This is a genomic window from Paenibacillus sp. FSL K6-1330 (assembly GCF_037976825.1).
Classification (GTDB): domain Bacteria; phylum Bacillota; class Bacilli; order Paenibacillales; family Paenibacillaceae; genus Paenibacillus_AQ.
Genome location: NZ_CP150269.1, coordinates 85,001 through 140,000 on the forward strand (window position 1 = coordinate 85,001; position 55,000 = coordinate 140,000).

A 55,000-nucleotide genomic window follows, 5' to 3' on the forward strand; every position below is an offset into this window, starting at 1 on the left:
GCGGAAGGGTTCCACGCGTTCCCATACCGAACACGACCGTTAAGCCTTCCAGCGCCGATGGTACTTGGACCGAAGGGTCCCGGGAGAGTAGGACGTCGCCAAGCGAACAACCATAAAGACCGTTATCGATTACTCGATAACGGTCTTTTCCTATATTCAATAGCATGTATTTATGAAATCGAGACTATCTCGTACCAGGTTGGGTGATACTAAACGACAGCTATTCATTGGACCTCTAGGAAATGCCTTAAGGGATTGGCATATTGGCAGACGAGGCTTAAACGCGGGTGATTCTCCATTTAATAGAAGAAACCCGCCGTTTGTCCATTCCTAAGGGACAGGATAACGCGCTGGATGGATACTTGCGAACTTCGGGCAAAGGGCGAATTTCAATCCTTGACAGCCTATGGGCCCTTTGCTAAGATGGCAATAATATATTTCTGAAAATACTTGAAAATGCCGTCCGGTCCAGCTCTGACAGTAGTTGTAGTCCGCAGGAAGACGACAAAAAGGAGGAATAACCCAGGTGTGGGAAGATAAGTTTAGCAAGGAAGGCTTCACTTTTGACGATGTATTGTTGGTTCCTAGAAAATCCGAGGTACTTCCAAAAGAAGTGGATGTTAGCACCAAATTGAGCGAGCATGTGAAATTAAACATCCCGCTCATCAGTGCTGGGATGGACACCGTAACGGAAGCTCCTTTGGCAATTGCCATTGCTAGAGAAGGCGGAATCGGCATTATTCATAAAAATATGACCGTTGAGCAACAGGCAGAAGAGGTTGATCGGGTTAAACGTTCGGAAAGTGGTGTTATTACGAATCCTTTTTCCCTCCATGCTAATCATCTTGTATCCGATGCAGAGGAGCTCATGGGTAAGTTCCGGATTTCCGGTGTACCGATCGTAGATGAGAACAATAAGCTGATCGGGATTTTGACGAATCGTGATCTTCGTTTTGTTCATGACTACAATACGGTAATCAGTGAAGTGATGACCAGCGAGAATCTGGTGACAGCTCCGGTCGGAACGACTCTTCAAGATGCCGAAATGATCCTACAGAAGCATAAGATTGAGAAGCTGCCTTTGGTAGACGATGATAATGTTCTTAAAGGACTTATCACCATTAAAGACATTGAGAAGGCGATTCAGTTCCCTAGAGCAGCTAAGGACGCTCAGGGTCGCCTGCTTGTAGGTGCAGCGATCGGAATCTCCAAGGATACCTTCGAAAGAGCAGAGGCGCTTGTGAAAGCTGGCGTAGACGTCATTACCGTTGACTCCGCCCACGGTCATCACATCAATATCATTGACTCCGTTCGCAAACTGCGCGAAGTGTATCCGGATTTGACGATTATCGCTGGTAACGTGGCTACAGGCGAGGGCACAAGAGAGCTTATCGAAGCTGGTGCATCCGTCGTTAAAGTCGGAATTGGGCCTGGATCGATCTGTACGACCCGTGTCATTGCCGGGATTGGCGTACCGCAAATCACAGCAATTTATGACTGTGCAACGGTTGCTAAGGAGTATGGAGTGCCAATTATCGCAGATGGCGGTATCAAATACTCAGGCGAAATTACGAAGGCGATCGCAGCCGGTGCAAATGCCGTTATGCTGGGCAGCATGTTTGCCGGTACGGAGGAGAGCCCAGGCGAAGCTGAGATCTATCAAGGACGCCGTTTCAAGGCTTACCGCGGTATGGGTTCCCTTGCTGCCATGAAACAAGGCAGTAAAGATCGTTATTTCCAAGATGACGACAAGAAATTGGTTCCGGAAGGTATCGAGGGTCGTGTTGCTTACAAAGGGCCTTTGGCAGATACTATCCATCAGTTGATCGGTGGATTGCGCTCCGGGATGGGCTATTGTGGTACGGAAAACCTGGAGGAACTACGGACGGACACCCAGTTTATCCGTATCTCTGGCGCAGGACTTCGTGAGAGCCATCCGCATGATATCCAAATTACCAAAGAAGCACCTAACTATTCCTTGTAATTCACTCGAAAGAACAAGGATAAACAATATATGTCATTTATTTCCTGGACAGGCTGGATGAAATTCATCTAGCTTGTCTTTTTTTGATACCCCCCCTATGATAGAATAGAACAAGTTAATGACTTATTGAGAATTAGAGGGGAGTAGTTCCATTGATAGACATGTCTGTAAAGAAGAATAAGCGACAACGCATTCAAAGAACGTTGGCATCCTTGATGCTGTTTAATATACTTTGTTTCTCTGCTGCACCTGCGGTTTCACTCGCGGCACCTAATTTGCTGGCAACAGCGGATACAACGAACGCCACAGAGGACAAAGCAACAACCGAGAAGGCGACAACAAATAATGCGAAGCCGGATAAAGTGCCATCGATTGATCAGCTTGGACTGGATGTAAGCTCTGCCGTATTGATAGAGCCATCAACAGGACAAGTCCTACTATCCGTTAATGCTGATGAGGCATTACCACCGGCGAGCATGACGAAGATGATGACGGAGTACATTGTTGCAGAGAAAGTGAAGCAAGGCGAATTGGCTTGGGATGATGTGGTCACTGTAGGGGAGAATGCAGCCAAGACAGTAGGATCACGCATATTTTTGGCTGAAGGCGATCAACATACAGTGGAAGAACTCTACATAGCAATGGCTGTTGGTTCAGCGAATGATGCTACAGTAGCATTGGCGGAACGTGTGGCTGGTTCCGAAGCGGAGTTTGTTACCATGATGAACGATACGGCGAAGAAGATGGGACTGAAGACGGCTTTCTTCATTAATTCAACTGGCCTCAGCCGTGCTGATATGCCAGAGAAATATCGCCCTGCAGAAGATAAAGAAACGGTAATGTCGGCAATGGATACCGCTTTACTTGCTAAATATATTGTCGAGGATCACCCTGATTTTGCAAGATTCACAGCAATACAATCCCACAAATTCCGGGATCGAGATACGAATCCGATCATCAACTACAACTGGATGCTTGAAGCCAATAAAGATATTACCAACTTCAAGAAATATGCTTATGAAGGATTGGATGGTTTAAAAACAGGTCATACCAATGCGGCTAAGTATTGCTTCGCGGGTACCGCTGAGCGTGATGGCATGCGGCTGATTAGTGTGGTCATGGGTACGAAATCCGAAGGAGCCCGTTTTGTAGAGTCCAAAAAAGTCCTTGATTACGGCTTTGACAACTTCGAAGTGAAGGAAGCTCAAGCTGCCGGTGCAACCGTGCAAGGCTTTGAAAACGTCGAAGTGAAGAAGGGTAAAGGCAAGGAAGCTGCACTCGTAACCGATAAAGCAGTCACTTTTGTTGTACCCAAAGGCTCAACAGGCAAGAACATTACCTTTGAAGCCAAGCAGGACTCCTCCAGCTTGACAGCTCCTGTTGCTAAGGATACGAAGGTTGGTACGGTGACCTACACATATAAAATAGAAGGTATGAAGGACACCCAGACCGAAACGGTAAATCTAATCACTGCGGAGGAAGTTGAGAAGGCAGGCTGGTTCAGTTTGTTCCTGCGGGCGATTGGAGACTTTTTCGCTGATTTATTTGATTCCATCAAAAATCTTTTCTAACCACCGATAAATTCCGAGTAAATGGGTTGTGTATTTGATTTTGATGCGGTAAAATATCAAGTTAGATTCATTGCAAGCATGCACCTATACAGGTACAGACTAGGTCGCCAGGTAATGCTGTAATGGCGATGAGATACAACATATAATCGGGAGGCTAGGGGACATGGAAACAGGAACATCAACTGTAAAAAGAGGTATGGCGGAAATGCAAAAAGGCGGCGTCATTATGGACGTCATGAATGCGGAACAAGCGAAGATCGCTGAAGCTGCCGGTGCAACGGCAGTTATGGCGCTGGAGCGCGTTCCTTCCGATATTCGCGCTGCTGGGGGAGTAGCACGGATGGCTGACCCAACCATCGTTGAGGAAGTCATGAAAGTTGTATCCATTCCAGTTATGGCCAAAGCTCGTATCGGTCATTATGTCGAGGCGAAAGTGCTTGAATCTCTTGGCGTGGATTATCTCGACGAGAGTGAAGTGCTGACACCGGCGGATGAAGTGTTCCATATCGATAAATGGGATTTCACGGTACCGTTCGTATGCGGTGCGAAGGACCTCGGTGAAGCGCTTCGTCGTATTGGTGAAGGTGCATCCATGCTCCGTACGAAAGGCGAGCCGGGAACAGGTAATATCGTGGAAGCCGTTCGCCATATGCGCCTCATCAACAGTCAAATCCGTAAAGTTCGTAACATGTCGAAGGACGAGCTGTATGCGGAAGCGAAGAACCTCGGTGTTTCCTTTGACCTCCTGAAGGGCATTCATGAGACAGGCAAGCTGCCTGTCGTTAACTTTGCAGCTGGCGGCGTGGCAACACCTGCAGATGCCGCATTGATGATGCATTTAGGCGCTGACGGCGTCTTTGTTGGATCCGGTATTTTCAAATCGGACAGCCCTGAGAAGTTCGCTCGTGCGATTGTTGAAGCGACTACGCATTATGATGATTATAAATTGATTGCTGAAGTATCCAAGAACCTGGGTACTCCGATGAAAGGCATCGAGATATCCAAGCTTAGTCCAGCTGAGCGTATGCAGGATCGCGGCTGGTAAGAGAGAAGGGGTAACATGAAGGTCGGAGTACTGGCACTTCAGGGTGCCGTTGCAGAGCATATACGGAGCATTACGCTTGCTGGTGCCGAGGGGGTGCCGATTAAGAAGGTCGAGCAGCTAGACTGCATTGACGGCTTGATCATCCCTGGCGGCGAGAGCACCACCATCGGCAAGCTGATGCGCAAGTATGATTTTATGGATGCGATTCGTCAGTTCTCAGCCCAGGGTAAACCGATATTCGGAACATGCGCCGGACTGATCGTGCTGGCTGAGCGAATTCAAGGCGACGAAGAGGCTCATCTGAAGCTGATGGACATTACGGTGGCGCGGAATGCATTTGGACGTCAGCGTGAAAGCTTCGAGACCGATTTGCCTGTAAAAGGAATCGAGGAACCGGTACGGGCTGTCTTCATCCGTGCGCCGCTCATTCTAGAAGTGGGTGCGGGCGTTGAGGTCCTGTCCACTTATAAGGATGAGATCGTCACAGCCAGACAAGGACATCTGCTCGCAGCTTCCTATCATCCGGAGCTGACGGACGATTACCGACTTCATCAATATTTTGTGGAGATGGTTCGATCGCAGTCTACGGCACCACAGACGTAATAGTTACAGTAGAAGACATCTTGACTCTTTGGCAGTATGTGGGAGTCAAGTTGTCTTTTTCGCTGAAATACAATAAGATGTATCGTATGTAATAACGTACAATGCAGCCTTGTCCCAAGGCTTTTTATCAACATATAGGGCAGCTGCTTCGATATACTTGATGGATGTTTTACTTTAGGAGGGTTTCCCGTGTTAGACGTAAAAATATTGCGCAGCGAGTACAGTCGTGTAGAAGAAGCGCTGAAGAATCGAGGCAAATCGCTTGATCTGATTGCGGATTTTCCTAAGCTTGACGCCCGGCGCCGGGAATTGCTGCAGGAAAGCGAAAGTTTGAAGAATCGCCGCAACACCGTGTCGGCTGAAGTAGCTAAGCTGAAGAAGAATCGTGAGAATGCCGATGATCTGATTCTGGAAATGCGACAAGTGTCAGACCAGATTAAAGCGATGGATGAGGAAGTTCGTGAGCTGGAAGCCAGCATATCCGAGCTTACTTTGGCGATTCCGAATATCCCTCATGAGAGTGTGCCGGTTGGCGCTTCGGAGGAGGAGAACGTGGAAATCCGCCGCTGGTCGGAGCCAAAAGCTTTCGATTTCGAGCCTAAGGCACACTGGGAGCTTGCTCAGAATCTGAGTATTTTGGATTTTGAAGCAGGTGCGAAGGTAACGGGTTCACGATTTACGTTCTACAAAGGTTTGGGTGCTCGTCTTGAGCGGGCCTTGATCAGTTTTATGATGGATCTGCACAGCGACAAACACGGCTATGAGGAAATGCTGCCTCCATATATCGTCAACCGGGACAGCTTGTACGGAACAGGACAACTGCCTAAATTCGAAGAGGATTTATTCAAAATTAGCGATACCGACTACTATCTGATCCCAACTGCTGAGGTTCCTGTGACGAACTATCATCGCGAGGAAATCTTAAATAGTGAGGATCTGCCTAAATATTACGTAGCGTACAGCTCATGTTTCCGTTCGGAAGCCGGCGCGGCAGGGCGTGACACACGAGGGCTCATTCGTCAGCATCAGTTCAACAAGGTTGAGATGGTGAAGATTGTACACCCGGAAACATCTTTTGATGAGCTTGAGAAGATGACGGCGGATGCGGAGCGTGTGCTTCAGCTGCTGAATCTTCCTTATCGCGTAATGGCTCTCTGTACCGGGGATATGGGCTTTGGATCCATGAAGACATACGATCTGGAAGTTTGGCTTCCAGAGAGTGGCGTATACCGTGAAATCTCCTCATGTTCGAATATTGGGGACTTCCAGGCTCGCCGTGCCAACATTCGCTTCCGTCCGGAACCGAAGAGCAAGCCGGAATTTGTCCACACCTTAAATGGTTCCGGGCTTGCGGTAGGACGTACCGTCGCTGCGATTCTGGAGAATTATCAACAGGCCGATGGATCCGTAGTTATTCCCGAAGTACTTCGCCCGTACATGGGGAACGTTAGTATCATCGAACAGAAAAAATGAGTTGATAAAATAGTTTGTCTTGTGGTATAATGATTTTTGCACGTGATTCATTTTGCATGAATCATTACCACGTGGAGAGGTACCGAAGCGGTCATAACGGGGCGGTCTTGAAAACCGTTAGGGTGCAAGCCCACATGGGTTCGAATCCCATCCTCTCCGCCATACATAATCAAACGCAAGCCGTTTCCTTTAAGGAATCGGTTTTTTTTATTGTCTTTTTTACTAGAGGAAGGTATTGATTGTTCTGTTCTGCAGTAGGTTTCTGCTTTATGGAGGCTGCTGTATAAAACATCCCCTGTTATCGCAATTTATAGAGAAGGGGAGGTGTGAACATGAACTCAGAACTGAATGTAGATCAGTCGACGCTGGTCAATGCCTGGCAGGAAAGGCTGTCCACCATATTAAAGCCGGGAGATCGCGCAGAAGTGGCAGCAGACGAAGGGGATCCGAACGCCATCCGCATTCACATTGATGCAGCAGGTCGCCAGGATTATTCGTTTGATTTTCAATGCACGTATGTGGATTCGCGGGAAGTGAAGGTCGATCTGGTCGATGTAGAGCGTGAGGGTGCGACGACGGATGAGCGTAATGAGAATATTCAGGGCATGGTGGGCGACTATACGCGCCATATTCATGAGTGTGCCCAAACGCTGCAGCAAATCACGCATCACTAGTTCCATGAATGAGTGAGACAGTTTCCATACTGTCCTTCATGATGTGGACATCAAAGGTAGGATAGGCGTAGGACATCGTTGTGATCCATGAAATGGAGGGCTATCAGATGAGCAAACCAAAGGCGATTCCGGTACCGGAAGCACAGGAGCAGCCGAAGCAGCGCAAGGACCCTGACCGTGGGGGCCAGGAGCCGCTGTCAGGCTCGCACAGAGCGAAGATCCGTAAACAGGATGGACATTTTAATCCGGAGGGCTAGAAGCCTGTAGGAGCCAAATACGGAGAGGCTAGAAAGCAAGAATCGAGGGAACTTCCTGTATTTCGACAGGAAGTTCTTTTTTTCGATTTGAAACCTTTTGCGTCCAACTTCCGTATTAGTGTTCAAGTGTAATATTTTGGGGCCCCACCTTATTCGCATGTTAAGAAGTTTAAATTTAAGATGGATGGAAAAAGAAAGGAAATAAAATTTCAGTAAATATTCCAGAAAGTGTTTCTCATTTTGGTTAAATGGTTTATGATTAGAAGGTCTGTTATTTTTTTGACTGTTAGAGGGGAGAGAAATTTTAATGAACAAGAAGTTTGCAGCTATCATGCTGACACTGCTGCTCACAGTGACAGTTGTACTTTCCGGCTGCGCCAAAAAAGAAGAGCCTAAGGCAGCGATGACGAATGCTGCCACGAACGCGATGAAGATGACATCCTACGAAATGAAGAGTAAATTTGTCATTGAAGACCTTCAAGTTAACATACCTGCAGTTGAAGGCGATCCAAGCGTAACACAGGCGATGACGATGTTGAAGAATGCTGAGGTTACGCTGGACGGTATCTACCAAGCGGATCCAATGCAAACCGAGATGAACATGGGTATCAATCTGAAGGGTGACATGGCAATGTCCTTCAACATTGATATGGTGATGACGAAAGAGAAAATCTACGTTAAGATTCCAAGCATTCCAATGCTGCCATTCCCAGAGGACGTTGTTGGTAAGTTCCTCGTTATGGATATGAAAGAGCTTGCTGAGCAATCCGGTGAAACATTTAATCCGGAAAGCCTGGATACCGAGAAATCCCAAAAATTCGTAAACGAAATCCTTGAAGCTTTGCTGAGTGAATATGACCAAGCGAAATACTTCAAAGAGATCAATGTTAAAGATGCTGGCCTTCCAGAAGGCGTGGATGCCAAACAAGTGGTTCAATTCTTTGTAACCAATGATAACCTGAATGAAGCATTGGATATTATGGTAAACAAGGTTGCACCTAAGGTTGTTGACATTGCAGCTAAAGACGAGTACCGCGAAATGCTCGGTCTGACCCAAGAAGATATCGACTCTGCTAAAGCTGAAGTTTCCAACGTTAACCAAGACGAATTCAAAGCGGGCTTGGAAGAGATGCAGAAGTATCTGAAGATCAACACATTCAACATCAACACGGCTATCGATAAAAAGGATTTCCCTGCATATCAGGATATTGTGTTGAACGTTGATTTCAATGATCCAGAAACGAAAGAGAACGTGAAGTTGGCTGTGAAGGGTAGCACCCAATACAACAACATCAACGCTAAACAAGAGTTCAAAATCGGTATTCCAAAAGATGCTGATGTCATCACGATGGAGCAATTTGAGGAATCCATGAGCCAAATGGGCACTTATTAATATCATTCATCGTAGACAACAAAACCCGGCCATCATGGCCGGGTTTTTACGTTTCTATACATATTTATACATACAACTATACAAGGATTATATTTTCCCGCGCAAACGTCGGAAGAACTGAGTGAGTAGTGATGCGCATTCTTCCTGCAGCACGCCCTCAATCACGTTAGTACGGTGATTAAAACGCGGTTCTTGAAGCAAATTCATCAGTGTGCCGGCACAGCCGGCTTTGGGATCGCGAGTGCCATAGATCAGCTGTGGGACCCGCGATTGGACGATAGCACCCGCACACATGGGGCAGGGCTCCAGCGTCACGTACAATCGGCAGTCGAGCAGCCGCCATGCTCCAAGATGTTTGCTTGCCTCACGGATAGCCACCATCTCGGCATGGGCCGTCCCATCATAAGTCGTTTCACGCAAATTGTATCCACGGCCAATAACCTCATCACCCCGCACGATGACAGCGCCGATAGGAACTTCGCCGAGCTCTTCGGCTTTCCGTGCTTCCGCGATGGCTTCTTTCATCCAGCGTTCATGATTATCGTTATCCACAGCCAGTGGGTCTATTGAATTTGATATCAAACTAAAGTCTCCTTTCACAGCCCGTTAAAACCCTGTATTTATACCCAATGTTCAACGAACATTTATTCGTTTGTTAACATGTTGTGGACAGAATTGTGGACAACCGAGATGTTATGCACAAAGTTATGCACATTATCCACAGATAAGTTGTGTATTTGTGCGCAATCTGTGGATACGTTGTTTTTTACCGGGAATGGCCTCTTATATTGTAAGGATTCCCTATTTCAATAGCAATGCGATTGTGGAAAAAAAACCATATAGCCGTAAAGCTGCTTGTCTTTTCAAACGTTCGTGATCAAGGTATCATGAGGGTATTAGATTCGCAAGTCGTCTATGTGACAGCAGAAAGGTGAAGATGCCACTTGTCGATTAAGACGAAATTATCGATGATCATGTCCATATCGGTATTATTTATTCTTCTGCTCAACATTACGCTGAACTATTACACAACCCAGGAAAATTTGCAGCAGGATAGTGAAACCAAAATGGTGATGGCCGCTACTCAGATCGCCATCACGGTCCAGCAAACCGGCTTTAGTTCTGCATATGTGGATAATATATTCGGTGATATGCTGAAGGTAGCCGCGGTCAATGCGGCAAAAGCTTTGGATCCGGATATTAACAATATAACCAATCAGCAATTGGTGGAATTGAGTAAAGAGATCGGCGTCACCCACATATCACTATTGGTCCGGACGAATGATGATGTCGTTGTTGCCCGATCCTCCACTCCAGATGAAATCGGCCTTTCAACAAAGAACTGGGGGTACTGGCATACGGCTTTTCTGGAATTGTTCCAGTATGGTAAAGTCGTCTCCGTTACCGAGGGTCAGCGCGCCGATCATTTTTGGTCAGGACCGTTTGAGTTTTCCACATCCAATCCGGAATTCATTGATAAATGGGGATACTATTACGATAGCAAGCGCAATTATATTATTGATCCCTACATAAGGAATTCGAATATCAAGGACTTTGTGAAGATTACAAGTCCGGATACGGTTGTGAAGGAGACTTTGAAGTCGAATCCGCGAATATTAGAAGTAACAGGCATCAACCCTGAAACGTTTGGCAATGAATATATGAGAGAAGATGGAACGGATGATGTTCACCACAAGCTTCGCAATCGACCGATTACATTCGGCACCTACGACTATGGGAGCCTGGACCAAGATGCGGAAGCTGTGCAGAGGGCCGTTTCTACCGGCGATAATGTGGTGTTTGTCAGTACTATCAATAACAAGAAGGTGCTAAAAAGCTTCATCCCCATCGTAACCGAAAATAAACCGACCAGTGTCATCAGTGTCGTCATGGATTATGAAGCCATCTCCTCCGTGATGAGGGAGCAGATGATCAGTCTTGTGGCCATTTCATTGGTTTTATTGGAAATCGTGATATTCGGCAGTTATATTGTTGCAGGGTATTTTACCAAGCCGATTCAGGCCATCCTGGGGACGGTAAACGATGTGTCGGATGGTCACTTTGATCGAAGGTTGGAGGTAAGCAGCCGGGACGAGCTGGGGCAGCTTGCGGGTCGAATCAATGCGATGACACGTAATCTGGGCAACTATACGAGCCAGTTGAAGCAAATGGTCGATGAGAATCAGTCCGTTAAGGAATATCTGGAGTCGGTCATTAATCAGACAGCAGATGCCATTCATACAACCGATACCTATGAACGGGTTATTAGTGTGAATAAAGCGTTTGAGCAATTGTATGGTTGGAAAGCGCACGAAGTGGTTGGACGGAAGCCTGCACTTGTGCCTCCGGCCAAGGAGGAAGAAGAAAAGGAGCGCATCCGTCGCCTGCGAGCCGGGGAACGGCTTCCTCCGGTGGAGACGATCCGTCTTCACAAAGATGGAAGCACGATCGAGGTCAGTATTAGCACCTCGCTGGTGCATGATGAGAACGGTGAGGTCACCTCCATGATTAGCGTGTCTCGGGATGTGACGGAACGCAATCGGATCGAGGAGCTGCTGCGTCGTTCGGAGAAACTCAATACCGTTGGCCAGCTGGCTGCTGGCGTTGCTCATGAGATCCGGAATCCGCTTACGACCCTCCGTGGATTTCTGCAGCTCCAGCAGCAGACCCACAAGGTTAATCCGGACCATATTGATCTAATGCTGTCGGAGCTGGATCGAATTAACCTCATTGTCAGTGAATTTCTGATATTAGCGAAGCCGCAGGCGATTCATTTCCAAGAGAGGGATGTACGACTCATCATGGGAGATGTCATTTCATTCCTCGACAGCCAAGCTCATTTGTACGGCATCGAGTTCAAATTGAAATTTACTGATGAACTTACCAACGTACACTGTGAGGAGAATCAGCTCAAGCAGGTGTTTATCAATTTGCTCAAGAATGCGATTGAAGCGATGCCCGATGGCGGCAGTATCTGGATTGAGCTTTCAAGGCCGAAGGGCGAATGGGTACAAATCGATATTCGGGATGAAGGGCAGGGCATACCGGAAGATCTGATGCCGCATCTTGGCGAACCGTTTATTACGAATAAGGAGACGGGCACAGGGCTAGGATTGATGGTAAGCCAGCGTATTATTCAGGGTCACCGGGGTATGATGGAAATCGAGAGTGAAGTAGGTGTGGGCACGAAGGTGAGTATAGTTCTGCCTGTAGTCCAGCCGAATGCTATTGAGAATTAAGCAAGAAGTAGTTACAGATAAGGGGATGGCATCTTGAGAATTAATAAATTTATCAGTGAAACGGGATATTGTTCCCGTCGTGAAGCAGATAAGCTGGTGGAGAGCGGGAAGGTCACCATTAATGGCGTGGTTGCTGTCCTGGGAAGCCAGGCAGAGGAAGGCGACGATGTCCGGATCCAGGGAAAGCCGCTTCAGGATAAGAAAAAGCATGTATATATTGCTCTTAATAAGCCGGTCGGGATTACAAGCACCACCGAATCGCATATTAAGGGCAATATTGTAGACTTTGTAGGCCACAACGAGCGTATTTTTCCTATCGGACGATTGGATAAGGACTCTGAGGGACTGATTTTGCTGACGAATGATGGAGATATCGTTAATAAGATCCTTCGCTCTGAGGGGAAACATGAGAAAGAATACATTGTGACGGTGGATCGCCCGGTAACGGAATCCTTCCTTAGCGGGATGTCCAGCGGCGTAAAGATTTTGGGTGAGATAACGCTACCTTGTGAGGTCACTCGAATGTCCGAGCGCGTATTCCGAATCATTCTGACCGAAGGTAAAAATCGCCAAATCCGCAGAATGTGCAGCGCTTTTGGTTATGAGGTCCGAAAGCTGCAGCGAATCCGGATTATGAATATCCGTCTTGGCAGTCAACGCATCGGTTCATGGCGTGATCTTAGCGAGAAGGAGAAGGAAGAGCTTGGTCAGCTGCTGAACTACAGGCTCGAGTAGCTGGCTAAAATACTTCTATAATCTTAAACAAAAACAACCGATGGGATCTGTAAGACCAGATGCATCGGTTGTTTATTGTGTGTTATAGTCTGTAGGGACCCGTTCCCATTTGGGTTATTCATTCACGCTTGTAAAGGTGGCGCTATCCTGGTATTTACGTATAATGGATACCTCGACTCTGCGGTTCTTCGCTCGCCCAGCTGGGGTGTTGTTATCAGCAATCGGATGATATTCACCATAACCGATCGGCATGAACCGTTTAGGATCCAGCTCCGAGTTGGCAAGCAGAATCTTCATGAACTGCAAGGCTCGATCCGAGCTTAAATCCCAGTTTGACGGATAGCGGCTGTTAGAGATTGGCACATTATCCGTATGGCCGGATACAATGATTTCATAGTCCGGGAACTTGTGAAGCATTTGCGAGATGGCCTTGGCCAGTTTACGGGCTTCCGGCTTCACAACGGCTTCGCCGGAAGGGAATAAGGCGTTGTCCCGTATCGTAATGACAAGCTGGGAGTGGTTCAACTTGGTGCTGAGCTCCGAGGTTAAACCGTTATTTTTAATATAATTATCGAGCTGCTTCTTCAGCTTTTCCAGATCCTGTTGTTCCTGACGCATCAGCTCTGCACGCCGTTGGTCAGGTGTTGTTGCGGGAACGGAAGGAGATGTCGCTTTATGATCCTTAATATTGGGCGGATTATCGCTGGATTCCGTTTTGCTGTAATCCAGCACACCGGTTCCGCCGGTGAGAGCAACACTGAAGGCTTCGCTCATTTCTTGAAATTTGCGTGCATCCGTCGCACTCATGGCGTATAGCACCAGGAACAAGGCCAGAAGCAAGGTCAGTAGGTCTGCGTAAGGAAGAAGCCAGGATTCGTCGGCATGCTCCTCATGCGGCTCGTGTCTAGTCTTTTTGCTCACTAGCACCAGCCTCCCTCTCGCTGAGCTCAGCCCGTTCGGACGGTGTCAGGAACACGGAGAGCTTCTGATTGATTGCAATGGTGGATACACCGGACTGAATGGACAGCAGGCCTTCTACCATCATCAGGCGGATTTCAACCTCACGTTTGGATAGACGCTTGAGTTTATTCGCAATCGGGTGACAGAGGACATAACCGGTGAAAATACCGAGCAGGGTTGCAATAAACGCAGCCCCGATGGCATGGGCGAGTTCGCCCATATCTTCCATATGGGATAATGCAGCGATCAAACCGATAACGGCTCCAAGTACCCCGAGGGAAGGTGCATACATACCGGCTTGGGAGAAGATCAATGAGCCGGAACGATGGCGCTCTTCGGTGGCATTAATATCTTCCATTAATACATCACGTACGAATTCCTGATCGTTGCCATCGATGATCATGCGCATCCCGTTACGCAGGAAGGTGTCATCGATCTCATCGACTTTGGTTTCAAGAGCCAGCAGACCTTCACGGCGTGTGATCGAAGCCCATTCCATAAACAGCTTGATCATTTCCGTTTTGTCCATCAGATTCTGTTTCACAAAGGTCATCTTGACCAGCTTCGGAATCTTTTTCAGCTCGACTAGCGGAAACCCGATGAATAAAGTTGCTGCCGTACCGCCAAGAATGATTAGATAGGCTGCCGGATTATACAAAGCGAGAAGGGAGGCACCTTTCAGAACCATGCCCACCAGTACCGCGACGATACCGATTATTAAGCCTATAATTGTTGAAATTTCCATACCACACCTCATCCGTGAGAAATAAAATAACGAATCCATTCGTCAGAACGGTTCTCATGGAGAACCGGACCCCTTTTGTGGGGCGTTATCCTATTTATCGTCAGGTCGGGCTTTTTTTTTTAGTTGTAATTTCCGGTATAATGGAAGGAAGGGAAACGAAGCTAAGTACGGCAAGGAAAGGAGTGATGGAGATGGGCGTTAAACACGGAAGAGATTACGGCGAAATTCTGGCAGAACTGACCGAGGCGGTCGGACGAATTACCGACAGCTATGTCTTCTTTGAAATGGAAGCTGAGGATTGGGACAATCTGGGTGAAGCCGAGAGAAATGAGGTTCATGAAGCGCTGGCTGAGGATTTGTTCTATGCGCTAGGCACAGAGCCGGTGATTAATGTTGGCAGCGGCGTGGTCATGCATGATCAAACGAACCATCGAATACATATTTTGATTGGTGAAGAAGAGTTGGCCTTTGTGGCTCTTGTGTAATCACTCCAGTTATCAACAGATACAGGGCAGAATAGAATAGATGACAGAAAGACCATATTACGTGTAAGTCGGCTTTAAGATAGGTTTTTTTCGGGGAGGAAGATAAAAGATGCTTTATACGCAGCAAGAAGTAGAGGCTCATCTGGAAAAGCTTGAGGGTTGGGAATTTGAACAAGGGAGATGGATTGTACGGAAGTATACCTTCTCCTCCTTCATGAAGGGAATTGCTTTTGTTGATGAAGTGGCAGCTATTTCAGAAGCTTTCGGACATCACCCCTACATCACCATAGATTATAAAGTCGTTACACTTCGTCTCACCTCTTGGGACGACGGTGGCATTACGGCTGTGGATATTAAGGAAGCGCAGCAGTTTAACGAAGCCTATGAGAAGAGTCGTTCGAAGGATGGCAAGGCGGCACAATAGGAGGGGGACGGTTAGTCCCCTCAGAGGTCCCGAATATGTAAAAACACGCTTGCGCCGGGAAGAGCTCCAGGTGCAAGCGTGTTTTGCGTATAAGCTGATTTATTTTTTCTCAGCAAGGTATAGCGCGATGTTTGCGATTTCTTCGGGCTTAAGTTGATCTTTAAAGGAAGGCATTCCCTTACGACCTTTGGTTACAACGTTGAAGATTGCGTCCGCATCCATGTGTCCGCCTACTTGATTCAAAGCCGGCCCAGCGCCGCCTTGAAGTTGGTCGCCGTGACAGCTAATACAGCTTGCTTTCATTGTGGCTTCCGCTGCGGCAGCATCGAGAGTCACTTCCGGCATGGTCGGCTTCTCTTCCTGAGCCACCTGTTCCTTACCTGGGAGCGTAAACATCAGCGCGATAGCCAACGCACATGCGACGAAGAACAATCCGCTCATGATCCATTTTTGCATCGTCATATCGTCCCTTCTATGTATACTGCACTCTTGCACTTGTCTCCATTATAAACCAACATCCATAGACAGCATAGCCAGTTGTGACAAAAAAAGCAACTATCCGGCGCGGCTTCATAAAAAGTACACAAAATTGTGCTTTTTCATATAGACAAAGATTACTATTCCTCATTAGCCGGCGGCTCATACACCATACAGTGGAAAAGGGCATTTCCCGTTGGTGTAAGTCGCTCATACGTATCGGTGATATGAAAGCCTGCCTTTTGATACGTGCGGATCGCGCGCTCATTCCAGGTCAACACCTCAAGGTCGATTTCGTCGACAGGCCGCCTCCGCCTGGCTTCCCGAACAATCGCCTCCATAAACCGTTTACCCATTCCGCGCCCGCACCAATCAGGCCGCATGCCAAGTCCGATTCGTGTCACCTCGTGCATCGGAAACAGCTGGGCAAATCCCCACAGGGCCTCCCGTTCATCCAGAATCGAGATGTACTGCCTCTGGCGAATGTCGGGATCGCCAAACTCGACCTCAAGTCCTTTCATCTGCTCCCAGGGAAGAAAGCCATAGATATTATAGGGAGGAGGATAGGTCCAGGCGCATATTTCCTTTGCGTGCTCTTCACGCATGACTACGGTGTGAAATGAAATCGGTGTTGCATCCATTGGTGAAGTCCTCCTATCGTATATATGAATGATAACCCTTTTCCGAATATCCAAGTCGCATCAAAAAGCCCGTCAAAGAGAGGTAAGGGCTCCTTTAACGGGCAAGCAGTATGTATAGGGATGATTAGCCTCTAAAGCTTAGGATGATTCACCAGCCGACTCTTCATACGTATCATCGCTCATGATACGCTTTGCACCCACGTATCGCTGATCATAGTACTCCTCTGCAAGGCGGTTGATAACCACGCCGCGGTTGGTCGAGGCATGGGCAAATTTGTCATCGCCGACATAAATGCCGACGTGGGAGATGCCCTGGCCCGATGTGTTGAAGAACACCAAATCGCCAGCGCGCAGATCCTTACGGGACACGCTTGTCCCCATGTCGAATTGAGAGCCGGATTGATGCGGGAGCTTCAAACCGAGTTTGGCATATACATACATGGTGAAGCCGGAGCAGTCAAATCCGCTCGCGGTCGTACCGCCGTAGCTGTATCGTGTACCTAGCACCTTATCGATTTCCTGATCCAGCGCACTATCAGCAAACACGCTGCCAACGCCCAAAGTGAATAGCAGTGTGATACTAAGGGCTGCTGTTGATAATGTTTTCTTCAGCATGGAAAGCTCCTTTTCGCTGCCGCGAGGCATAGCAATCTATGTATTAAAGCACTTACATTAATGACAAAGTTGTTACTGCGTCCATTCTATCAGACAGTAAGCGGGATTGGCAATTATTTCTTGATGAATTTTGCTATTTTTCAATCGTATTAGCTGTCGAAGCGTCAGATAAAATCAATATTTTCCCAAAACGGTGTTTAATGAAGAGAGAGAAGGGTATATAAAGAATAAGAGGATATTGGGGATGGAATAACCAAACGAAGTCATTTCAATATCTTCATTCATTTTTTTTTGAAAAGTGGAAACTTTTTCGTTGTCTTAAACGTTATAAAGGTATACACACAATCAACAAAAGAAAAAAGCCGCTGGATGAGATCGGCACAATCTCATAAACCCAGGGCTTCTTATAAGAGTAAATCAATAAAGTTCCAACATTAATTGTAGTTCACAGCTACAGATTTGTACGTATTCTGACTCATAATTCTCTTAGCGCCTACATATCGGTTGGCGTAATAGCTCTGGCTTAGCGGACTGATCATGACACCACGCGAAGATGAGGAATGAGCAAATTTGCCGCTTCCAACATAAATACCCACATGAGAGATACCTCTACCGGATGTGTTGAAGAACACGAGATCGCCAGCTTTCAGGTTGCTCTTGGATACTGCCGTTCCTACTTTGTATTGAGCTGCAGACGTTCGCGGCAGGCTAAGGCCAAGCTTCTTGTAAACATAGCTGGTGAATCCGGAGCAGTCAAAACCATTCGTTGTGGTTCCACCCGTTTTATAAGAGACACCAATGGCTGGTTTGATTGCTGTATTTAATTTGGAATCGGCGAAAGCGCTTCCGGTCCCTAATGTGAGTGCGAGTGCGAGGCCGAGAGAAACAGCCGTTAACTTCTTTTTCAAAACAAAAAGCTCCTTCCATTGCCTGCGAGGTTAGCTTAAGGGTTCGGTTGAAAGGTCCCCTATGATCCCTCTCTTGCGAGATCAATTCACCCAAAACGGATCCCCCGCTTCCCATATCGTTATGGGAATTCGGCTCCTTAAAATGTTGATGAACCCATTCATTGACGTCTGACGTTCCAACATAGTTAACGAATTTACATCGTTCCAACAAAAAAGTTACAGTAAAGATGACAAAGTTGTTACTAACATATTCGTTATTTTAGCAGAGTATTAACAATTTGGCAAACGAGGAAAGATCATTTTTAAACAAAAAAACCTGTCCCCATCTTGGGGAAACAGGTTTTTTTGTAATTTGGCGCTCAGAAATTTGTAATATAGAGGATAAATGAATGCTTATTCTTTGTAAAATCAAGCTCGAGATAAAAACGTGTCACTTCGGATTACAGCTTATTCGCGAGCATGATTCACCATATCAGGGTAACGAATTGTAACGATTAAGAATGCTGTGAGGAGGAATCTCTCCACAAATGATATTGGGTGGAAATTACCCAAATTTGGAATAATCCATTCAGGAAATAAGAGGCCTGCTGAATAATTAAGCCGATCAACCCGGCCCAGAAGAGCGAAGCCGAGCTCAGGAGCAGCAGAATGATACAGGCTGATCCGCCGATGGTGATGGACAACAGCACTGCCGTGCCCAAGCGGCGGAAGAGTGCCAGAATAGAGCTGATCATACCGAACCCCCCAGTGCGCCCGAATTGCATATAGAGCAATAACAGGCGGATCAGATAGGCGTACAAGAACCACCCAGCTGCATAGGGCAGTGCATGAAGCAGCAGAACAGGCTCTTGAATCCCATTCAGCAGAATCGGAAGGATTTTGGGCAGAATCCAGTAACCGGGCGCAAAGGTGAGAATGAGCTCTATCAGATAGAATAGCGTTACGGGTTTCCACAGTTTCCGCATGCCAATGAAGAAGAATAAACCGCGCTCGCCCTTAGCTTCCTGGTGAAGGTTGTAGAAGATGCCGGCCCGAATGAGCGGGGTGAAGATTATCCTGATCAAGAGCAAACCGGCCAGAAGCCATGCGTAGGTGTGGACCGTGCTGCTCAGGGATAGGCTCATCTCGCCCTCGTAGAAGAATAAAAGACGGCTGAGCTCGTTAGGGGCAGAATCCGGATATCGCATAAGAAGGGGAACGACTGCCGATTTTACGAGTCGGTACAGGCAGTATCCCCACAGCAAACGGTATAAGAAGAGCAGAATCGAGACGTATAGCTGGTCTTTAACACTGATCCACCCTTGGCCTGCGTAACTTTTCATGTGCTCCCCCCTCACCATGACAGGCTGCCGAACAGCGTCTCCACAAGCTTGGTAATACTGAGATTCCAGCGTGTAACCACCTTCGGATCCATTCCTGCCTTCATATAGTTATTGATGTGTTTATTCTCTAGGACGATGGAATATTTCGGATCAACCATGGCCCAGGCGAGCGGAGTGCTGTACTCCAGGGTGTAAGTAACTTTTCGGTCCTTGCCGCTCCAGGTTCGCTCCACCGTTTTGCCGTCCTCAAAGGCGAACACGATTGGCACATCGGTTATATCCCCGTCCCTGCTCGTTATCTTGACCGTAGATTCATACCGAGGATGTTCCGCCGTGCCTTTATTTTTGGTTTTGATCACGTCGATGGCAACGTCCGCCATCTGGCTTCCATATACATATTGGTCAAAATACGGCTGCCAGGACGTTTTGCTTACTTGCTCTACAACTTTCTGGAAGTCGGACGTGGTCGGGTGCTTGAAGCGGTATTTCTGGGCGTACGTATGAAGAATCTTCTCCATCATCCGCGGACCGACCTGTCGTTCGATGCCTTGCAGCACCAGCTTGCCCCTCGTGTAAACATTCAGTGCGTAGTTTTCGTGCGAGCTGTATTTCCAGGATTCCATCTTCAGCGGTGCAGGGGAAGTGATGGATGCTCCCTGAGCCGCCGTATTGGAGGTAATCCCGTATTCTTTTTCCATCACTCGTTCTTCTGCATAGGTTGCGAAGGCTTCGTCCAGCCACGCTTCCTCAAATTCGTTACTTGCGATCATTCCGTAAAAATATTGATGGGCAATTTCATGAATGACGGTCCGCTCCAGCTCATATCCCGGCGAATCGTTTTTGGCCCCGAAGGCCGTGACCAGCGTCGGGTATTCCATGCCGCCTGCACCGTTGCCCGATTCTGGCGGAACGACGATGGACAACGTGGAATACGGATAGGTTCCGTACCATTTTCCAAACGAAGCGAGTGCCGACTTGGCAGCATCAAAGTAACGCTCCTTTAAGTCTTTATGGGCTGGATCGAGATACAGCTTGATGCGGACGCCCGGTACGCCTGGTGCGGAGAATGCTTCTTCTGCCGTGACAAAGTTCGGCGATGCCGACCAGGCAAAATCATGTACATCATCCGCATAGAACTGATAAATTTTTTCCCCGTTAATTTTTTGGGCAGGCTTGGTAGGGAATCCAGTCGCAGCAACAATGTAATTTTCGGGTACTCTGATGCGAACGCTATAAATGCCGAAGTTAGAATAGAATTCGGAGTTGCCATGGTATTGATGAAGATTCCAGCCTTCCTCTGTTCTTCCGCGAAGACCAGCCGGTTCATAGACCGAAATTTTAGGAAACCATTGCCCCGCCATAATAAAATTCTCGGTGGTACCCATGCGAGCAAATATTTTGGGGAGCTCGACCTCAAACTCCAAGTGAATGGTGACACTCTCGCCACTCTTGATGGGTTTAGGCAATCGGAGCTTGACAAGGCTGTGATCCTTGATGTTACCGTCGTCAGGTTGGACAAATTGAAGGCGATGGGTCAGGGCCAGACCTTCGGTTGTTTTCACGCTGGTAATCGTCATGGAGCCGAATCCGTCGTCTGGCATGGGATCGGAACGAAGCCGGCCACCCGATTCCTTCATAAAGGTCGTATCATTGGAAGCAAATGCATTGGGGTACAGATGAAAGTACAGCTCGTTTACGCTTTTTTTGCCTGGATGAGTCCAAGTGAGCGTCTGTTTGCCCTTAAGCTTGTTCTCCTCAGGCTCGTACCGAACATCCATATGATATTCCACTAGTCGGTCGCTTAAGGCCGGAGCGGGAATATTAGGCTGCACCTTAGGCGGTGAGAGAGGGGCCTTCTCCACAGCAGAGACGGAGGGCTTGCCCGCATTTGGGGCAAGAGCAGACGCTGAGGACCCTGGATTCAGAAATATCGGCATCGATCCTGCAAGCAAACCTATGGCAAGCAGGGATGATAGAAAGACTTTAGCACGTGGTGGGACCATATCGAACAACCTCCCGTTGACAAGCATCTAGTGCATGTATATGTTTGCTTTTGGGGGATTATTAGTTAAAATAAAATTATTGGGACAAAGGTTATCAATTTAGCAGCTGATACGTAAGAATCGGCTCTGATATAGGAGGTCGGCAGCAGTGGAGAATGAAGAGCAGAAGCAGGGTGCGAAGAAACCGATTGCTTTGAATATTATTAATAGTAAGAGTAAGCATAAAGGGTTTGGATCAGGCTCCATCGATCTGAACAGTCTGTCGCCTGTCATTATCGACAATGGCGAGGCCCGAGTTGATATTGGAGCCATGCATGCGAAGAGTAAGGTGGAGAAGGGTATCCGTTTCAGCATGAACCGGGATGAAGTGCCGAATGGACGCCAGGTATGGATCGTGTGGGTCGCTGTAGACCGTACCGCCGAAGGACAGCATTATGCAGGCATGACCGCCTGTGAAATGTGGATCGACCAGGAGGCCCGTCGTGGTTGGAAGATCCTCGCCGATCATGTGAATAAAATGGATGCGGCGATGAAGCGCAAGATCATTCTGGATGGCCTTGGCGACGTCGAGAAGAAAGCACTGCGTGAGCTGCTGATTTCACGTAACGAGGAATGGTGGAATGCAACACCAGAGGAATTCAAGGAAGCCCTTCGAACCGAGGCATGATACCATAAATAAAAGTGATTATTCTAGATGCTAAAGTGGAAAGACCGGTTGGATTCGTGAACGAATCCCGCCGGTCTTTTTGTCATTGCATATGGTTAGAATGGAAGGGTGTAGGTCCGTTTTTCTTTTTGACCGAGAAACGGATTATTGTATTGGAACGTCAGCTTGCCGCCGGCATATCCGATATACGTTAAACCGTCACCAATGAAGCCCACCTCGTTCGGCGGCATTTCCTCAATGACCTTGATGGTTTCCTCATCTAGAAGTTCAGGATAGATAAGCTTCGCTGTCTTGCCTGTCGGATGAACGATATATAGGGTCGCCTTCGTGTAGGGTCGGACGAGCAGGAAGTCCTGTTCGATCGCTTCTACGATAAAACTATCCTCTACTCCCGTGAGCGCGGCCAGGTCATAAGATTTGACCGTTTTGCCTGTCGGATGAACCAGCTCAAGCGTACTGCCGTTCATCATGGCAATATTGCCTTGGAAACTGAGTTGGTCTGGTTTGTAGTTTATTCCGGCAAAATTGGAATGATTGGTTTTGGATAGCTTCAGGATTTTGTTGTCCTGAATGAGCACCCGATATCTTCCCTCATGAATATGAGGTTCGCCGTAATAATTGGACAAGTCGACGACATAGGTATTGCTGTTGATACGATGTGCGCTTAAGCTGACTTGATCGATCTCCTCAACGGGGATCATGCCAACTTGGGCTGGCATGGATCCAACTTTACCCATGGACAGCATCCCATTCTCGCGATTTACCCAGAACAGCATATTGGCCTTGGAAGCATAGGCGTATTTTGACCAAGCATCAAAGGTCGTTCTAAGTCCGGATTTACTGTCATACTTCAGAGGAATACCGAAGGCTTTGGTAATCAGACTGGCTGGAACATAAGTCACGCCTTTCTTCACAACCGGAGCCGCTTCGAGCTTCAGAGCGGTCCCTTTGGCATTGACTGCGCGCGACTGTCCGATGGTAATGCGAACAGACTGTGTCGGGCTGTTAATGTACAGTTCGTTTTTTCCCGGGGTAATCAAATGTAGCTGCAACTGTTCGGAAACTTCCTTCAATGGAATGAATACAACGCCTTTATTCGTATAAGGTTTATGTTTCACATCCAGCGTGCTCCATGTTACCTTGCTCTGTGATGTGGAGGCTGCTGCCGCATGGGCAGGAATCGTTGTGAGCGATGAGGACGTAAGCAATAAAGACATGGCTATGGATGCGGTACCTGCTAATTTGATGATTTGCACGGATTTCATATCATTTCCTCCTTCTGGTTTTCACACTCCCGTCTATATAAACGGCTAAATAATGGAAAATGTTTCACCCCATCACAAAATCATGTAAAAAAGGATATACGCGATGGCGAAGGATTAGAGCTGGCGCGCCAAAGGGCGAACTAAAAAAAACGGAGCTGCCCTGAAGGGGCGAAGCTCCGGTGATATCAATATCCTGATTTCAGCTCCTGATCCTTGCCAAGCAGAATGGTGAGACCCAACAAGGTAACGATAATGGTTGCCCCCATGTCCGAAATGATGGCGATCCACAGGGTCAGCCATCCTGGGATCGTAAGCAGTAAAGCAATGGCCTTCAGCGACAAGGAGAGCCCGATATTCCACTTAATAATCTGATTGACCCGTCTTGCGGTTTGGATGGCCCCTGGCAGCTTGCCAAGGTGATCCTGCATTAATACGACGTCTGCCGTTTCGATGGCACTGTCAGTCCCTTTCCCCATCGCGATACCCAGATCGGCAGCGGCCAATGCAGGGGCATCGTTAATACCATCACCAACCATGCCGGTTTTTTTGCGGGAAGAGAGCTCCTTAATCTTGGCAACCTTCTGTTCCGGCAGGAGGCTTGCGAATACCCGAGATACACCGGATTGCTTCGCAATCGCCTGTGCGGACTGCTCGTGGTCGCCTGTCAGCATGACCGTATCCGTGATACCGGCCTCATGGAGCTTGCGGACAACGGCTTCGGTCTCCGGTCTGATCTCGTCGGCAAGGCCGAACTGACCTAATACGCGATCCTCGCTTACGGCGGCAACGATCGTATAGCCTTGGGCCTTCATACGCCGAATGTCTTCCTCTACGGCGCTGATATGATCTTGCGGGCCGTTCACATGCTTCAACACTTCCTCGCTTCCGACCCAGAACAGTTTCCCACCAATTTCAGCTCGAATGCCTTCACCTGGCAATACCGTTATCTGTTGAGGTTCATTAAACATGCACTGCGGATTCTTGATCTCCAGATGCTTCATGACGGCTTTAGCCAACGGATGAAGAGAAGATTGCTCAAGTGCGCCTACAACGGCATAAAATTTGGTTTCATCATATACCGTCTCCGCATACACGGCAGGCTCGCCTTTGGTCAAGGTTCCCGTCTTGTCAAAAGCGATGGCTTCCAGCCGGCCAAGCTGCTCCAGATGGACCCCGCCTTTGATCAGAATCCCGTTGCGTGCCGCGCGGGTCATCCCGCTGACCAGTGCAATCGGAGAAGAAAGCACGAGCGAGCAAGGGCACCCGACAATGAGGATGGACAGCCCCTGATAGATCCAGGTCATCCAGGGCTGATTCAGCAGCAGTGGAGGAATTAGCGTAACCGCCAGCGCGATGATCATAATCGCCGGAGTATAGTATTTAGCAAACTTATCGATGAAGAGCTCTGTCGGCGTCTTGCTGTCCTGTGCTTCCTGTACAAGATGCATGATCTTGGCCAGGGAGGAATCCTCATAGGCCTTCGATATGGCGATATAGAGAACGCCATCGGTACTTACACTGCCGCCAAATACAGCATCGCCCTCCCGTTTCGTAACAGGTACCGATTCCCCGGTAATGGCGGCTTCGTTCACCGCCCCGATTCCTTGGGTTATGGCCCCATCCGAAGGAATCTTCTCCCCGGGTCTTACCCGGACAACGTCTCCGGGAGAGAGACTCTCGATCGGTACGCGCTGGGTTTGACCATCTTTCCATAGATCGGCTTCTTTCGGTGCAGCAGCCAGCAGGGCTTCCATCGATTGTCGGGCCCGATTCATGCCGTAACCTTCCAGCAGCTCGTTAAGACCAAATAGAATGGCAACCAGCGTGGCTTCCCGCCATTCCCCGATGATGACGGCGCCCACGAGCGCAACGGTCATCAGAGTATCCATATTGAATTTGAAGCGGGTCAGATTGCGCAGTCCGCGCAAAAATGTCGTATATCCGCTCAAAATCATAGCCCCTGCATATAATGCGATCACAATCGGTTCAGGGACTTTTCCTTCTAATAGAAAGGTTAAGAGATAGAAAACAGCGGAGATCGACAGCAGCCATTTCATGTTCCCTTCGCCGCCATGACTGTGTTCATGAGCATGACCATGGCTATGTTCGTGATCATGACCTTGTGCCGATCCGTGAGAATGCGATGAATGGGCAGGCTGTGCTTCAGCGCCGGCGGCCGATAAGGCTGTCTGCGGAGCATGAACGATGCGCGCACCGTCACTTTTCAGAATGGTCTCTACCCGGCTTAGATTCACATGGGGAGAGAGGGTCAATTTCCCGCTGTTGTAACTAAGTCGGGCATTGTTTCCATGATCCAGCTTCTGGATCTCTTCCTGCATTTCGCGTGTACAGTTAGGGCATGAGAGGCCATGTACCCGGTATTCAATAAGTTCTCCGCTTGCCTCCGGAGATGATTTGGAACGTTGATGGTTGTCTGTGCTCATCTACATCTTCTCCTTCTGGTGCTCCAGCGTCATGTGAAGCAGTGTCCGGATATGGTCATCTTTGAGCGAATAGTATACATTCTTTCCGGCTTTCCGCGATTTGGCGATATCTTTGTTCTTCAGCGTACGCAGATGATGGGAGGCTGTTGCCGTTGAACTTCCGAGTACTTCGGCTACATCACAAACACATAGCTCGCCGCCACGGTCCAGCATATAGGCTACCTTGACCCGCGTCGGATCGGCCAAAGCCTTGAAGATTTCTGCCATGCCGATCATATCATCATCGGAGATCGTTTCTTTTAACAAAGCAACCCTTTCGGTTGAAGGACATTCCGTTTCACACAGCTCAAGGGAGACTTCTTCGTTCATCGTCCGGGCATTCATAGGAACAACCTCCTTGGATTAGGAGCAATAAGTGCTCTTTATTCTTTATATTCAAACGTTGATTTGATTGTTAGTCATAATATACCCGATTTACACACAATATTCAAACGGATATTTGATTGTTCACAAGCATTTCACAGTCCAAGAATGAATCGACAAGTCCTATAGTATTAACCAATACCAACGGTTAGGTGCAGCGTCGCTCCTCAGAAAATCCTTCCATTTCATATCACGCCAACTTATACTATTAGCAAAAAGATGTAAATTCGCATAAGAAGCATACCTGGGTCCAGGACACCTCATGCGCTGCATAACATCTTTGCACGGGCCAAACGTTTCAATTCGAATGTGTACATTATCTAATACCTATCCTTCGATTTGCGGATGTGTATAATAGGGGAGGCCAGAGTATGACTTGTCCAATATGTCGATATGAAACGGGAGATGGGAAGTATTGCAAGAAATGCGGGGCAAGGCTGATTATCGAGGATTCACCCGTATTTGCCGCCATGAAAGAGCAAGCAGCAACGTCGGAGGTCTATAGTGTGAATAGACGAAGTGCCAGCAGTAAAGGGGAGATACCTCATGCACGCCAGATCGAATCTGCTCTGCCGGTGTATACCCCGCCGGATATTCCGTTCCGAGCGGCAGGCCGGCAGCATGCCGAAGAAGAAGAGGAACCTAATCCTTATTGGACCAGCTTAAAATTGTACGGGCAGCTCTACGGGGATTATTTTCTGAAGGGACTCAGACATCCCTTTGGCGCAGCTGCCGGAACGGAGAGCGGTCAGTTCTTCAATGCGATCGTGTCCATGGTGCTCTATGTTGTTCTTTTTCCACTCGCGCTGTATGCAGCGCTTCATCATGAACTGCAAGGGCTGCCTGAGGGGGCATTTGCAGATCTTGTCCTAAAGCCTATCATTTGGACTGCGATTTTCTTATTCCTGTTGAACGCCTTTACCTTCGCTGCGGTCAAGCTGTCCTTCAACCCGACTGCTAAGCTAAAAGAAGTGATGGCAAGATTCGGGGCTTTGCTGCCCATATTCCTCGTATTGTATGTGGTTAGTTTTCTGTTCCTGTTCCTGAATGGTGATATATCCAAGGTTATCATCCTTCTCTCGTTCATCAGCACCGTGATGACCGTGCCGTTATTCGTCATGACCAGCTACAAGAGAAGAATGGTTGGCGGTGGCCTGGATCCGTTGTATGCGATCCTGCTGGTTTATGTTGCACTGATGCTCGTGATCGTGATTCTGGGTAGTTCCATGATCGAATATATAACCGTTTTATAATGAAGCCATCTACATAACCTATTGTGAAAAAGAGAAAAACAGCAGGTCCTCTTGCGGGGAAGTCCCGTAATAGGAGCTTGCTGTTTTTTTGATGTGACGGTTCGCGATCCGAGTTACTCAACCCACCATCGTTTGAAATCTTTCCACCAGGAACGTTCTTCCTGTTTCTCGGCCGCATCTGCAGGGTCCGCCTTCTTCGCAGGCTCTCCGTTTCCGTGTTCATCACAATATTCGGTAGGCTCCGTACCCTTAACGAAGACCTCCAGAATTTTGCCAGGACAGTCGGTGCCTGCGAGCTTCCCGGTCTTGGGATCCACATAAGCGCTGATGACTTCATCCGGGATCGGAAAAATCTTGGGCGGTACATTCTCCAGCGCTTTCTCCGTATACTGGGCGAAAATCGGCGCTGCCCGCCGCCCGTCGACTTTGCTGATTTCCCGCCCTTTATCATATCCAACCCAAACCGCCGTTGCCAGCTCCGGTGTATAGCCCACAAGCCAAGCGTCGGAGTCGGTGGTGCCCGTCTTCCCGGCAACCGGCCGTTTCATTAGGGTAGAGACGCGGTTGCCCGTGCCACCTGTCTCGAATACCCCCTCCATCATGCGAGTCATCACGTAAGCTGCAGCAGGTTCAACCACTTGTTCACCCGACTCTTCCGGCGCTGTATACAAGCTGCGGCCAGCGGCATCGGTGATGTTCAGTACGGCGACAGGTGATACCCGTTTGCCGTTGTTAGCCATAACAGCATAAGCGGAGGCCATCTCCAGCGGGCTGACGGGTGAGGTTCCCAGGGCCAGCGAGGGGACAGGCGCAAGCGGACTTGTGATGCCCATCTTTTTCGCCATGTCGGCTACTTTATCCGGGCCTATCTTCATAATGGTATTCACGGCATAAATATTATCCGAAGCGGCGATGGCTTCCCGCATGGGAATTTCCCCTAAATATTTATCGCCGAAGTTGCTGGGCTGATACGTTTTGCGGTTGTTATCGTAATGAAACAGAGTGGGCTGGCTGTTGAACACGCTGGTGCTCGTCATTTCCTTGGATGCAATGGCTGTTAAGTACATAATCGGCTTAAATGACGACCCGGGCTGCCTTGTTTTGGCCAACGCGTGGTTGTACTGATTCTCCCGGTAGTTCTTACCGCCAACCATGGCTTTGATGTGCCCGTTACGCGGGTCGACGGACACGAGCGCCGTTTCCAGCTCGCTCTTGTTGTCCATACCTTCGGATACAGCCTCTTCTGCTGCCTTTTGGGCCCGCGGGTCCAGGGTCGTATAGATGTTGAGGCCACCCTGTTCGAGCTGCTGATCCGTAATGTTCAGCTGTTTGGTGACGAGGCTCCGGACATAATCCCGGAAATAGGAGGCAATCACTTTATTCTCCTGACGGTCCTGAGGAAGCAGGGCGAGCTTGGCCGAGGCGGCTTTATCGGCCTCGGTCTCGGTAATGAACCCAGTCTCCGCCATGGCATTGAGGACAATCTGCTGTCTTTTGAGCGCGTTGTCCATATGATTGTAGGGCGAGTAATACGTCGGACCTTTTGGAATGCCAGCCAGCATCGCGCTTTCGGCCAAAGTCAGTTTTTTTGCCGGTTTGCCGAAGTAGAGCAGGGACGCCGATTCGATACCGTAAGCCCCGTGGCCGTAATAAATTTCGTTGAGGTACATTTCAAGTATTTGATCTTTCGTATATTTCATCTCAAGCTGGGCAGTGAATTTGGCCTCCTTGAGTTTGCGAGTCCATGTTTTTTCATGAGATAGGTATAAGTTTCGTGCAAGCTGCTGGGTTAATGTGCTGGCGCCCTGTTTGCGATCCATATGCTGCAGGTTGACCAATACGGCTCGGGCCATGCCCTTCATATCAAACCCTGGATGATCATAAAATTTCCGGTCCTCCACCGACAAGGTAGCCTGGATCAGATGAGGAGATATATCATTCAAACTCACTTGCTCGGATGTATGCCCCGTGGTCGAGAAAGTGGCGATTAAATCTCCTTGGCTGTCAAGCAGACGGGAGTAGCGGGATGTTTCCGCGACGGGCAGTGGCGTTATAAATAAATAGGCGAGCAGAATGCCGCCGGCGATGATCGAAATGCCAAGGAGTACGAACAGAAATGTAGCAAGCCGGACGAAACGACGTTTGCGCTTGGGTGATTTTTTTTGTCCCGGCATCAGTGGTTCTCCTTCCAGTCCTTTTTGTAGAGTCGAGGCTTTTGCGCTGCCAAAAATGGAGATATGCTCAAATTCCCCTTGGTTGCCTTCTTTTTCTATATAGTATGGGGCTGCTGAGGGCAGGATATTCATCGAAAGCGATGATGTTTCTGCTTCCATTCGTTTGTGCCGGAAGTTTTGGTTGCAATTTGGGCTTGATTTAATATAATCTAATTTGTTTGGTACAATAGGAAAAGTGTGAAACTGTAAGCTAAAGGCATCTGCCCCGAATAAAGTTTTGCGGCTTGGATCTGGACGGCTGAACATTATTCTAGCGGAAAGAAGGTAGTGACGACGATGGAATTATGGTACACAGAGAAGCAAACCCCGACTTTTGGCATCACGGCTAAAATCCGGGAGACTTTTGTACATGAGAAGACGGAGTTTCAACAACTGGACATGATCGATACTGAGGAATTCGGGCGTATGCTCGTTCTGGATGGTATGGTTATGACTACAATTAAGGATGAATTCGTCTATCATGAGATGGTCGCTCACCCCGCGCTGAACACGCATCCAAATCCGAAGAAGGTTCTTGTTGTCGGCGGAGGAGACGGTGGCGTCATTCGCGAAGTGATCAAGCATCCGGGCGTAGAGAAAGCAGTACTCGTTGAAATTGATGGAAAAGTTATTGAATATTCGAAGCAGTATTTGCCTGAGATCGCCGGCAAGCTGGATGATCCGAAGGTCGAAGTACTGGTTAACGATGGATATATGCACATCATAGAGAATAAGAACGAATACGACGTCATTATGGTAGACTCCACCGAGCCTGTGGGCCCGGCCGCTCCATTGTTTGAGCGCGGATTCTACCAAGGGATCTACGAAGCGCTGAAGGAAGACGGTATTTTCGTGGCGCAAACGGACAACCCGTGGTTTAAAGCGGACCTGATTCAGCAGGTCAACAAAGACGTGAAGGAAATCTTCCCGATCGTCCGAGTGTATGGAGCGAACATTCCAACCTACCCAAGCGGTCTGTGGACCTTCACCATGGGCAGCAAAACGTATGATCCGCTTGAAGTGGACGAGTCCACGATTGATGAGATGGATACGAAATACTATTCGCCTCGCCTGCACAAAGCCGCATTCGTGCTGCCTAAATTTGTTGAAGACCTGGTGAAATAAGGAGGAGCGATAAACTGATGAAACTGGATCAAGGTTACTCCGGCAACGTATTTATATTGAGTTCTGAGGATTATGAGGGGTCCAAAGCTGTCATTTACGGTATGCCGATGGATTTCACGGTTAGCTACCGTCCCGGCTCCCGTTTTGGCCCAGCTCGTATTCGCCAGGCTTCCGTAGGCTTGGAGGAGTACAGCCCGTACTTAGATAAAAGCATTGAAGACATGACGTATTTCGATGCAGGCGACCTTATGCTGCCTTTCGGCAATGCGGGCCGCAGCCTTGAAGTGATTGGCGATTATGTAGGCAAACTGCTGGATGACGGGAAATTCCCGATCGGACTTGGCGGCGAGCACCTCGTATCCTGGCCGATCATTCAGAAGGTGTATGAGAAGTATCCGGATCTTATTCTGATCCATATCGATGCCCATGCTGACCTGCGCGAGCATTATGAGGGAGAGCCGTTGTCCCACTCCACACCGGTCCGCAAGGCGGCGGGCATTATGGGCGGCAAGAATATTTATCAATTCGGTATCCGTTCCGGCTCCCGCGAGGAGTTCCAATATGGACGGGAGAACATTAATTTTTATCCGTTCGAAGTGGCGGCGCCTCTTAAAGAAGCCTTGCCTTCCATGGGCAACCGTCCGGTCTACGTGACTATCGACATCGATGTGCTTGATCCATCTGCCGCACCGGGCACCGGTACTGCAGAAGCAGGCGGCATCACATCGAAGGAGCTGCTGGAAGCCGTGCACCTCATTGCGGGCTCCGACGTGAACGTGGTCGGCTGCGATCTCGTGGAAGTGGCGCCGATCTATGATCCTTCGGAGCAGACCCAGATCGTAGCTGCGAAGTTGATTCGTGAGATGTTGTTGGGATTCGTTAAGTAGTCCACCCGCCCAAACCCTCCCTGCCAGGGAGGGCCCCAAGGGCGCTGCCCTCTGGACACCCGGAACTTCGGCGTACGGAGTTGGTACGAGGATCTGAGCGGGGCTGGTGCTTGTGCCCGGCCACCGCTCGGTCTCCCCTGGCGGGGACGTCCTCGTGGCCTCTATTGCGTCCATATTTCAGCCGAGGCTTCGCCCCTCGGCTGATGAAGAAAAAGCAAGCCTCCCCTACCTAAGCCTACGGCTATCGGGGTCGGCTTGCTTTTTCGCGTGGTTTCGGCCCTCTTGGCAGCTTCCCTGGCGGGTCGCTCGAGGGCCTGCATTGCGTGCATGAGCAGCCGAGGCTATTCGCTCCTCGGCTGATGAAGAAAAAGCAAGCCTCCCCTATCTAAGCCTACGGCTATCGGGGTCGGCTTGCTTTTTCGCGTGGGCCTGCACTGCGTGCATGCTCTGCCGAGGCATCGCCCCCCGGCTGAAGAAAAAGCAAGCCTTCCCTACCTAAGCCTATGGCTATCGGGGTCGGCTTGCTTTTTCAACTGAGCAATTGAGAAGAAATTATGGGTGGTCATATGTTATAAACTTAAGAAAGCTTGACCCGGATTTTGATGACGCCATAAGGAGGTTAACATCAATGGGGGATTCGTCCAGCAAGAAGAGAATTGACTCTGCCTCGAGAATGATTAAGGCATCGCCACAAACCATATATCAGGCATTTACTGACCCCAAGGCTTGGGTATCGTGGCTTCCCCCAGAGGGGATGTCAGGTCAGATCGACACCTTTGATGCCTGTGAAGGCGGGACTTATCGAATGGTACTCACCTATAATGGAACGGACCAAGTTAATCTCGGTAAATCATCGGAAGGTACGGATATCGTCCAAGGTAAATTCCTGGCGTTGGTGCCAAACAAGAAAATCGTGCAGTGTTTTGAATTCGAGTCGGAAGACCCCGCTTACGGGGGCCTGATGACCATGACATGGACGTTGACAGCACTTGCGGAAGGCACGGATGTGACGATTGTTTGCGAGGACGTTCCTGAGGGCATACGTCAGGAAGATCACGAAGAGGGCTTGAATTCTACGCTTGAGAATCTCGCGGTCTTTACTGAATGATAGCGGACAGGCTGCCGCGCCTCACAACGTCCCTTGGCAGTAAAAAAAGCAAGCAACCCTACGTAAGCCTAGCGGCTAATCGGGTTGCTTGCTTTCGTGTTATTTCAGGGTGATACCGAATGCGGAGCTTGGAGCACCGGCAAATACGACAGCTCCATTGGCTGGGAGCTTCACTTCATTACTGCCGCTGACGATGCTGTAGTTCACAACGGCACCTTTTTCGTCATACACGGCGAATGCGCCTTGTGCCGGCAGGGTGACGGTCATCGTTTTGCCTGCAGCTTGTTTAGGGACGGTGTACCATTTGGCATAGCCATCGGCTTGCAGGGTAACGGTTGATTTTTTTCCTTTATAAAGCGGCTTAACGTCCTTACCGCTCACAAACAGGGAACCTGCCCCTTCGAGATACTCTACGCCCTTTTCCTTATAGAAACGGAATTCGGACGTATCCCGGCTGCCGATCGCCGGAACCTGATGCTGGCTTACTGCGGTATCCGAGTCGATGATCTTCTTGTCGATCAGATATCCTTCCAGACCACTCTTGCTGTTAATCTCTACCGTCGGTTTCGTGATGAAGTACATCAGCGATGTGAATTTCTCGTTCAATGGATAGAACGTTTCGCCTTCCCGCTTGGCCCAAGCGGCAGCGGTCTCCTTGGATAACGGGTTCGCTTCCATTTTCTCGGCGGTATAATGCGATAAAGCCATTTGCCCAAGTCCAGGAATCGTTACATATTGTCTTACCCACAAGTAGAGGCGGTCATTCTTTTCTTTGACAAAGCTAACCTTCGTGCTGCCATCCGCGCTGACAAATGTTCCATCTGCAGTGTATACATATTTCTCTGCAGGATAGTCTGGCACCATCGGTACGGTAATGGACAGTTCGCCGTCCTTGATATCGACTTTCATCTGCTGATTCGTCACGCCATAGTAACCTGCATTTTTGGCGATGTCGCTAGGCATGTCGGCCTTGACTGGTTTGCCGAATGATTTTTCCGGCTTGAATTCCTTGATCGTGCCTTTTTCCTTAAGGGCATGCAGCAGAATGTCGTTGGCCAACAATTGGTTGGTTGAGCTGGAACCCCCGGAAGATAATACGGCGGCAGCCATATTTTGCTCTGGAAGAACTACGAGCGAAGCATGATACAGGATAGTGTCTCCGCCTTTGGTTACGGCTTTCATGTCATATTGGTTAAACGGGAACAGTCTCACGCTGTCCCAGCCGAGTCCGTAATCGAACGAGTTATCGGCATCTTCGGGCCACAGACCTTTTTTATATTCTTCCTGCTCCATGGCTTTAACGGATTTGTCGGAAAGAATGCCTTCGGCTTCCCCAGTGAAGATCTGCGCGAACTGCACCAGGTCTTCAGCCGTAGAATAGATGCCGCCGGTTCCGATCACATTGACCGTCTCGTTAGGAAGCTGTCCTTGGTGAGTAGGAAAATACAGACCCGCCATTTGGCTTAACTCCAACGTATCTTGGGATGTCTTCGTGTGGTCCAAATCTAACGGCTCGGTAAAAGATTGATGAATGAATGCGGTAAACTCCTTGCCGCTCACTTTCTCTACCAGTATCTCAGCTAGCGTGAATCCATCATTACAATAAACGGAAAATGCACCCGGGTCTGCTTTCAGATTTTGGGTGGACAGCTGCTTCAGCAGCGTGTCATGTGCATGAGGGTCATTATCTTCGAACAAAAATGCATTGTTCAGGCTGGAACCCTGCAGTCCGGAGGAATGGTTGAGCAGCATGCGCGGCGTGATTTTTTTGTAACGTTCGTCTTTCATCGTGAATTCGGGTATGTACTGAACCAGAGGCGTATCCAGGTTGATTTTCTCCTCATCCACCAATTTCATGACCGCAGCGGCGGTGAACACTTTACTCGTGGAGCCGATGCCATACATCGTTTCCTTGGTCAGCGGTTTCTTTCCTTCGATATCATTGACGCCCGCTTGACCGGACACGGTAATCACTCCGTTGTCGATAAGGGCATATTGAACGCTTGTCGTACCATAAGTCTCGGTGAGCAGCTTGGCTTTCTCTGCGGCGGTTTTCTGAAGGCCTCCTCCAGCAGCAACTTGGCTGTTATCTGCTGCCATTACCCCAGCAGGAAGAACCAGTGTGACTGCGAGAAGGGTTACGAGCATCCGTGATAGTCTTTTCTTCAATGAATAAATACCTCCTTATTATGAATGTACTTAGTTAGTACGATTTACCAGCCCAAATGGTTCAATCTTTTTTCGGGAAATTTACAAAGTGCGGGGAGGAACAAAAAAACAGGCATCCCATCCATAGCCGTAAAGCCATGTGGGGATACCTGTTTTTAACTGAGTACGATAAGCAGCGCCGAGGTGGTTCCGACGAAACAGCCTGCCAAACAATCCGAAGGATAGTGAAAGCCAAGATAAATGCGTGACAGGCTGACCGTAAGGGCCAGCAGGATCAAGAGCAATGACAGCCAGGGTGTTATAAACAGAAACGGCGTGATAATGGAAAAGATGGCCGTCGAGTGTCCGGAAGGAAACGAATGGTCCTTCATCGGTTTTTTTTCGAACCGTACCTTTTCAAGTGCCAGATAGGGCCGGATGCGCCGCATCTTCCTTTTGATGAGGGCCGTAATCAGGAAGCTGAGTGAAAGTGCAATAAAACTCTGCCACCCCATCGTATTCCATGGCTCAGGTGCAAAAAACGCTATCGAAAGTGTCAGCACAATGGTAAAGATAGCACCCCCCATATGGGTGACCAGCGCGAGCATCGAATCCACCGTTTTGTTGCTGATCTTGCGGTTTAACCAGCGGAAGATAAGGTGGTCATGTTGCTGAAGCCAATCCATCGAACGAGTAATCATTGTGAACAGAACACCTCACATTATAATTTTGTAAGCAGTCAGCCCAAAGTTAAATAGGCTGCAATATATGCTTGTAAGGGCCGAGATTCATAGTGTAGACAAGAGGCTTACATACGACAGTATACAGGAGAATTGTTAAGCGTGGGTATGAATGACATGTATTTTTTCATAAATTGAACTTTCTTTGTCGCAGGTGGGTTTGATGATAGCCGTTTTGAGTGTGTTGTAAGCACGCTTCACAAGATTATGGTTTCCCAGGGATGATGACTTCATGTCCCCATGTTCTCGAAGCCCGGAATCCGATATAATGAAAGCATCTAACCATGCCTAAGGAGGAGAAGCATGAAATTCCGCGTTTCTGCCGTGCAATATCATCTGCACACCATTCAATCCTTTGACGATTTTGCCCGTCAGTCGGAGCATTATATCCGGACGGCGGAGGAATTTGAAGTCGATTTTGTGCTGTTTCCGGAATTTTTCACAACCCAACTGATGTCCATCGGGGATGATCAGGGCAAGGCATTGACGATCAATGATCTTCCGGATTTCACAGACCGTTACCGCGAGCTGTTTCAAGGCTTTGCGAAGCAATATAACATGCATATCATTGGCGGGACGCACGTCATTCGCCGGGAAAGGAAGCTGTACAATGTAGCGCATCTGTTCTATCCGGACGGCCGCATTGCGGAGCAAGCCAAGATCCATATCACGCCTTCGGAGATTAGCGGATGGAATATGGGAGCGGGTGAAGGACTCGAAGTGTTCGAGACGGAAAAAGGCACCATTGCGATGCTGACCTGCTATGACATCGAATTCCCTGAGATTGTGCGCATGGCCAAGGCTAAAGGGGCCGACGTCATTTTCTGTCCGTCCTGTACGGATGATCGGCACGGATTTCACCGCGTGCGTTATACCAGCCATGCCCGCGCCATTGAGAATCAAATCTATGTGGTGCTGACCGGTACCGTTGGCTCGCTGCCAACCGTGGATCTGATGCGTGCCAACTTCGGACAGGCGGCCATCATTACCCCGAACGATATCCCGTTTCCTCCGCAGGGCCTGCTGGCCGAGGGAGAGCTGAACAACGACATGATCATTACCGCCGATCTTGATCTGGATTTATTGTATCAAGTGCGCGAGAAGGGATCCGTCACGACATGGCGCGATCGCCGCACGGATTTGTATCCGGATTGGGAATAAGCCCGTTTATCAGCACGTGAGGAAAATAGGACAAAGGCGGTGCAGAGGAAATGGCCCGGTTTCATCAACAGTTTTATGTATTTGACGACGCTCGGCCGGTGCCGGTTGTCATTCGAAGCTACACGGAAGCGGATTTTGACGAGCTGATCTTCATTCAATCCGAGACGTTCCCGCCCCCATATCCGCCGGAGCAGTGGTGGAACAAGGAGCAGCTGAATCAGCACGTCACTTTATTCCCTGAGGGCGCTCTGTGCGTTGAAGTGGGCGGGATGCTCGCCGGGTCGATTACCTCGCTCATTGTGGATTACGATCCATGGGAGCCTGCGCACTCCTGGGCGGAGACCACGGATAACGGGTATATCCGGACCCATAAGCCGGACGGGAATACGCTATACATTGCCGACATTTGTGTCAGGCCGCGCTTCCGTAAGCTTGGACTCGGCAAATGGTTGATTCAGTCGCTGTATCATGTGACGGTGAATCGGGGACTGGACCGACTGCTTGGCGGCGGACGGATGCCCGGCTATCATCGGCATGCCCATGAAATGTCGGCTGCGGAGTATCTGGACGCTGTTGTCCGAGGAGATCTCAAGGATCCGGTGATTACCTTCCTGCTGCGTTGCGGCCGGACGCCCGTCGGGGTGGCAGCGGAGTATTTGGAGGATGAGGAATCCTGCAATTATGGGGCTCTGATGGAATGGAAGAATCCGTTTAGAGGATGAAGAAGTTTCGCTTGAACGATAATGAATGGACTTCATATATAAAGATGGATTTTTTTATTACATATATAAGGAGGCTTTTATTTGATGGAATATATCCGTATTACAAGCATCGACGATCCTTTGTTCCGCAAAATGCACAATCTGATGAAGGACGTGTTCCCTCCGGAAGAGGTGCTGGAATTCAGCCTATGGAAAGAACCGCTGGAGGATCCGGGTATTCGGGTGTTTGTTGCCCTGCATGAGGACGAAGTGGTGGGCACTACGGAATACCGCTATTACGAGGATTGGAATGTAGCGATGACCGATTTTACTATTATCGGGCGCGAAGGGCTTGGTATCGGCCGATTCCTGGCACAGCATCGCTTGAAGGATCTGAATGAGCTGGCGGCCGCAAACGGCAAAGCGTTGTTCGGCATGTTTGCCGAGATCTACGATCCATATCGGGTACAGGACTATGCATTCGGCGGGGTAAAGCCGATGGATCCGTTCGTTCGCCGCGAGGTGCTGTCGCATCTTGGCTACAAACGCACGGATATCGCCTACGTTCACCCATCCTGGAATAATGATGGCGAAGCGGTGAGCGGGCTCGACTTCTGCTTCATGCCGGGCGATGATACTGTCAATGAATTGCCTGCAGAGCTGATCGTGAACTTCCTGAAACGTTACTATTCTGTGCTGCCTGAGAAACCACAGGCCTGGAACGACATGGTGGCCAAGCTGGAAACGCAGGAGAAGGTATCCCTGCTCCCGCTGTAACTTATACGATAGCGCATGCCTGATTCGTTACGAATCAGGCATATTCTTGTCGGGTTACGCCCACAGCATGTGATATTTTGGTATTCTGATCGTAGAATGACCCTTATATTCAAACATGGAGTGTGTAGAGCCATGATCCGGCAGCTTATTTTGGCAAGGAAATCACAGAAGTAAGTTATAGTGAATGGCACAAGCAATGGGCCGAGAAATACGGGGATTGAGGATGCGGTCGGTTTTCCGGGTAAGCACGTGGATAGGCTTTTTCTTCACATTTGCTAAAATCCTCATTTGAATTGCAAGGCTATACTGGATATAGTAATACAATAGGCAAGGAAAAGAGGAACATACATGAACGACCGAAAACAAGTGAGCATCCGTCTTCAAAGCCTTCACGAAGGGGAGAATACGATACAGGAGCTTCCGGCGGAGGCGTTTATTAAAGGGAATGTCCTGTATGTTCGCTATACAGAACCAGCGCTTGGACCGCATCAAGGGGAGACCCGGGCGATGCTTAAGCTGACGGAGGACGAGCTGAAATTGATTCGTCACGGCGAGGTGGAGTCCGAGCAGTCGTTTCGGTTAGGCCAGCGATTGCCGGGGTATTACCGCTCCCCGTTCACTTCATTTAATCTCTCTACGTACACGCAGCGTCTGGAGCTAGCGCTTGAAGGCGTGTCCGGACGAGCGGCTTGGGCGTACGATTTATATGTGTCGGGCGAGTTATCAGGACACTTTTCTATTAGTTTGACTATTCAGGAGGCACATGAATCATGACAATGAATCCATTAGATCACATTAACGGGCTGGTTGCAGAAGCGGTGGCTGACGCTGCCGTTGCTGCAGGACTGGTTTCCCGTGAGGAATTGCCGGGCATAACGCTGGAAGTTCCCAAGGATAAGTCGCATGGCGACTTGGCTACGAACGTAGCGATGCAGTTGACACGAATCGCCAAGAAGAACCCGCGGCAAATTGCGGAGGCTATCTTGGAACATTTGGATATGGCGAAAGCTTCGATTGAAAAAGCGGAAATAGCCGGACCCGGATTCATTAACTTTACCTTGGACAAGGGATACCTCTATCCGATCGTTGCATTGGTAGAAGAACAGGGTGACAACTACGGACGGATTGCTACGGGCGAGGGGCAAAAGGTTCAGATGGAGTTTGTCAGCGCTAATCCCACCGGAAGTCTGCACCTGGGACATGCCCGCGGAGCAGCGGTAGGCGATGCCCTCTGCAATGTGCTTGATTTTGCAGGATACGAGGTTACGCGCGAATACTATATCAATGATGCTGGCAACCAAGTGGTGAACCTGATTAAATCCCTCGAAGCCCGTTATTTGCAGGAGCTCGGCCAGGATGCCGAAATGCCGGAAGATGGATACCACGGCGAAGATATCAAAGGGTTTGCCAAAGAGCTTGTAGCTGAGAAGGGCGAATCTTTGCTGTCCATGGATCCAGGCGAGAGAACGGCATTCCTTCGTCAGTTCGGACTTGAGAAGGAACTGGATAAAATCAAACGCGATTTGAATCGATTCCGCGTTCATTTTGACGAATGGTTTAGTGAGACATCCCTGTACGAGAATGGACTTGTGGAGAAATCCCTGGAAGAGCTGAAATCGAAGGGCGAAGCTTATGAGAAGGATGGGGCAACCTGGCTTCGTACAACTGACTATGGGGACGACAAAGACCGCGTCCTCGTGAAGAATGACGGAACCTATACTTACCTGACGCCGGATATTGCATACCACCGCAATAAATACGAGCGCGGCTATGACAAGATTCTTAATATTTGGGGAGCCGATCACCATGGTTATATTCCACGGATGAGGGCTGCTATGGAGGCACTCGGCAATGATCCGGACAAATTAATTGTATTGATCGCCCAGATGGTCAGTCTGTTCCAGGATGGCGAGAAGGTGAAAATGTCCAAGCGTACCGGTAAAGCGGTCACGATGGAAGATCTGATGGATGAAGTCGGCGTGGACGCAATCCGCTATTTCTTCACCATGCGCAGCATGGACTCCCACCTGGATTTCGATATGGATCTGGCGGTGTCTACGTCCAATGAGAATCCGGTCTTCTATGTTCAGTATGCCCACGCACGTATTTGCAGCGTATTCCGCCAAGCGGAGGAGCAAGGCGTTAACCTCCTGCCGCTTTCCGAAGCGAACCTGAGCGTTCTTACAACCGAGCATGAGTACGACATTTTGCGCAAAATAGGAGAGCTCCCGCAGGAAGTGTCGCTTGCTGCTGAGAACTATGCTCCGCACCGACTCATTCGGTATGTATATGAGCTGGCTTCCTTGTTCCACAGCTACTATCGAGCCGAGCGCGTGATTACGGAGGATGCGGATCAAACGCAGGCTCGCCTGGCTTTGCTTCGAGCTGTTCGTGCGGTCATCGCTAACGTGCTTCGCCTGATGGGCGTATCGGCGCCGGAACGGATGTAATGGATTTTTGCTTTAATATGTGACAACAGCCGTCTTTCCGAGGAAAGGCGGCTGTTTTTAATTTGTAAACGGACATTCTTTTATAGTTGTTGAAGAATCAGTTTATAATTTCATGCCCTCGCGCAAAAATTTCAAGGCATTTACCTCTCCATCGGAGGCGCTGTGTCCTTTTTTGAGCTTAAGGGGAGAGGAGGTGCGTCGCAGCAGGGCCTTAAGGGTAGCCGTTTTTTTCAGGTCGGGCTTCTGCGCAAGCAGTAGGGCAATCGCTCCGCTGACGTGGGAAGTCGCCATGGAGGTGCCACTCATCTCGTGGTATTTTCCTTGCAGCCACGCGGACACGATTTTATCTCCAGGTGCATAAATATCGACAAATTGTCCACGATTGCTAAAGGAAGGGATTTTCCGGTTGCGGTCGGTAGCTCCGACGGATATGGTTTGAGGATAACGGGCAGGATAGTCCGCGGTACGGCGCTTACCGTCATTGCCGGAGGAGGCTACAATAATGACGCCTGCTTGGTTGGCCTTGCCTACAATATCCAGCAGCGTACGGCTTCGGGTCTGCATACCGAAACTCATATTAATGATATCGATCTCGGACCGCACGCACCAGTCGATGGCCAGAATGATGTCCGACACAAAGGCGGATCCGTTATGATCAAAGGCTTTGACTGGATACACTACAGATCTTGGAGCAACGCCAATCATTCCCTGCGTGCTGTTCGCAGCAGCGATGGTACCCGAAATATGTGTTCCGTGCCCATTGTCATCATATGGCGGTAGGTTTCGGTGGACGAGGTTAACCCCTCGAGTCAGCGAATACTTCAGATCGGGGTGAGCGAAATCCACCCCCGTGTCGATAACGGCAATCTTCATGCGGTGTCCTGTCGAGACCGACCAGGCTTGAGGGGCTTTGATTTGCTTGATACCCCATGGGATCCCGGTTAACGTTCCAATTGTCCCCTGTATGGCATGGATATGAACCTGTTCATCCTCTTCAACCATCAGTTCATTCTGAAACTCCGACTCAAACTTCGCGGTTTGGGGAGCTGGAGCGATGATGGTGCGGGTAAGCGGCGAATAGCTGACCGAACTCGGAAAACGCCTTTTCCCGACAAGTCGATTCCATTCGCGGATACATTCCTGGTACAGCTTAGGGTCATGAAACGTAAGGAGCCGCCGGTTCATTTCCCGGACGTTCCGCATAGGGTTCGTCTCTGTAAGTAGTGATTGCATGATCCGGGTGTAATCCATATGTGGCAATCTCCCTTCCCGATGAACCGTTGCTTCAGTATTGTATGAACCGGGGAGAGTGCCCGAATGGGATGTTGCCCTTTTTCCGGGAAATAGGCCCTGTTTACCGTGTCAAAGCAGCAGGGCTAACATAAGATACATGAAGAGAACATCAAGGTTCTCTTATCTAATCCCGTAAGGAGTCGATCCTTGGGGCGGGTACAGTCAGAAGACGGGGACAATTGTCTCCGTCTTTTTCCTTTTTGGTATCTGATGGGTAATGGTGCATAAAAACTTGATTTTTATTTCCAAATAGGTTTTACTTAGTTTTGATAATGGATATGTTGAGGGTATAACGTGAAGATTGTGTGAGAGGAAGTGTGCGTTAGTGAGTAATCCGCTCAATTTAAAGATCGATCCGGAGAAGATTCAGGAAATCCCAATGGTTGACCTGGCTTTTATGGTTCTGAAGGCGGCGAATACGCCGTATTATTACCGTGACCTTATGAATGAGGTGGCCAAGCTTCGTGGCTTTACGGAAAAGGAAATTAACGAAACGATTGCCCAGTTATATACCGAGATCAATATAGACGGACGTTTCGCATGTGTAGGAACGAATCTGTGGGGACTAAAGCGCTGGTATCCGCTGGAGAAGTCCGAAGATCCGATTGCGAACGCCAAGCGTCCGCGGATCATCAACGATGAAGATGATGATGACGATGACTTCACCGATGAAGAGGAGACTTACAGCGGTGACGATGCCGAGGAGGATTTCGACAGCATCGATGACGAAGATGATGATCACGATGATCTCTTCCCGGATGATGACGATGCCGAGGACGATGTAGACGAAGAGGTTGTTCTGGATGATGACGAATTGGATGACGAGGATTCGGAATCCGAAGAGGAAGATGATCTGGAAGAGGAAGCCTTTGAGGAAGACGATAAGGATTAATCCGTCATACAGCAGGGTCTTTAGGACTTGTCTGCGCTGATAATGACTGTGTTTTACAGTGTCAGCCAATTGGGCAATTTTGAGGTTGCTTCTTCTCTTGACAAGCAGACAAGGCACAGAGTAAACTATTGCTTGGGCTTATGATTGTGGATTAAATATGTTTAATATAAAAGTGCCCCGTTATTTTTTCGGGGTCACTTTTTTTGTTTTTAAGGCTCAGAAAGTGTAAATGACGCTAGCTTCTGGACCTAATAACGCTAGAGAACTACCTTATCAAAAGCGGTCTGTCTTCTGGAAGTTTGTCGATAGACATTTTTTCTTTGGGCTGTGGAAGCATCCTTCCTGTGTGGACTGGACTTTCATGGTTTCTTGCAGTGAATATTCCAAGTTGTTTAAGATGAGGTATGGAAACCGCTCGTCTTGAAGCCTCATAACGTATGCCGGGTTAAGCGGCTCGATATGAGGATCATTTAAGCGTCAATATATGCGGTTTGTAATAGGTCGGAGGTCAGCTCGCTCACCATTTTTGGAAGCGAGCGATGCTTTTTGTTGGTCCCTCTGATGAATCAGGGGAAAACGGGTTAGGATAAACATCATATGTCGCCTGAAGTTATGGAGATTATATAGGAGGGTTTTTAACAGTGACAAAGTATATTTTTGTAACAGGCGGGGTCGTGTCATCTCTTGGTAAGGGAATTACCGCCGCTTCGCTCGGTAGATTGCTTAAGAACAGAGGGCTCAAGGTAACGATTCAGAAATTCGATCCGTACATTAATATAGATCCAGGCACCATGAGTCCTTACCAGCATGGCGAAGTATTCGTTACGGACGACGGTGCGGAAACCGACCTGGACCTGGGACACTATGAGCGCTTCATCGATATTAACCTGTCGAAGAACAGCAATGTGACAACAGGGAAAGTATACTCTTCTGTTATCAGCAAGGAACGTCGGGGAGAATATTTGGGCGGTACCGTGCAGGTAATCCCTCATATTACGAACGAAATCAAGGAGCGTGTGTTCCGTGCAGGCCGTGAAGCGGGTTCGGATGTGGTTATTACCGAAATCGGCGGTACGGTTGGCGATATCGAAAGCCTTCCTTTCCTTGAGGCTATTCGTCAGATTAAGAGTGACGTTGGCCGTGAGAACGTGATGTATATTCATGTAACCCTCATTCCATATATTAAGGCAGCCGGTGAAGTGAAAACGAAGCCGACCCAGCACAGTGTAAAAGAACTCCGCAGTATCGGCATTCAGCCGAATGTTATCGTGTGCCGTACGGAGCATGAGCTTTCAACCGAGATGAAAGCAAAAATCGCGCTCTTCTGCGACATCGACCCTAACGCGGTTGTAGAGTGTCGCGATGCCTCCTCGCTGTATGAGGTACCGCTGAATCTGCGTGAAGAAGGCCTTGATGAAATTGTTGTCAATCATTTGAAATTGACCACCCCTGCGCCGGATATGAGCGAGTGGGAGGATCTGGTGGAGCGTGTATCCAAGCTGGAGAAGACCGTTGAGATTGCGATTGTCGGTAAGTATGTCGCACTGCACGATGCCTACCTCAGTGTTGTTGAATCCCTGTCTCATGCAGGCTTTGATGCTAATGCCGATGTGAAGATCCGCTGGGTGAATGCCGAAGAAATTACGGCAGACAACGTGGAAGAGGCGTTAAGTGGGATTGGCGGTATTCTTGTACCGGGTGGATTTGGAGATCGGGGTATCGAAGGCAAGATCAGCGCGATCCGCTATGCTCGCGAACGCAATATTCCATTCTTCGGCATTTGTCTTGGGATGCAAGTGTCCGTTATTGAATATGCCCGTTCGATTGTCGGCCTGAACGGCGCGAACAGCTCGGAAATTGATCCGGCTACCGAATATCCAGTCATTGACCTGCTGCCGGAGCAGAAGGATATTGAGGATCTTGGCGGAACGATGCGCCTGGGTCTGTATCCATGTAAGCTGGTTCCAGGATCGCTTGCAGAGTCCTGCTACCAGGACGAGCTGGTTTATGAAAGACATCGCCACCGGTATGAGTTCAATAACCAATACCGCGAAGATATTGAAAAAGCAGGCCTGCGTATATCCGGTACTTCTCCGGATGGACGTCTGGTAGAAATTGTAGAGCTGCCAGGACACCCTTGGTTCCTTGCTGTGCAATTCCATCCGGAATTCACGTCCCGTCCGAACCGTCCGCAGCCGCTGTTCCGTGAATTTGTAAAAGCCTCGATCCAGCATCAGGCATAATGGGAAGAGCCTCTTTTGCAGAGGCTCTTTTTTGCGTATAAAGCCGTTGTCATAACTGTGGACAGGGTAAGCTGACGTTCAGATCGGATGTCCAGAGCTGTCGCTTTCGGATACAACAAATTCATACATCTTTTTTTCTTAGTTTTTTTAGGACAGGAAGGAATTCGACATCTACAAGCGAATACAAATAATGGTCGGTTTATGGGAAAGTTAGGAACTTTCGAGTTTGCATATACTCATTGTACGATTTAAGTATCGGGGAGGTTGAAGGGATGAGCAAAGAAAGCAAACACAAAGTGCTGATTGTGGATGACCAGAATGGTATCCGCATCTTGCTTGTAGAAGTGTTCAGCAGTGAAGGATATGAGACGTTTCAAGCGGCGAATGGCAAGGCTGCACTTGAAATTGTGAAGACGCATACCCCGGATTTGGTGCTGCTGGATATGAAAATTCCTGGAATGGACGGGCTTGAGATTTTGAAGCATATTAAACAGATGAATCCGGACATTAAGGTGATCATGATGACTGCCTATGGAGAGCTTGACATGATCAAGGAAGCAACCGATCTTGGTGCGTTGATGCATTTTACCAAACCCTTTGATATTGATGAGATGCGGCAAGCCGTCAATATGCAGCTGAAAGGGACCGCCAATAATATCGGTTGAATGATGAATTCTGCTCAAAGGGCGGAATTCTTTTTTTTGTCAGAATGTGAGGTCCTTCGCAGCATTTTAGGAAATGCTTGTTTAGTATTTATGACGCGATGTGGTATAATAAGTCCGTGTGTTATATCGGCTAAAAACCATAGACAAACTAAGCATCTATAGGAGGATGAAACCATGCCATTAGTATCAATGACAGACATGCTGAACAAAGCACTTGAAGGTAAATATGCTGTTGGTCAATACAACATCAATAACCTGGAGTGGACATATGCGATTCTTGAAGCGGCTGAGCAAGAGAAATCACCAGTAATTCTTGGTGTTTCCGAAGGCGCAGCTCGTTATATGGGTGGATTCAGCACCGTCGTACACATGGTAAAAGGTTTGATGGAGGACCTGAAAGTGACAGTTCCTGTTGCCATTCACCTTGACCACGGTTCAAGTGTTGAGAAATGTAAAGAAGCAATCGATGCAGGATTCACTTCGGTTATGATCGATGATTCCCACAGCCCGATTGAGACGAATATTGCAACAACGAAACAAGTCGTTGAGTATGCTCATGCCAAAGGCGTTTCCGTTGAAGCTGAAGTCGGCATGGTCGGTGGACAAGAAGATGACGTCATCGGTGATGTAATGTACGCGAAGCTGGACGATTGCGTGCGCATCGTGAACGAGACAGGCATCGACACATTGGCGCCTGCACTTGGTTCTGTTCATGGTCCTTACAAAGGCGAACCAAACCTTGGTTTCAAAGAGATGGAAGAGATTCGCAATGCTGTGAAACTTCCGTTGGTGCTTCATGGTGGTACAGGCATCCCGACGCATGACATCAAGAAAGCTATCTCCTTGGGTACTTCCAAAATCAACGTGAACACCGAGAACCAAATTTCTTTCTCTAAAGTTGTTCGTGAAGTGCTTGCTGCTAAACCAGAAGCTTACGATCCACGCACATTCCTGAAACCAGGCCGTGAGGCAATCAAGGAAACTGTGGTTGGCAAAATCCGTGAGTTTGGTTCCAACAATCAAGCCTAATAAAGTCGCTTGTAGTCTAGTGGCCACAACATGATGATTGGAATCACCTAAGATATTTAGGCTGTCTTATGCTGTAGTATACAATGAAATGGAAAGCACACCGCATAGCCGGTGTTTTTCCATTTCATTTATTAAGTATCAAAAGTACAAGCGGGTTGTGAGCTTCACAACCGGATAATCGAGAACAAAAAAGAACGCAAAATGCGGTCTGTCATCCTTTAGGAACGTCGATAAGACGTTTTTCTTGTATGACGGCCATCAGAACCATTTCCGGCTGCGAAGTGATGTAGGGGGACCCGAAAGCTTATGGAAAAATTGATGATCAGCGGTGGACGCCCACTGCGAGGTACTGTAACAATCAGTGGTGCCAAAAACAGTGCTATTGCGTTAATTCCCGCCGCAATCCTGGCGGAATCGGAAGTCGTACTTGATAATTTGCCGCTTCTCAGCGATGTGGCTGTATATGCTGAGATTTTGGAAGAATTGGGCGGGCAAGTTTCATGGGAAGGCAATCAGATGAGAATTGACCCTTCTGATATCAAATCTATTCCGATGCCTAACGGACCCGTTAAGAAACTGCGCGCGTCCTACTATATGATGGGCGCCATGCTTGGAAGATTTAAAGAAGCCGTGATCGGCCTGCCGGGCGGCTGTAATTTTGAACCTCGTCCCATCGATCAGCACATCAAGGGCTTTGAAGCGCTTGGCGCAACCGTCACCAATGAACACGGTTCGATTCATCTGCATGCCAAAGAGCTGCGGGGCGCGAAGATCTATCTGGATGTGAGCAGTGTTGGTGCAACGATTAATATTATGCTGGCGGCTGCTAAGGCCAAAGGCTCCACAATTATTGAAAATGCGGCGAAAGAGCCTGAAATTATAGATGTTGCAACACTTTTGAATTCCATGGGAGCTGTCATTAAGGGCGCCGGAACGGAAACGATCCGGATCGAAGGCGTAACCGAGATGCATGGCTGCCGACATTCCATTATTCCAGACCGGATTCAGGCCGGTACATATATGATTGCTGCCGCAGCTACACGCGGCGATGTTCTGATTGACAATGTCATCCCGAAACATCTTGAAGCCCTTACGGCCAAGCTGATCGAGATGGGTGTTGGTATTGAGGAGCTGGACGAAAGCATTCGCGTGATCGGTAAGGATCGATACCAGCATGTGGACGTTAAGGCGCTTATATATCCTGGATTTGCAACGGATTTGCAATCACCGATGACCAGCCTGCTTACGCAAGCGGAAGGCGTCAGTGTCCTTAGTGATTTTGTATATAGTAACCGATTTAAACATGTTCCGGAGTTAGTTCGCATGGGCGCCAAAATCCGCGTGGAGGGACGCTCTGCTATTATAGAAGGTGGTCCGCTGAACGCAGCCAAAGTCAAGGCGACCGACCTGCGCGCAGGCGCGGCTCTTGTCATTGCTGGACTAACCGTACCCGAAGGGGTAACGGAGGTAAGTGGTGTAGAATTCATTGACCGCGGCTATGACCATCTGGTATCCAATCTGCGTATGCTGGGTGCCGACGTATGGCGTGAAACTGAGGAAGAATGATTTTTTTTACCAAAACGAGGGAAATGTGTGGTTAAAACTGCATATCTCCCTCTGATTTGGGTAATGCTCCTAGTAAAGCTCTCATAGAATAATAGACTACATGCAGCAGGACTTGCTGTGACAGAAACAAATAATTGAATAGGTGGTTATTGAATGGATTTACAAATAGCCGATTTGGAAGGCATGAAGCTGACGGATCTGTATAAGCTGGCCAAAAAGTATCAGATCCCTTATTATGGCCAGTTGAAGAAAAAAGAATTGATATTTGCCATTCTCCGGGCGCAGGCCGAACAGAGCGGCTTGATGTTCATGGAGGGCGTACTTGAGATTTTGCCGGAAGGTTACGGTTTTCTTAGACCGATCAACTATTTACCGAGCACGGAGGACATCTACATTTCGGCCTCCCAGATTCGTAAATTTGATTTAAGGACCGGAGATTTGGTTTCGGGCAAATGCCGGACACCTAAAGAGAACGAACGTTACTTCGGGCTGCTGCAGGTCAACGCCGTGAATGGTGAGAATCCTGCCGTCGCAGCGGAACGATTGCACTTCCCAGCCTTGACTCCTCTATATCCGCAAGAAAAGCTTGTTCTTGAAACATCCCCTAATCAGTTGTCAACCCGAATTATGGATCTGCTTGCACCTGTAGGTTTAGGACAACGCGGTTTAATCGTAGCACCGCCAAAAGCAGGGAAAACGCTCCTCTTAAAAGAAATCGCCAACAGCATCTCAACCAACAATCCAGAGATTGAACTGTTTGTTTTACTCATCGATGAACGGCCTGAAGAAGTGACGGATATGCAGCGTTCCGTTAAGGGCGAGGTGGTTGCTTCTACTTTTGACGAGCTTCCGGAGAACCATATTAAAGTGGCGGAACTGGTATTGTCCCGTGCCTTGCGGTTGGTGGAGCATAAGAAGGACGTTGTTATATTGCTGGACAGCATCACCCGTCTTGCCCGTGCGTACAACCTGGTCATTCCTCCGTCCGGCAGAACGCTGAGTGGCGGTATTGATCCTGCGGCATTCCATCGTCCGAAACGTTTCTTCGGTTCGGCGCGTAACGTGGAGGAAGGCGGAAGTTTGACGATTCTGGCTACAGCCTTGGTTGAAACCGGATCGCGGATGGATGACATTATTTATGAGGAATTTAAAGGGACAGGCAACATGGAGCTGCATCTGGACCGCCGCTTTGCGGAACGCCGTATTTTTCCGGCGATCGACATTCGTCGCTCCGGTACCCGGCGTGAAGAGGTGCTGCTGAACAAGGATGAATTGGATACCATTTGGGCGATCCGTAAAAATATGAACGACTCTGCTGACTTTGTGGAAGGATTCCTCAAAAAAATGCGTGACAGCAAGAATAACGCGGAGTTCTTGGCATCATTTGATGTGAATGCCAATAACGGGAGCGGAACCGGGACTCAGAGCCAGACAGCTAGACGCCCATCGCGCGCATCGGCTGCGACGGCCCCTCAGAGCTAAGTCCTGAATCAACCGGAGAATAGGAGATCAACATGTATTTGGTTTATGCAGATGAGCAAGGGAATGTATATGATCATTCTGATCTGTTTGGGCTTGCCCGCAGCGGAGATATGATCGTTGAGATATTGGATGATGAATTAATCCCTTTGCCAGAGGGGGCTACATTGGTCGGACTACCGAGCACCCGAGCGATCGGAATGGATCCAGAGACTGGTGATATGATGCCGCTTGAGGACGGGTACACTGCTGTCGGAGCGCTGTTGCCGCAAGGCTATACCCGGTTGTGCTTGCCAGGATACGTGAAGTCGGACAAGGAATATAAGCTGCCGCTATTTGGTTACTCGGCGGTGGTATGGAAGGATGGCGCTTTCTATACAACAGCGCGTTTATCCGATGACCCGGAGAAGTGGAACCCGGTGAACTGCGATCTGAACGATCTTGAGCTTGGGGTTAAGACGCTGAAGGAGAAATATCCGGAGAATCGGCTCTATGAGCATCTGTCTAACTGTGCATTAGGTTATGAATGTCTGACGGCTTCCAATACGTTCCTGAATCGCTGGGAAGGCGCTGTTCCTGTATCGTACTCTTGCAATGCCGGTTGCTTCGGTTGTATTTCGGAACAGCCGGATGACAGCGGCTTTGTCTCGCCACAGACCCGTATGAACTTCCGTCCGAAAGTGGATGAGTTGGTACAGGTCATGCTGGAGCATCTGAAGACACCGGAGTCGATCATCAGCTTTGGCCAAGGTTGTGAGGGAGAACCCTCCACGCAGGCGAAGATCATTATAGAAGCCATGAGAGAAGTTCGGGCACAGACTGATATGGGATACATCAATATTAATACCAATGCGGGACTAACTGATTTTATCAGTGGTATCGTGGATGCGGGTCTTGATCTGATGAGGGTCAGCACGATCAGTGCATTGGATGATCATTATAACGCATACTACAAGCCAAGGGGCTATACGCTGGCCAATGTGGAGAAATCTCTTCGTTATGCAACCGATCAAGGTGTATATACCTCCATCAACTATCTGATCTTCCCGGGCGTAACTGATCGCGAGGAAGAGCTGGAAGCCATGATTGAGTTTGCCCGCCGCACGGGTCTCAAATTGATTCAGCTCCGCAATCTCAACATTGACCCTGAGAGCTATCTCGAGCTTATTCCGCCTGCACAAGGCGAGATTCTGGGGATGAAGCAGGCGATTGAGATTATGCAAGAGGAGCTGCCAGATGTGGTGATTGGCTCCTATACGCATGTGCCGCCTGCAGGACAGGCAAGACCGAAGAAGAGACCATCGATTATTTAACAGAACCGTACTGAACATCGGATGTGTTAAAAACAGGTTGAAATTCCAATTGTGGACTTGTCTGATGATTTGTGTATGAGCTATTGCGCATTCATTTTGCTCGTGATATACTCCATTTATGTGTCCATATAACTCTGGGTCCGCATGAGGCTCAGGGCGGAAAGAGGTGAAAGCTACAATGAAACAAGATATTCAACCGAAATATCACGTTACTACAGTTACTTGTGCTTGCGGTAATACGTTTGAAACAGGTTCTGTAAAACCAGATCTTCGTGTAGAGATTTGCTCGAACTGTCATCCGTTCTTCACAGGTAAACAGAAATTCCTGGATGCTGGCGGTCGTGTTGATAGATTCAAGAAGAAATACGGTATCTAATAAACAAACCCTTCGCCCTTGCGGTCGAAGGGTTTTTGTCTGTTTACAGGGCTGGTGGAGTATGCAACTTCTTCCGTCGGTTGCTTTTTTGATAGCCATGCGATATACTAAAGTTCGCCGTGCTAGACGGGGAGGTAGCGGTGCCCTGTAACTCGCAATCCGCTGTAGCGAGGTTGAATTCCTGTTAGAGGTATTGTCGATGTGAGGCTGGTCCCTGCGCTCAACGTTGACGGTTGGGTCCTCCGCAATGAGCACTTGTGAACCTGGTCAGGTCCGGAAGGAAGCAGCCATAAGCAAGATCGCTTTTGTGCCGGAGGGGTGCCTAGCCCGAGTTGTTGCTCAGGATTGCCGCTCGGATCGCAATTATCAATAACAGGTGCACGGTATACATATCTGCACATAACACCTTTGCCATATTGGCAAGGGTGTTTTTTGTCGAAACGGCTATCCATTCAAGCTGATCCTTCATGTGCACTTTGGATAAAGTTTTCCAAGTAAACGTTTTGCTAAGGCAGGGGAAAGTAGTATAGAATGTAGTATAATATAACCGTTAAACTCACGCCTTTTTGGCTGGGAATGACCATGAATGCAACAGTAAAGCACGCGAGGATCGGGTTTAGTATAAACTTAAGGTTTTCTCGATCTCGTGAAGTGGAAGTTGAAAGAGGGTAAAGCACAGTGGAACATATCGCGTTATATCGTGCTTGGCGACCACAGTCGTTCGGCGACATGGTGGGCCAGCAGCATATTATCCAGACCCTGCAGAATGCCATTCGCGAGCAGCGGGTTTCGCATGCCTACCTGTTCAGCGGTCCACGGGGTACGGGCAAGACCAGTGCCGCTAAAATTTTGGCCAAAGCCGTGAACTGCGAGCATGGTCCGGCTGAGGAACCCTGCAATGAATGCGAGGCCTGCCGGCGTATAACGTCCGGAGCCGTCATGGATGTTCAGGAGATCGATGCTGCATCCAACCGCGGTGTCGAAGAAATCCGTGATTTGCGGGAGAAAGTCAAATACGCACCGACCGAGGTGCGGCGTAAGGTTTATATTATCGATGAAGTACACATGCTGACGACGGAAGCGTTCAATGCCTTATTGAAAACGCTGGAGGAACCGCCGGCACACGTGATGTTTATACTAGCGACAACAGAGCCCCACAGGCTTCCGGCAACGATCATCTCACGCTGTCAACGGTTTGACTTCCGGAGGGTTTCCTTGGACGAACAGACCGGGCGTCTGGAGCAGATTTGCGGAGAAGAAGGCATTACGGCAGAGCCTGAAGCACTGCAGTATATAGCACGTCTATCGGATGGCGGTATGCGGGATGCACTGAGCATTCTGGATCAGATTGCCTCCTTCACAGGAGGCACGGTATCTTACCAGCAGGTCATGGACATGACGGGCGGGATTGCCTCGGAGCAGTTTGGCCGTCTGGCCAGTGCCGTGAAACAGGGGGATGCCGGACTTGTGCTGCAGATCGTGGAGCAATTCATGCAGGAGGGAAAAAGTGCAGATAAATGCATGGAGAATCTCCTGTATTATTTCCGCGATTTGCTGATGATCAAGATGGTTCCTAGCGCCGATAAGCTGACCGACCGGGTTTTGAATCCGGCAGAGTTTCAGGAGATGGCGAATGCCTTCAGCCGAGACGAACTATTTCAAATGATCGATACGCTGAACCGGTATCAGAGTGAGATGAAATACGCCTCGCAGCCGCAGACTCTGTTTGAGGTGGCATTGCTCAAGCTTTCCGGTATAACTCAATCAGCGGGTGGGGCCAGAGCTCAGAATACAGCCGATGCGGGGGAGCTCGCTCAGCTGAAGCAGCATGTAGCCTCACTTGAGAAAAAGCTGGAGCGACTGATACAAAACGGTGTTCCTGCATCTGGTCAACGTGAACCGGCCAAGTCCACCCGTACACCGGCACCGAAAGCAGCTTCATCAGCCAAGATCCCGCAGCATATGGATCAGTATATATCTTGCCGAACGGGGGAGGATTATACTTCTGTTCATCGACAGTGGGCCCAAATTCTGCAGAATGTGAAAGAGGAGAAGGTGACGGTCCACGCTTGGCTGATGGATGGAGAACCTGTGTCCGTATGGGAAGACAAGGTTCTTGTCGCTTTTAAAAACAACATCCACCGCGAAACCACGGAGAAACCTGCCAACAAACAGGTGATTGAAGGGGTTCTTGAGTCCACGCTTGGCAAGCCGTATCATCTGGTTACCATGATGCTTCGTGATTGGAGTGACGCGGTAGAAGGAGTGGGCAAACCTCAGGCAGAGGAGCTTAAGCTTGAGCATGAAGAAGCGGAGGCCGGTGGGGAGAAACCATGGATTGATGAGGCGATCCAGTTGTTTGGAGAAGACCTCGTTGTCATAAAAGACTAGCACGTCCCTACGTGCACCCTATTTATAAGGAGAGATGAATCATGAATAATATGAACCAAATGATGAAGCAAGTGAAAAAGATGCAGGAGCAAATGCTGAAGGCTCAGGAAGAGCTCGCTACGAAAACCGTTGAAGGAACTTCCGGCGGTGGCGTGGTTACCGTGGAAGCGAATGGACATAAACAAATTTTGTCCATCAACATCAAGCCTGAGGCAGTTGACCCGGATGATGTGGAAATGCTGCAGGATCTGGTACTGACTGCGGTTAACGATGCACTTGCCAAGGCTGAAGAAATCGCAAATGCTGATATGGGCAAATTCACAGGCGGCATGAAAATTCCGGGCTTGTTCTAATCTAACCTAGAAGGAGTAGTTACATTTGTACTATCCTGAACCGATCGCGAAGCTCATCGACGCCTTTACGCGACTGCCGGGTGTGGGGCCGAAGACGGCCGCCCGCCTGGCTTTTCATGTTCTGAACATGAAGGAAGATGACGTTATTGATTTTGCCAAAGCGCTAGTCAGTGTCAAAAGGAATCTGCACTACTGCTCCGTCTGCTGCAACATCACCGATACGGATCCATGCCGGGTATGTCAGGACAAGACCCGGGATGCTTCGACCATCTGCGTTGTACAGGATGCCAAGGATCTTGTGGCGATGGAGCGTACGAAGGAATTCGATGGCTACTATCATGTCCTCCACGGAGCCATATCTCCGATGGAAGGGATCGGACCGGATGAAATCCGTCTGAAGGAGCTGCTGACACGTCTTAGTGATGAGAGAGTGAAAGAGCTGATTCTGGCCACGAATGCCAATATCGAAGGAGAGGCAACGGCG

At 48.9% G+C, this 55,000-nt stretch carries 49 protein-coding genes, 1 tRNA gene, 1 rRNA gene, 1 other RNA gene and 1 riboswitch (2 of these 53 cut by a window edge); of the genes, 36 read left to right on the plus strand and 16 right to left on the minus strand.

From position 1 onward, the window contains the following. From rrf to NYE54_RS00440, 10 genes are all read left to right on the plus strand, one after another. Positions 1–104 (plus strand): 5S ribosomal RNA (gene rrf, locus NYE54_RS00395); it begins 13 nt to the left of the window's first position. 422 nt (positions 105–526) lie between these two features. Beyond that, entirely contained in the window at positions 527–1,984 is a 1,458-nt protein-coding gene (gene guaB / locus NYE54_RS00400) for an IMP dehydrogenase (protein ID WP_339269244.1), read from the plus strand. A 152-nt stretch (positions 1,985–2,136) separates the two neighbouring features. After that, positions 2,137–3,555 (plus strand): D-alanyl-D-alanine carboxypeptidase family protein, encoded by a 1,419-nt coding sequence (locus NYE54_RS00405; protein ID WP_339269246.1) that lies wholly within the window; start codon positions 2,137–2,139, stop codon positions 3,553–3,555. 163 nt (positions 3,556–3,718) lie between these two features. Beyond that, positions 3,719–4,600 (plus strand): pyridoxal 5'-phosphate synthase lyase subunit PdxS, encoded by an 882-nt coding sequence (pdxS, locus tag NYE54_RS00410; RefSeq protein ID WP_215163952.1) that lies wholly within the window; start codon positions 3,719–3,721, stop codon positions 4,598–4,600. A gap of 15 nt (positions 4,601–4,615) precedes the next feature. Beyond that, entirely contained in the window at positions 4,616–5,203 is a 588-nt protein-coding gene (gene pdxT, locus NYE54_RS00415; protein ID WP_339269249.1) for a pyridoxal 5'-phosphate synthase glutaminase subunit PdxT, read from the plus strand. Between the two features lie 189 nt (positions 5,204–5,392). Beyond that, positions 5,393–6,676, plus strand: coding sequence for a serine--tRNA ligase (gene serS, locus NYE54_RS00420; RefSeq protein ID WP_076326360.1), 1,284 nt, complete (start codon positions 5,393–5,395; stop codon positions 6,674–6,676). A gap of 73 nt (positions 6,677–6,749) precedes the next feature. Continuing rightward, a tRNA-Ser gene (locus tag NYE54_RS00425) sits at positions 6,750–6,838 on the plus strand. Positions 6,839–7,008: 170 nt separating this feature from the next. After that, complete coding sequence (locus NYE54_RS00430) at positions 7,009–7,350, plus strand: hypothetical protein (RefSeq protein ID WP_076326361.1); 342 nt, start codon at positions 7,009–7,011, stop codon at positions 7,348–7,350. Positions 7,351–7,457: 107 nt separating this feature from the next. Further along, on the plus strand, positions 7,458–7,607 hold the full coding sequence (locus NYE54_RS00435; protein WP_076326362.1) for a spore protein: 150 nt from the start codon (positions 7,458–7,460) through the stop codon (positions 7,605–7,607). Between the two features lie 307 nt (positions 7,608–7,914). Further along, complete coding sequence (locus tag NYE54_RS00440; protein WP_339269253.1) at positions 7,915–9,000, plus strand: hypothetical protein; 1,086 nt, start codon at positions 7,915–7,917, stop codon at positions 8,998–9,000. Between the two features lie 87 nt (positions 9,001–9,087). Here the strand turns inward: NYE54_RS00440 and tadA are convergent, their stop codons facing one another. Continuing rightward, positions 9,088–9,525 carry a tRNA adenosine(34) deaminase TadA gene (gene tadA, locus NYE54_RS00445; RefSeq protein ID WP_339273343.1) on the minus strand — a complete coding sequence of 146 codons (438 nt, stop codon included), beginning with the start codon at positions 9,523–9,525 and terminating at the stop codon, positions 9,088–9,090. Positions 9,526–9,944: 419 nt separating this feature from the next. On the opposite strand from tadA, the gene NYE54_RS00450 reads away from it, so the two are divergent. Continuing rightward, entirely contained in the window at positions 9,945–12,239 is a 2,295-nt protein-coding gene (locus NYE54_RS00450) for an ATP-binding protein (RefSeq protein ID WP_339269255.1), read from the plus strand. Positions 12,240–12,272: 33 nt separating this feature from the next. Further along, on the plus strand, positions 12,273–12,974 hold the full coding sequence (gene rluF, locus NYE54_RS00455; protein ID WP_076326366.1) for a 23S rRNA pseudouridine(2604) synthase RluF: 702 nt from the start codon (positions 12,273–12,275) through the stop codon (positions 12,972–12,974). 114 nt (positions 12,975–13,088) lie between these two features. Here rluF and motB read toward each other — a convergent pair whose 3' ends face one another. Then, the gene (gene motB, locus NYE54_RS00460; protein ID WP_339269257.1) at positions 13,089–13,895 is read right to left on the minus strand and encodes a flagellar motor protein MotB; all 807 of its coding nucleotides are present in this window, start codon (positions 13,893–13,895) and stop codon (positions 13,089–13,091) included. Further along, entirely contained in the window at positions 13,879–14,679 is an 801-nt protein-coding gene (gene motA / locus NYE54_RS00465) for a flagellar motor stator protein MotA (RefSeq protein WP_339269259.1), read from the minus strand. The genes motB and motA overlap by 17 nt, the downstream gene beginning before the upstream one ends. Positions 14,680–14,870: 191 nt before the next feature. Here motA and NYE54_RS00470 point away from each other — a divergent pair, with 191 nt between their 5' ends. Together NYE54_RS00470 and NYE54_RS00475 are read left to right on the plus strand one after the other, a co-directional pair. Continuing rightward, the gene (locus tag NYE54_RS00470) at positions 14,871–15,164 is read left to right on the plus strand and encodes a hypothetical protein (protein WP_339269261.1); all 294 of its coding nucleotides are present in this window, start codon (positions 14,871–14,873) and stop codon (positions 15,162–15,164) included. A gap of 109 nt (positions 15,165–15,273) precedes the next feature. Beyond that, entirely contained in the window at positions 15,274–15,588 is a 315-nt protein-coding gene (locus NYE54_RS00475) for a 4a-hydroxytetrahydrobiopterin dehydratase (protein WP_098741259.1), read from the plus strand. 99 nt (positions 15,589–15,687) lie between these two features. On the opposite strand, the gene NYE54_RS00480 is transcribed toward NYE54_RS00475, so the two are convergent. From NYE54_RS00480 to NYE54_RS00505, 6 genes are all read right to left on the minus strand, one after another. Then, complete coding sequence (locus tag NYE54_RS00480) at positions 15,688–16,044, minus strand: cytochrome c (RefSeq protein WP_076326397.1); 357 nt, start codon at positions 16,042–16,044, stop codon at positions 15,688–15,690. A 161-nt stretch (positions 16,045–16,205) separates the two neighbouring features. Beyond that, entirely contained in the window at positions 16,206–16,706 is a 501-nt protein-coding gene (locus tag NYE54_RS00485; protein ID WP_339269264.1) for a GNAT family N-acetyltransferase, read from the minus strand. Positions 16,707–16,844: 138 nt separating this feature from the next. Beyond that, on the minus strand, positions 16,845–17,318 hold the full coding sequence (locus NYE54_RS00490; RefSeq protein WP_339273344.1) for a C40 family peptidase: 474 nt from the start codon (positions 17,316–17,318) through the stop codon (positions 16,845–16,847). A 437-nt stretch (positions 17,319–17,755) separates the two neighbouring features. Further along, positions 17,756–18,229 carry a C40 family peptidase gene (locus NYE54_RS00495; protein ID WP_076326372.1) on the minus strand — a complete coding sequence of 158 codons (474 nt, stop codon included), beginning with the start codon at positions 18,227–18,229 and terminating at the stop codon, positions 17,756–17,758. Positions 18,230–18,233: 4 nt separating this feature from the next. Beyond that, a riboswitch (cyclic di-AMP (ydaO/yuaA leader) is annotated at positions 18,234–18,374 on the minus strand. Positions 18,375–18,723: 349 nt separating this feature from the next. Next, positions 18,724–19,551 (minus strand): hypothetical protein, encoded by an 828-nt coding sequence (locus NYE54_RS00500; protein ID WP_339269266.1) that lies wholly within the window; start codon positions 19,549–19,551, stop codon positions 18,724–18,726. Between the two features lie 11 nt (positions 19,552–19,562). Then, positions 19,563–21,554 carry a M1 family metallopeptidase gene (locus tag NYE54_RS00505; protein ID WP_339269268.1) on the minus strand — a complete coding sequence of 664 codons (1,992 nt, stop codon included), beginning with the start codon at positions 21,552–21,554 and terminating at the stop codon, positions 19,563–19,565. Positions 21,555–21,702: 148 nt separating this feature from the next. Between NYE54_RS00505 and NYE54_RS00510 the strand changes: the two genes are divergently transcribed. After that, entirely contained in the window at positions 21,703–22,221 is a 519-nt protein-coding gene (locus NYE54_RS00510; RefSeq protein ID WP_339269270.1) for a YwhD family protein, read from the plus strand. A gap of 95 nt (positions 22,222–22,316) precedes the next feature. Here NYE54_RS00510 and NYE54_RS00515 read toward each other — a convergent pair whose 3' ends face one another. From NYE54_RS00515 to NYE54_RS00525, 3 genes are all read right to left on the minus strand, one after another. Then, a complete protein-coding gene (locus NYE54_RS00515; protein ID WP_339269272.1) occupies positions 22,317–23,486 on the minus strand; it encodes a copper amine oxidase N-terminal domain-containing protein in 1,170 nt (389 codons plus the stop codon). Between the two features lie 185 nt (positions 23,487–23,671). Beyond that, on the minus strand, positions 23,672–25,930 hold the full coding sequence (locus NYE54_RS00520; RefSeq protein WP_339269274.1) for a heavy metal translocating P-type ATPase: 2,259 nt from the start codon (positions 25,928–25,930) through the stop codon (positions 23,672–23,674). Continuing rightward, positions 25,931–26,314, minus strand: coding sequence for a metalloregulator ArsR/SmtB family transcription factor (locus NYE54_RS00525; protein WP_076326378.1), 384 nt, complete (start codon positions 26,312–26,314; stop codon positions 25,931–25,933). Positions 26,315–26,724: 410 nt separating this feature from the next. On the opposite strand from NYE54_RS00525, the gene NYE54_RS00530 reads away from it, so the two are divergent. Further along, positions 26,725–27,606, plus strand: a complete 882-nt coding sequence (locus tag NYE54_RS00530) for a hypothetical protein (RefSeq protein WP_076326379.1) — start codon at positions 26,725–26,727, stop codon at positions 27,604–27,606. A 113-nt stretch (positions 27,607–27,719) separates the two neighbouring features. Here NYE54_RS00530 and NYE54_RS00535 read toward each other — a convergent pair whose 3' ends face one another. Further along, positions 27,720–29,780, minus strand: coding sequence for a PBP1A family penicillin-binding protein (locus NYE54_RS00535; RefSeq protein WP_076326399.1), 2,061 nt, complete (start codon positions 29,778–29,780; stop codon positions 27,720–27,722). 336 nt (positions 29,781–30,116) lie between these two features. Here NYE54_RS00535 and speE point away from each other — a divergent pair, with 336 nt between their 5' ends. From speE to NYE54_RS00550, 3 genes are all read left to right on the plus strand, one after another. After that, on the plus strand, positions 30,117–30,944 hold the full coding sequence (gene speE / locus NYE54_RS00540) for a polyamine aminopropyltransferase (RefSeq protein WP_076326380.1): 828 nt from the start codon (positions 30,117–30,119) through the stop codon (positions 30,942–30,944). A gap of 17 nt (positions 30,945–30,961) precedes the next feature. Continuing rightward, positions 30,962–31,831 (plus strand): agmatinase, encoded by an 870-nt coding sequence (gene speB / locus NYE54_RS00545; RefSeq protein ID WP_076326381.1) that lies wholly within the window; start codon positions 30,962–30,964, stop codon positions 31,829–31,831. 628 nt (positions 31,832–32,459) lie between these two features. Next, complete coding sequence (locus NYE54_RS00550) at positions 32,460–32,939, plus strand: SRPBCC family protein (protein WP_339269276.1); 480 nt, start codon at positions 32,460–32,462, stop codon at positions 32,937–32,939. Positions 32,940–33,038: 99 nt separating this feature from the next. On the opposite strand, the gene NYE54_RS00555 is transcribed toward NYE54_RS00550, so the two are convergent. Both NYE54_RS00555 and NYE54_RS00560 read right to left on the minus strand, forming a co-directional pair. Beyond that, positions 33,039–35,108, minus strand: a complete 2,070-nt coding sequence (locus NYE54_RS00555; protein WP_339269278.1) for a serine hydrolase domain-containing protein — start codon at positions 35,106–35,108, stop codon at positions 33,039–33,041. 155 nt (positions 35,109–35,263) lie between these two features. Further along, positions 35,264–35,788, minus strand: coding sequence for a phosphatase PAP2 family protein (locus NYE54_RS00560; RefSeq protein ID WP_071221142.1), 525 nt, complete (start codon positions 35,786–35,788; stop codon positions 35,264–35,266). A 342-nt stretch (positions 35,789–36,130) separates the two neighbouring features. On the opposite strand from NYE54_RS00560, the gene NYE54_RS00565 reads away from it, so the two are divergent. From NYE54_RS00565 to argS, 5 genes are all read left to right on the plus strand, one after another. Further along, on the plus strand, positions 36,131–36,988 hold the full coding sequence (locus NYE54_RS00565; protein WP_339269280.1) for a carbon-nitrogen hydrolase family protein: 858 nt from the start codon (positions 36,131–36,133) through the stop codon (positions 36,986–36,988). A gap of 50 nt (positions 36,989–37,038) precedes the next feature. Further along, positions 37,039–37,710, plus strand: coding sequence for a GNAT family N-acetyltransferase (locus tag NYE54_RS00570; RefSeq protein WP_339269282.1), 672 nt, complete (start codon positions 37,039–37,041; stop codon positions 37,708–37,710). 84 nt (positions 37,711–37,794) lie between these two features. Then, a complete protein-coding gene (locus tag NYE54_RS00575; protein ID WP_339269283.1) occupies positions 37,795–38,466 on the plus strand; it encodes a GNAT family N-acetyltransferase in 672 nt (223 codons plus the stop codon). Positions 38,467–38,814: 348 nt separating this feature from the next. Beyond that, the gene (locus tag NYE54_RS00580) at positions 38,815–39,240 is read left to right on the plus strand and encodes a DUF1934 domain-containing protein (RefSeq protein ID WP_076326387.1); all 426 of its coding nucleotides are present in this window, start codon (positions 38,815–38,817) and stop codon (positions 39,238–39,240) included. Beyond that, positions 39,237–40,916: an arginine--tRNA ligase gene (gene argS, locus NYE54_RS00585; RefSeq protein ID WP_339269286.1), complete on the plus strand. Its 1,680-nt coding sequence runs from the start codon at positions 39,237–39,239 to the stop codon at positions 40,914–40,916. Before NYE54_RS00580 ends, argS begins: the two co-directional genes overlap by 4 nt. Positions 40,917–41,018: 102 nt before the next feature. On the opposite strand, the gene NYE54_RS00590 is transcribed toward argS, so the two are convergent. Then, a complete protein-coding gene (locus tag NYE54_RS00590) occupies positions 41,019–42,167 on the minus strand; it encodes a S8 family peptidase (RefSeq protein WP_339269288.1) in 1,149 nt (382 codons plus the stop codon). A gap of 367 nt (positions 42,168–42,534) precedes the next feature. Between NYE54_RS00590 and rpoE the strand changes: the two genes are divergently transcribed. The 12 genes from rpoE to recR form a co-directional block, all read left to right on the plus strand. Then, entirely contained in the window at positions 42,535–43,101 is a 567-nt protein-coding gene (gene rpoE, locus NYE54_RS00595; protein WP_076326390.1) for a DNA-directed RNA polymerase subunit delta, read from the plus strand. A 641-nt stretch (positions 43,102–43,742) separates the two neighbouring features. Next, the gene (locus NYE54_RS00600; RefSeq protein ID WP_071221150.1) at positions 43,743–45,344 is read left to right on the plus strand and encodes a CTP synthase; all 1,602 of its coding nucleotides are present in this window, start codon (positions 43,743–43,745) and stop codon (positions 45,342–45,344) included. 272 nt (positions 45,345–45,616) lie between these two features. Then, on the plus strand, positions 45,617–46,009 hold the full coding sequence (locus NYE54_RS00605) for a response regulator (protein ID WP_339269290.1): 393 nt from the start codon (positions 45,617–45,619) through the stop codon (positions 46,007–46,009). A 174-nt stretch (positions 46,010–46,183) separates the two neighbouring features. Continuing rightward, entirely contained in the window at positions 46,184–47,038 is an 855-nt protein-coding gene (gene fba, locus NYE54_RS00610) for a class II fructose-1,6-bisphosphate aldolase (RefSeq protein ID WP_076326392.1), read from the plus strand. 306 nt (positions 47,039–47,344) lie between these two features. Next, a complete protein-coding gene (locus NYE54_RS00615; RefSeq protein ID WP_071222334.1) occupies positions 47,345–48,604 on the plus strand; it encodes a UDP-N-acetylglucosamine 1-carboxyvinyltransferase in 1,260 nt (419 codons plus the stop codon). Between the two features lie 153 nt (positions 48,605–48,757). Further along, on the plus strand, positions 48,758–50,086 hold the full coding sequence (gene rho, locus NYE54_RS00620) for a transcription termination factor Rho (RefSeq protein WP_071222335.1): 1,329 nt from the start codon (positions 48,758–48,760) through the stop codon (positions 50,084–50,086). A gap of 32 nt (positions 50,087–50,118) precedes the next feature. Further along, complete coding sequence (locus NYE54_RS00625) at positions 50,119–51,396, plus strand: radical SAM protein (RefSeq protein WP_339269293.1); 1,278 nt, start codon at positions 50,119–50,121, stop codon at positions 51,394–51,396. Positions 51,397–51,574: 178 nt separating this feature from the next. Then, positions 51,575–51,772, plus strand: a complete 198-nt coding sequence (gene rpmE, locus NYE54_RS00630) for a 50S ribosomal protein L31 (protein ID WP_006207505.1) — start codon at positions 51,575–51,577, stop codon at positions 51,770–51,772. 117 nt (positions 51,773–51,889) lie between these two features. After that, positions 51,890–52,156: signal recognition particle sRNA large type (gene ffs / locus NYE54_RS00635), an RNA gene on the plus strand. Positions 52,157–52,450: 294 nt separating this feature from the next. After that, a complete protein-coding gene (dnaX, locus tag NYE54_RS00640) occupies positions 52,451–54,163 on the plus strand; it encodes a DNA polymerase III subunit gamma/tau (RefSeq protein WP_098741282.1) in 1,713 nt (570 codons plus the stop codon). A gap of 41 nt (positions 54,164–54,204) precedes the next feature. Then, positions 54,205–54,516, plus strand: a complete 312-nt coding sequence (locus NYE54_RS00645; protein WP_009595540.1) for a YbaB/EbfC family nucleoid-associated protein — start codon at positions 54,205–54,207, stop codon at positions 54,514–54,516. 25 nt (positions 54,517–54,541) lie between these two features. Further along, positions 54,542–55,000, plus strand: partial view of a recombination mediator RecR gene (gene recR, locus NYE54_RS00650; protein ID WP_071222338.1) — the 5' portion only. The gene runs 141 nt beyond the window's last position; 459 of the gene's 600 nt are visible here — the first part of the coding sequence; the start codon lies at positions 54,542–54,544; its stop codon lies off the right edge, out of view.

Excerpts from the sequence above, each read along its gene's own strand:
- pdxS (WP_215163952.1), top strand. The coding sequence starts at position 3,719 with ATGGAAACAGGAACATCAACTGTAAAAAGAGGTATGGCGGAAATGCAA.
- pdxT (WP_339269249.1), top strand. The coding sequence starts at position 4,616 with ATGAAGGTCGGAGTACTGGCACTTCAGGGTGCCGTTGCAGAGCATATA.
- NYE54_RS00430 (WP_076326361.1), top strand. The coding sequence starts at position 7,009 with ATGAACTCAGAACTGAATGTAGATCAGTCGACGCTGGTCAATGCCTGG.
- NYE54_RS00435 (WP_076326362.1), top strand. The coding sequence starts at position 7,458 with ATGAGCAAACCAAAGGCGATTCCGGTACCGGAAGCACAGGAGCAGCCG.
- NYE54_RS00440 (WP_339269253.1), top strand. The coding sequence starts at position 7,915 with ATGAACAAGAAGTTTGCAGCTATCATGCTGACACTGCTGCTCACAGTG.
- tadA (WP_339273343.1), bottom strand. The coding sequence starts at position 9,525 with ATGAAAGAAGCCATCGCGGAAGCACGGAAAGCCGAAGAGCTCGGCGAA.
- motA (WP_339269259.1), bottom strand. The coding sequence starts at position 14,679 with ATGGAAATTTCAACAATTATAGGCTTAATAATCGGTATCGTCGCGGTA.
- NYE54_RS00470 (WP_339269261.1), top strand. The coding sequence starts at position 14,871 with ATGGGCGTTAAACACGGAAGAGATTACGGCGAAATTCTGGCAGAACTG.
- NYE54_RS00475 (WP_098741259.1), top strand. The coding sequence starts at position 15,274 with ATGCTTTATACGCAGCAAGAAGTAGAGGCTCATCTGGAAAAGCTTGAG.
- NYE54_RS00480 (WP_076326397.1), bottom strand. The coding sequence starts at position 16,044 with ATGCAAAAATGGATCATGAGCGGATTGTTCTTCGTCGCATGTGCGTTG.
- NYE54_RS00485 (WP_339269264.1), bottom strand. The coding sequence starts at position 16,706 with ATGGATGCAACACCGATTTCATTTCACACCGTAGTCATGCGTGAAGAG.
- NYE54_RS00500 (WP_339269266.1), bottom strand. The coding sequence starts at position 19,551 with ATGAAAAGTTACGCAGGCCAAGGGTGGATCAGTGTTAAAGACCAGCTA.
- NYE54_RS00505 (WP_339269268.1), bottom strand. The coding sequence starts at position 21,554 with ATGGTCCCACCACGTGCTAAAGTCTTTCTATCATCCCTGCTTGCCATA.
- NYE54_RS00515 (WP_339269272.1), bottom strand. The coding sequence starts at position 23,486 with ATGAAATCCGTGCAAATCATCAAATTAGCAGGTACCGCATCCATAGCC.
- NYE54_RS00520 (WP_339269274.1), bottom strand. The coding sequence starts at position 25,930 with ATGAGCACAGACAACCATCAACGTTCCAAATCATCTCCGGAGGCAAGC.
- NYE54_RS00525 (WP_076326378.1), bottom strand. The coding sequence starts at position 26,314 with ATGAATGCCCGGACGATGAACGAAGAAGTCTCCCTTGAGCTGTGTGAA.
- NYE54_RS00530 (WP_076326379.1), top strand. The coding sequence starts at position 26,725 with ATGACTTGTCCAATATGTCGATATGAAACGGGAGATGGGAAGTATTGC.
- NYE54_RS00535 (WP_076326399.1), bottom strand. The coding sequence starts at position 29,780 with ATGCCGGGACAAAAAAAATCACCCAAGCGCAAACGTCGTTTCGTCCGG.
- speE (WP_076326380.1), top strand. The coding sequence starts at position 30,117 with ATGGAATTATGGTACACAGAGAAGCAAACCCCGACTTTTGGCATCACG.
- speB (WP_076326381.1), top strand. The coding sequence starts at position 30,962 with ATGAAACTGGATCAAGGTTACTCCGGCAACGTATTTATATTGAGTTCT.
- NYE54_RS00550 (WP_339269276.1), top strand. The coding sequence starts at position 32,460 with ATGGGGGATTCGTCCAGCAAGAAGAGAATTGACTCTGCCTCGAGAATG.
- NYE54_RS00560 (WP_071221142.1), bottom strand. The coding sequence starts at position 35,788 with ATGATTACTCGTTCGATGGATTGGCTTCAGCAACATGACCACCTTATC.
- NYE54_RS00565 (WP_339269280.1), top strand. The coding sequence starts at position 36,131 with ATGAAATTCCGCGTTTCTGCCGTGCAATATCATCTGCACACCATTCAA.
- NYE54_RS00570 (WP_339269282.1), top strand. The coding sequence starts at position 37,039 with ATGGCCCGGTTTCATCAACAGTTTTATGTATTTGACGACGCTCGGCCG.
- NYE54_RS00575 (WP_339269283.1), top strand. The coding sequence starts at position 37,795 with ATGGAATATATCCGTATTACAAGCATCGACGATCCTTTGTTCCGCAAA.
- NYE54_RS00580 (WP_076326387.1), top strand. The coding sequence starts at position 38,815 with ATGAACGACCGAAAACAAGTGAGCATCCGTCTTCAAAGCCTTCACGAA.
- argS (WP_339269286.1), top strand. The coding sequence starts at position 39,237 with ATGACAATGAATCCATTAGATCACATTAACGGGCTGGTTGCAGAAGCG.
- NYE54_RS00590 (WP_339269288.1), bottom strand. The coding sequence starts at position 42,167 with ATGGATTACACCCGGATCATGCAATCACTACTTACAGAGACGAACCCT.
- NYE54_RS00605 (WP_339269290.1), top strand. The coding sequence starts at position 45,617 with ATGAGCAAAGAAAGCAAACACAAAGTGCTGATTGTGGATGACCAGAAT.
- fba (WP_076326392.1), top strand. The coding sequence starts at position 46,184 with ATGCCATTAGTATCAATGACAGACATGCTGAACAAAGCACTTGAAGGT.
- NYE54_RS00615 (WP_071222334.1), top strand. The coding sequence starts at position 47,345 with ATGGAAAAATTGATGATCAGCGGTGGACGCCCACTGCGAGGTACTGTA.
- rho (WP_071222335.1), top strand. The coding sequence starts at position 48,758 with ATGGATTTACAAATAGCCGATTTGGAAGGCATGAAGCTGACGGATCTG.
- NYE54_RS00625 (WP_339269293.1), top strand. The coding sequence starts at position 50,119 with ATGTATTTGGTTTATGCAGATGAGCAAGGGAATGTATATGATCATTCT.
- rpmE (WP_006207505.1), top strand. The coding sequence starts at position 51,575 with ATGAAACAAGATATTCAACCGAAATATCACGTTACTACAGTTACTTGT.
- NYE54_RS00645 (WP_009595540.1), top strand. The coding sequence starts at position 54,205 with ATGAATAATATGAACCAAATGATGAAGCAAGTGAAAAAGATGCAGGAG.